The organism is Sphingobacterium sp. BIGb0165, from assembly GCF_024810095.1.
In the GTDB taxonomy this organism is placed as follows: Bacteria; Bacteroidota; Bacteroidia; order Sphingobacteriales; family Sphingobacteriaceae; genus Sphingobacterium; species Sphingobacterium detergens.
This window is the reverse complement of the sequence record NZ_JANUEB010000007.1, coordinates 288,358-346,028: the sequence shown is the minus strand read 5'-3', so window position 1 is coordinate 346,028 and position 57,671 is coordinate 288,358. Positions and strand designations below refer to the sequence as shown.

At 41.2% G+C, this 57,671-nt stretch carries 43 protein-coding genes and 1 tRNA gene (2 of these 44 only partly in view); 14 read left to right on the top strand and 30 right to left on the bottom strand.

The annotated features are described in order from the left end of the window. The 4 genes from tsf to rplM form a co-directional block, all read right to left on the bottom strand. Nucleotides 1-378 carry the 5' end (the start) of a translation elongation factor Ts gene (gene tsf, locus M2408_RS18040; protein ID WP_120262244.1) on the bottom strand. 459 nt of this gene lie to the left of the window's left edge, so only the first 378 of its 837 coding nucleotides appear in the window; it begins with the start codon at nucleotides 376-378; the stop codon falls past the left edge of the window. A gap of 197 nt (nucleotides 379-575) precedes the next feature. Next, nucleotides 576-1,373 carry a 30S ribosomal protein S2 gene (gene rpsB / locus M2408_RS18035; RefSeq protein ID WP_104385702.1) on the bottom strand — a complete coding sequence of 266 codons (798 nt, stop codon included), beginning with the start codon at nucleotides 1,371-1,373 and terminating at the stop codon, nucleotides 576-578. A gap of 18 nt (nucleotides 1,374-1,391) precedes the next feature. Beyond that, nucleotides 1,392-1,778: a 30S ribosomal protein S9 gene (rpsI, locus tag M2408_RS18030; RefSeq protein WP_077437656.1), complete on the bottom strand. Its 387-nt coding sequence runs from the start codon at nucleotides 1,776-1,778 to the stop codon at nucleotides 1,392-1,394. 11 nt (nucleotides 1,779-1,789) lie between these two features. Continuing rightward, nucleotides 1,790-2,233 carry a 50S ribosomal protein L13 gene (rplM, locus tag M2408_RS18025; RefSeq protein ID WP_120262245.1) on the bottom strand — a complete coding sequence of 148 codons (444 nt, stop codon included), beginning with the start codon at nucleotides 2,231-2,233 and terminating at the stop codon, nucleotides 1,790-1,792. A gap of 235 nt (nucleotides 2,234-2,468) precedes the next feature. Here rplM and M2408_RS18020 point away from each other — a divergent pair, with 235 nt between their 5' ends. The 5 genes from M2408_RS18020 to M2408_RS18000 all read left to right on the top strand — a co-directional run bounded on the left by M2408_RS18020 (nucleotide 2,469) and on the right by M2408_RS18000 (nucleotide 8,346). Then, nucleotides 2,469-4,190: a hypothetical protein gene (locus M2408_RS18020; RefSeq protein WP_259184362.1), complete on the top strand. Its 1,722-nt coding sequence runs from the start codon at nucleotides 2,469-2,471 to the stop codon at nucleotides 4,188-4,190. Continuing rightward, nucleotides 4,180-4,983 (top strand): DUF4292 domain-containing protein, encoded by an 804-nt coding sequence (locus M2408_RS18015; protein WP_259184360.1) that lies wholly within the window; start codon nucleotides 4,180-4,182, stop codon nucleotides 4,981-4,983. The genes M2408_RS18020 and M2408_RS18015 overlap by 11 nt, the downstream gene beginning before the upstream one ends. A gap of 108 nt (nucleotides 4,984-5,091) precedes the next feature. Continuing rightward, complete coding sequence (locus M2408_RS18010; protein ID WP_259184359.1) at nucleotides 5,092-6,405, top strand: murein hydrolase activator EnvC; 1,314 nt, start codon at nucleotides 5,092-5,094, stop codon at nucleotides 6,403-6,405. A gap of 93 nt (nucleotides 6,406-6,498) precedes the next feature. Beyond that, entirely contained in the window at nucleotides 6,499-6,696 is a 198-nt protein-coding gene (gene tatA / locus M2408_RS18005) for a twin-arginine translocase TatA/TatE family subunit (protein WP_208642640.1), read from the top strand. A 183-nt stretch (nucleotides 6,697-6,879) separates the two neighbouring features. After that, nucleotides 6,880-8,346 (top strand): LysM peptidoglycan-binding domain-containing protein, encoded by a 1,467-nt coding sequence (locus M2408_RS18000; RefSeq protein ID WP_120262250.1) that lies wholly within the window; start codon nucleotides 6,880-6,882, stop codon nucleotides 8,344-8,346. A gap of 8 nt (nucleotides 8,347-8,354) precedes the next feature. On the opposite strand, the gene M2408_RS17995 is transcribed toward M2408_RS18000, so the two are convergent. Beyond that, a complete protein-coding gene (locus M2408_RS17995) occupies nucleotides 8,355-8,867 on the bottom strand; it encodes a phosphoribosyltransferase family protein (protein WP_120262251.1) in 513 nt (170 codons plus the stop codon). Nucleotides 8,868-8,972: 105 nt separating this feature from the next. Beyond that, entirely contained in the window at nucleotides 8,973-9,554 is a 582-nt protein-coding gene (locus M2408_RS17990) for a C40 family peptidase (protein ID WP_120262252.1), read from the bottom strand. A gap of 529 nt (nucleotides 9,555-10,083) precedes the next feature. Between M2408_RS17990 and thrA the strand changes: the two genes are divergently transcribed. The 5 genes from thrA (at nucleotide 10,084) to M2408_RS17965 (ending at nucleotide 17,666) form a co-directional block, all read left to right on the top strand. Beyond that, complete coding sequence (gene thrA, locus M2408_RS17985) at nucleotides 10,084-12,531, top strand: bifunctional aspartate kinase/homoserine dehydrogenase I (protein WP_259184333.1); 2,448 nt, start codon at nucleotides 10,084-10,086, stop codon at nucleotides 12,529-12,531. Between the two features lie 88 nt (nucleotides 12,532-12,619). After that, nucleotides 12,620-13,558, top strand: coding sequence for a homoserine kinase (locus M2408_RS17980; protein ID WP_259184736.1), 939 nt, complete (start codon nucleotides 12,620-12,622; stop codon nucleotides 13,556-13,558). Between the two features lie 126 nt (nucleotides 13,559-13,684). Beyond that, nucleotides 13,685-14,992: a threonine synthase gene (gene thrC / locus M2408_RS17975; RefSeq protein ID WP_259184323.1), complete on the top strand. Its 1,308-nt coding sequence runs from the start codon at nucleotides 13,685-13,687 to the stop codon at nucleotides 14,990-14,992. 229 nt (nucleotides 14,993-15,221) lie between these two features. Further along, nucleotides 15,222-16,409, top strand: coding sequence for a class I SAM-dependent rRNA methyltransferase (locus M2408_RS17970; RefSeq protein ID WP_259184307.1), 1,188 nt, complete (start codon nucleotides 15,222-15,224; stop codon nucleotides 16,407-16,409). Between the two features lie 60 nt (nucleotides 16,410-16,469). After that, a complete protein-coding gene (locus M2408_RS17965; protein WP_259184305.1) occupies nucleotides 16,470-17,666 on the top strand; it encodes an MFS transporter in 1,197 nt (398 codons plus the stop codon). A gap of 143 nt (nucleotides 17,667-17,809) precedes the next feature. Here the strand turns inward: M2408_RS17965 and M2408_RS17960 are convergent, their stop codons facing one another. The 7 genes from M2408_RS17960 to M2408_RS17930 all read right to left on the bottom strand — a co-directional run bounded on the left by M2408_RS17960 (nucleotide 17,810) and on the right by M2408_RS17930 (nucleotide 23,833). Continuing rightward, on the bottom strand, nucleotides 17,810-18,571 hold the full coding sequence (locus tag M2408_RS17960; protein ID WP_259184303.1) for an SGNH/GDSL hydrolase family protein: 762 nt from the start codon (nucleotides 18,569-18,571) through the stop codon (nucleotides 17,810-17,812). A 34-nt stretch (nucleotides 18,572-18,605) separates the two neighbouring features. Then, the gene (locus tag M2408_RS17955; protein ID WP_259184301.1) at nucleotides 18,606-19,793 is read right to left on the bottom strand and encodes an aspartate aminotransferase family protein; all 1,188 of its coding nucleotides are present in this window, start codon (nucleotides 19,791-19,793) and stop codon (nucleotides 18,606-18,608) included. 61 nt (nucleotides 19,794-19,854) lie between these two features. Further along, nucleotides 19,855-20,274 carry a hypothetical protein gene (locus M2408_RS17950; protein ID WP_259184299.1) on the bottom strand — a complete coding sequence of 140 codons (420 nt, stop codon included), beginning with the start codon at nucleotides 20,272-20,274 and terminating at the stop codon, nucleotides 19,855-19,857. After that, nucleotides 20,274-21,428: a hypothetical protein gene (locus tag M2408_RS17945; protein ID WP_259184291.1), complete on the bottom strand. Its 1,155-nt coding sequence runs from the start codon at nucleotides 21,426-21,428 to the stop codon at nucleotides 20,274-20,276. The genes M2408_RS17950 and M2408_RS17945 overlap by 1 nt, the downstream gene beginning before the upstream one ends. A 33-nt stretch (nucleotides 21,429-21,461) precedes the next feature. Further along, a complete protein-coding gene (locus M2408_RS17940; protein WP_077437639.1) occupies nucleotides 21,462-22,007 on the bottom strand; it encodes an RNA polymerase sigma factor in 546 nt (181 codons plus the stop codon). Between the two features lie 21 nt (nucleotides 22,008-22,028). Then, nucleotides 22,029-22,982, bottom strand: a complete 954-nt coding sequence (locus M2408_RS17935) for a transketolase family protein (RefSeq protein ID WP_259184281.1) — start codon at nucleotides 22,980-22,982, stop codon at nucleotides 22,029-22,031. Between the two features lie 2 nt (nucleotides 22,983-22,984). Further along, entirely contained in the window at nucleotides 22,985-23,833 is an 849-nt protein-coding gene (locus tag M2408_RS17930; protein WP_259184273.1) for a transketolase, read from the bottom strand. Between the two features lie 223 nt (nucleotides 23,834-24,056). Here M2408_RS17930 and M2408_RS17925 point away from each other — a divergent pair, with 223 nt between their 5' ends. Beyond that, nucleotides 24,057-26,480 (top strand): glycoside hydrolase family 3 N-terminal domain-containing protein, encoded by a 2,424-nt coding sequence (locus M2408_RS17925; RefSeq protein ID WP_259184270.1) that lies wholly within the window; start codon nucleotides 24,057-24,059, stop codon nucleotides 26,478-26,480. Between the two features lie 131 nt (nucleotides 26,481-26,611). Here the strand turns inward: M2408_RS17925 and M2408_RS26310 are convergent, their stop codons facing one another. The 4 genes from M2408_RS26310 to M2408_RS17900 form a co-directional block, all read right to left on the bottom strand. Then, nucleotides 26,612-27,166, bottom strand: coding sequence for a NifU family protein (locus M2408_RS26310; protein WP_120262262.1), 555 nt, complete (start codon nucleotides 27,164-27,166; stop codon nucleotides 26,612-26,614). Nucleotides 27,167-27,238: 72 nt separating this feature from the next. After that, the gene (gene purB / locus M2408_RS17910; protein WP_259184263.1) at nucleotides 27,239-28,588 is read right to left on the bottom strand and encodes an adenylosuccinate lyase; all 1,350 of its coding nucleotides are present in this window, start codon (nucleotides 28,586-28,588) and stop codon (nucleotides 27,239-27,241) included. Nucleotides 28,589-28,716: 128 nt separating this feature from the next. Continuing rightward, nucleotides 28,717-28,938, bottom strand: a complete 222-nt coding sequence (locus M2408_RS17905; RefSeq protein ID WP_120262264.1) for a hypothetical protein — start codon at nucleotides 28,936-28,938, stop codon at nucleotides 28,717-28,719. Between the two features lie 151 nt (nucleotides 28,939-29,089). After that, nucleotides 29,090-29,311: a hypothetical protein gene (locus M2408_RS17900; protein ID WP_120262265.1), complete on the bottom strand. Its 222-nt coding sequence runs from the start codon at nucleotides 29,309-29,311 to the stop codon at nucleotides 29,090-29,092. Between the two features lie 343 nt (nucleotides 29,312-29,654). Between M2408_RS17900 and M2408_RS17895 the strand changes: the two genes are divergently transcribed. Further along, nucleotides 29,655-31,004, top strand: coding sequence for an acyl-CoA dehydrogenase family protein (locus M2408_RS17895; RefSeq protein ID WP_259184247.1), 1,350 nt, complete (start codon nucleotides 29,655-29,657; stop codon nucleotides 31,002-31,004). A gap of 94 nt (nucleotides 31,005-31,098) precedes the next feature. On the opposite strand, the gene M2408_RS17890 is transcribed toward M2408_RS17895, so the two are convergent. The 5 genes from M2408_RS17890 to rplS form a co-directional block, all read right to left on the bottom strand. Beyond that, complete coding sequence (locus M2408_RS17890) at nucleotides 31,099-31,881, bottom strand: META domain-containing protein (RefSeq protein WP_259184237.1); 783 nt, start codon at nucleotides 31,879-31,881, stop codon at nucleotides 31,099-31,101. Nucleotides 31,882-32,002: 121 nt separating this feature from the next. Continuing rightward, nucleotides 32,003-33,826, bottom strand: coding sequence for a membrane protein insertase YidC (gene yidC, locus M2408_RS17885; protein WP_259184235.1), 1,824 nt, complete (start codon nucleotides 33,824-33,826; stop codon nucleotides 32,003-32,005). Nucleotides 33,827-33,865: 39 nt separating this feature from the next. Further along, nucleotides 33,866-35,476, bottom strand: coding sequence for a CTP synthase (locus M2408_RS17880; RefSeq protein ID WP_259184228.1), 1,611 nt, complete (start codon nucleotides 35,474-35,476; stop codon nucleotides 33,866-33,868). Nucleotides 35,477-35,600: 124 nt separating this feature from the next. Then, nucleotides 35,601-36,686, bottom strand: coding sequence for a carbohydrate-binding family 9-like protein (locus M2408_RS17875; protein WP_259184216.1), 1,086 nt, complete (start codon nucleotides 36,684-36,686; stop codon nucleotides 35,601-35,603). Nucleotides 36,687-37,020: 334 nt separating this feature from the next. After that, nucleotides 37,021-37,368 carry a 50S ribosomal protein L19 gene (gene rplS / locus M2408_RS17870; protein ID WP_077437627.1) on the bottom strand — a complete coding sequence of 116 codons (348 nt, stop codon included), beginning with the start codon at nucleotides 37,366-37,368 and terminating at the stop codon, nucleotides 37,021-37,023. Nucleotides 37,369-37,710: 342 nt separating this feature from the next. On the opposite strand from rplS, the gene M2408_RS17865 reads away from it, so the two are divergent. Continuing rightward, nucleotides 37,711-37,784 (top strand) — tRNA-Pro (locus M2408_RS17865). Between the two features lie 295 nt (nucleotides 37,785-38,079). Continuing rightward, nucleotides 38,080-40,620, top strand: a complete 2,541-nt coding sequence (locus M2408_RS17860; protein ID WP_259184205.1) for a tetratricopeptide repeat protein — start codon at nucleotides 38,080-38,082, stop codon at nucleotides 40,618-40,620. 184 nt (nucleotides 40,621-40,804) lie between these two features. Here M2408_RS17860 and M2408_RS17855 read toward each other — a convergent pair whose 3' ends face one another. The 8 genes in view from M2408_RS17855 to M2408_RS17820 are tightly spaced (at most 19 nt apart) and all read right to left on the bottom strand, a layout consistent with a single transcriptional unit that may run on beyond the window. Further along, the gene (locus M2408_RS17855; RefSeq protein WP_259184195.1) at nucleotides 40,805-41,347 is read right to left on the bottom strand and encodes a hypothetical protein; all 543 of its coding nucleotides are present in this window, start codon (nucleotides 41,345-41,347) and stop codon (nucleotides 40,805-40,807) included. An 8-nt stretch (nucleotides 41,348-41,355) separates the two neighbouring features. After that, on the bottom strand, nucleotides 41,356-42,609 hold the full coding sequence (locus M2408_RS17850; RefSeq protein WP_259184193.1) for a condensation domain-containing protein: 1,254 nt from the start codon (nucleotides 42,607-42,609) through the stop codon (nucleotides 41,356-41,358). Continuing rightward, entirely contained in the window at nucleotides 42,606-43,877 is a 1,272-nt protein-coding gene (locus M2408_RS17845) for a condensation domain-containing protein (protein WP_259184168.1), read from the bottom strand. Before M2408_RS17845 ends, M2408_RS17850 begins: the two co-directional genes overlap by 4 nt. Nucleotides 43,878-43,880: 3 nt before the next feature. Beyond that, nucleotides 43,881-46,286: a glycosyltransferase gene (locus tag M2408_RS17840; RefSeq protein WP_259184160.1), complete on the bottom strand. Its 2,406-nt coding sequence runs from the start codon at nucleotides 46,284-46,286 to the stop codon at nucleotides 43,881-43,883. Further along, a complete protein-coding gene (locus M2408_RS17835) occupies nucleotides 46,279-47,061 on the bottom strand; it encodes an alpha/beta fold hydrolase (RefSeq protein WP_259184158.1) in 783 nt (260 codons plus the stop codon). The genes M2408_RS17840 and M2408_RS17835 overlap by 8 nt, the downstream gene beginning before the upstream one ends. Then, the gene (locus M2408_RS17830; RefSeq protein WP_120262284.1) at nucleotides 47,052-47,351 is read right to left on the bottom strand and encodes an acyl carrier protein; all 300 of its coding nucleotides are present in this window, start codon (nucleotides 47,349-47,351) and stop codon (nucleotides 47,052-47,054) included. Before M2408_RS17830 ends, M2408_RS17835 begins: the two co-directional genes overlap by 10 nt. Next, nucleotides 47,339-51,583, bottom strand: coding sequence for a type I polyketide synthase (locus M2408_RS17825; RefSeq protein WP_259184134.1), 4,245 nt, complete (start codon nucleotides 51,581-51,583; stop codon nucleotides 47,339-47,341). Before M2408_RS17825 ends, M2408_RS17830 begins: the two co-directional genes overlap by 13 nt. A gap of 19 nt (nucleotides 51,584-51,602) precedes the next feature. Further along, nucleotides 51,603-57,671, bottom strand: the 3' portion of a protein-coding gene (locus M2408_RS17820; protein ID WP_259184113.1) for a type I polyketide synthase. 918 nt of this gene lie beyond the right edge of the window; only the last 6,069 of its 6,987 coding nucleotides appear in the window; the start codon falls outside the window, past its right edge; its stop codon occupies nucleotides 51,603-51,605.

The following is a 57,671-nucleotide window of genomic DNA, read 5'->3' as shown; positions in this document are numbered from 1 at the left end:
ATCAGCGATTTTCTTGCCATCAATTTCCAAACCTTTCAATTCTTCCAAAGAAGCAGGTTTGTTGTTTAACGCTAGGTCTGCGATTTTTTCTGCGAAAGCTACGAAATCTGAGTTTTTAGCTACGAAGTCAGTTTCACAGTTTACTTCAACTACGATACCTGATTTACCATCAGCAGTTGCTTTAGCGATGATAACACCTTCGTTAGAGTCGCGATCTTGACGGCTAGCAGCTACTTTAGCGCCTTTTTTGCGCAAGTAATCTACAGCAGCTTCAAAGTCACCATTAGACTCAACCAAAGCTTTTTTACAATCCATCATACCAGCGCCAGTTTGTTGACGCAATTTGTTTACATCTGATGCAGAAATTTGTACTGACATGTTTATTTCTTTTTATTATTGTTTACTACTGAAAATTTTGTACAATATTAACTTAAAACATGTTAAGCTAATATGAAGTTTAACATTCCTTGATAATCGGGAGCTGTTAAACCAAAAAACCGGACAGATAGGCTAGTTCAAGAAAAGTAATCTTTTCCAGAAACTAACGCTACGCTATCCGGTTTGGAATAAAAATATTATTCTCCGTCTTTCGCTTTGCGAGGACGTTTAGCTTCTGAAGCTTCACTATTGTCAACTTTTGCTTTTGCAGCAGCAGCATCTTTTTCAGCTTCTTCTTCTTTGTCGCGTTTGCGCTCGTCCAAACCTTCTTGGATTGCTTGACCAATGATGCTAGCGATTAAGCTAATAGATTTACTAGCGTCATCATTTGCAGGGATTGGGAAATCAATGTTTGAAGGGTCGGAGTTTGTATCTACCATCGCGAAAGTAGGGATGTTCAATTTCATTGCTTCAGAAACAGCGATGTGTTCTTTTTTCACATCGATGATGAATAAAGCAGCTGGCAAACGGTTCAAATCAGCGATACCTCCTAAAAGGTTTTCTAATTTGATACGCTCACGTTGAATCATCAACTTTTCTTTCTTAGACAATACATCATAAGTACCGTCTTTTTGCATTTTGTCGATGTTAGACATTTTTTTGATAGACTTACGAACTGTAGCGAAGTTTGTAAGCATACCACCTAACCAACGCTCAGTCACGAAAGGCATGTTAACCTCTTTAGCTTGTTGTGCGATGATTTCTTTTGCTTGTTTTTTCGTTGCTACGAATAAAACTTTGCGACCTGATTTTACGATTTGTTTGATAGCTGAAGCAGCTTCTTCTAATTTCGTAAGAGTTTTGTTCAAGTCAATGATGTGGATACCGTTGCGCTCCATGAAAATGTACTTAGCCATTTTCGGATCCCATTTACGTGTAAGGTGACCAAAGTGCACACCTGCATCCAATAAATCTTGATAAGTAGTTCTTGCCATTTTTTGATCCTCCTTTGATTAACGTTTACTGAATTGGAATCTTCTACGAGCTTTACGACGTCCTGGTTTCTTACGCTCAACCATACGGTCATCACGTGTTACTAAACCTTTAGCGCGTAATGCAGGTTTAACTTCTGGGTTAAGCTCAACCAAAGCTTTTGCGATCGCTAAGCGAACAGCTTCTGCTTGACCTTTAACACCACCTCCGTTAACGTTTACTTTTACATCAAAGTTTGCTAATTCACCAGCTACGCTCAATGATTGAGTAGCGATGTATTGCAAAGGTAATGTCGGGAAATACTCTTTGTAGTCTTTACCGTTTATGATAATGTTTCCGCTACCAGCAGTTAAGTAAATGCGGGCAACAGCAGTTTTTCTTCTTCCTGAAGTGTTAGTTGTTGACATGTCGATGTTCCTTAAAATTTAACTGGTTTTGGACTTTGTGCTTCATGTTTGTGCTCAGTACCAGCATAAACGTAAAGGTTCTTAAACAATTGACGACCTAAACGGTTTTTAGGAAGCATACCACGAACAGCTTTCTCAATGATGCGCTCAGGGAATTTTGCCATTAACTCTTTAGGAGAAACGAAACGTTGACCACCTGGGTAACCAGTGTAGCGTACGTAAACTTTGTCGCCTAATTTGTTTCCTGTCAATCTAATTTTGTCTGCATTGATAACAATAACGTTATCTCCACAGTCTACGTGTGGGGTGAATGTAGGCTTGTGCTTACCACGAATTACTTTCGCGATGTTGCTCGCCAAACGCCCCAAAATCTCTCCTTCAGCGTCAACAACGATCCACTCTTTGTTAACGGTGTTCTTGTTGGCAGAGACAGTTTTGTAACTTAACGTATTCACTTGCTTTTGTTTAAATAATTTGTAAATTTTTATTTATCTTCCCCTTATCACAAGGGTCTGCAAAGGTACATCTATTATTCTATATTTTAAAATCTATTTCACTTATTTTGTTGAAAACGAGCTAAGTTTCTAACTGGATGGGCCAATCTCAATATTTTTACAACTTCCTCGAGGGAATATTGTTACATTAGTTAGTATATTGCAGGAAGAATTTTTAATTATTTAGTGGAAGTAGATGAGATTGAATTTTTTAGATAAACGAGTTATTTTGGGTTTTGTTGGATTTCTTTTTGGTACAGTCAGCTTAGTGCAGGCTCAGTCGGTGGAGAAGAAGAGCAAACCCTACGATGCGCGGCTCAAAAATGTACAGGAAATATTAAAGCAAGGGAAAATCGGTCCTGGTGTAGATTCTTTAGATGCTATATTAGCAGATTATCCAAAAGCAGATGAAATCTATTTCACAAAGGCTATCCTTTTTGCCCAAATGCGAAATCAGGATGCCGCAATAGATGCCATAAAGGCAGCCCTAGAAATTCAACAGAAACCTGAGTATCTAAGCTTCGCAGTCGATGCCTTTAAAAGTAAAAATGATGCGGATAGCGCACTGATCTATCTGGATAAATTGATCAACATAGATGAAAATAACACAGCTTCATTGAAACGTGAACGTATCATGCTCCTTTTTAACGGGGGATATAAAGACGTGGCGCTCGAATATTTTCTTAAAACAAAAGAAATCGAAACCCCTTCCGATACGCTTGATATGGTGGGTAGTGTGCTGTTGAATGACGCTGGAGACTACAATGCTGTAATCGGTCTCCTAAAACCTTGGGCTGATAAAGGTACTAAATTAGCTCAGGTATACGGACAATTGGCTCAGGCTTATAATCTTTCTAAAAACTCAAAACTTGCATTGGAATATATCAATAAGGGTATTCAAACTTCGCAGGAGGACTTCCTTTATTTTGATTTGGCTGACCTGTACCGGTTAGATAAGAAAAACAAATTATCATTTGATGCATTAAAAAAAGGATTTCAATCCAAAAAGATTGATTTCGGAGACAAAAATAGAATTATCATGACCTTGATGGGACCTAAGAGTCCCTATTCTAATGCGCAGCTTTTGGAATTAGCCAATATTTTAGTAGAGGTGCACCCACGCATTGCAGAGAGCCATATGGCCAAAGGGCAGGTGTTGTGGCTGAACGAAGATAAAACAGCTGCACAAAGCTCGCTGGCAGTGGCTGTAAGTATGAATCCTTATCAGATCGATGCGTGGCGGATGTTGATGAGTCTAGATATGGATAAAGGAGAATTTGATCAAGCTATAGCCCATGGGGGAGAAGCCCTACATTATGTGGCCAATAATTCTACCATACTCTATTTCACAAGTATGGCCTACCTAATGAAAAAGGATACAGAGAATAGCCGTAAGTTTATGGAGGCAGCATTGAATAATGCGCAGGACGAAACTCCTTTTTTACAGGCGAATATCTATGGAGGACTGGGTGATATCTACAATACATTAAAGATGTATAAAGAATCGGATGCTGCCTATATGGAGGCGATTCGATTGGACAGCACAAATGTGACTGCCATGAACAATTTAGCGTACTATTTATCGTTAAGAAAAGAGCGGCTAGATGAAGCGACGAAATATGCAGCAATGGCTACTAAATTGCAGCCCAACAACGGAACATTTGAAGATACCTATGCTTGGGTTTTATTTGCCGACGGTAAATATGAAGATGCGCTGGTTTGGATTCAAAAAGCGATGAAAAATACAAATCCACCAACAGCAGTCTTACTTGAGCATTATGGTGATATTTTGGTCAAATTGGGTAAGACCAGTGAAGCGCTCAAACAATGGAATCTAGCACTTGAAAAAGGTCTGGATTCTGATGAAAGTAAACAGAAAGTAAAAAGGAAGATTGAGACAAAAAGCTATGTGGAATAAAATTGTTTGGGTAGGTATTCTGGTGACTCTGCTTTCTTCTTGTAGCTCTAAAAAGAAACTGTTGAAAGGAGCAGATCTCAAATCAGAGAATGAACTGGTTATTAAAGACAATACACGTGAAGCAAAGAAAACGACACTGCGTAATCTTTTTTTGACCAATTTAAGCTATTCGACGTTTTCGGGAAAGGCAAAAATGCGTCTCGACCTGGGTAAGGATAAGTTTGATGTTACCTCCAATATCCGGATCGAAAAAGATAAAAGGATCTGGATTTCGATTTCAGCAACCCTTGGAATTGAAGTCGCCCGGGTTTTAATTACGCCGGATAGCGTACAGATTCTGAATAAGTTTCAGAATGAGTATATGGTCAAACCATTTGACTATCTCTATCGTTTCGCAAGCCCTGATCTTACTTTTTCTAACCTACAGGATTTGCTTTTGGCGAATATATCCGTTAATCTTCTGGCAGATATCGATGCGGTGAATTTTAAACAAGATCCAAATTCTGTGCAGTTGGACGGAAAACTGAATGAACTTGATTTCTTATATAAATTGAACAACAATAATCGCCCCTACCAGTTCAGGCTGTCACAGTTGTCAAAAAAACAACTGTTGGAAGCAAATTATGGGGAATATGCAATGGCATCCGGTCAGGAATTTCCGATGCTGCTAAAAATGATTATTTCAGATGGACGTCAGGAGATAAAAACAGAGATTAATTTTAACAAAGTGACATTTAATGAACCTGTTGAAATGCCTTTTTCAGTGTCATCGCGATATAAAGTAATCCGATAAGAAGTTATCTATTTCCATTAGATTTATTACTTTCGCATTTAGTTTGCTATTGTAAATGAAAAAAATGGGGTTAGGAAAGGAGCAAACACTAAATAAATAGTACTGTAAATGAACTTTAAAAAGACGATATTTGGTATAGTAGCATTCATTTTGATGATTGGTATTTCTGCTGCTCAGACGAGAGCTGAGCTGGAAAAACAGCGGGAGAAACTTACTCGCGAAATTGCTGAATTGCAGAATACTGTGAAAGAAATAGCCAAGGAAAAATCGTTGACACAGCAACAGGTAACGGCCTTGAGTAAGCAGATCAACTTACGTGAACAAAAGATAAACACAATCACTTCTGAGGTAGCAGTCATCAATAAACATATTAATGCGAATACGGCAGCAGTAAATAAATTGAAGGCCGAACTGGAAAAAATGAAACGTGATTATGAAAAGATGGTCATGTTTGCTTTTCGTAATCGTAATGCCTACAATAAACTGATGTTTATTTTTGCTTCGAAGGATTTTAATCAAGGATTTAGACGCGTAAAATATTTACAGCAATTTAATGATTCAAGAAAATTAAAGGCTGCGGATATCGAGAATACGAAGAAACAGATCGAACAAAAAATTGCGCAATTGCAAGCCGACCGAAATAAGCAGGTTGCATTGATGAAAGAGCAGGAAACGGAAAAGAGAACGATCTCTCAGCAACGCTCTGTTTACTCTGGGCAATTGAGTGACCTCATTGTTACAGAACGTGGTGTGAAGAAAGATATCACGCAAAAACAAAAAGAAGAACGTCGTATCAATGCTGCTATCAAAGAAATCATTAGAAGGGAGATTGAAGCTGAAAGAAGACGTGCAGAAGCAGCCCGTCGTGCTGCCGAAGCAGCCGCAGAACGTAATCGGAAAGCAAATGAATCTGCAAATGCTTCGAAAGGTAAAAACAATACGAGTACAAAAAGTAGTAATACAGCGCGGAAATCAGATTCTGAGGTCTTACGTAGCACACCAGAAGCGATCAAGCTTTCAAATGATTTTAGATCTAATCGTGGTAGCTTGCCTTGGCCGGTTTCGAATGCGAAAGTTATGCAAGGTTTCGGTGGTGAAAGCGTAGGTAGAAATGTGAACTGGGATCATGAGTCGGTGAAAATACAAACGTCCAGCGGGGCTCCAGTTAAAGCGGTTTTTGCAGGCGAGGTTAGTAGCGTGCTGACAATGTATGGACAACGTATTGTGATGATTAAACACGGTGAGTACTTTACAGTATATAATAACTTAGGTAGTGTAAGTGTTTCTAAGGGACAGAAGGTAAGTACAGGTCAAACAATCGGTACGGCAGATGTGGATTCAGATACAGGTGTACCAATGGTCGACTTCTCTGTTTATCAGGGATCAACACCATTGAATCCGATGTCATGGTTGGCGAGATAAGAAATAATTACTATATTTAATAATTATCACTACATTTGTAAAGAGGGAGAATAGATTTAGTTTAAAAGAATTGAAAAACAAGAAATTATAGATATGTCAACATCATTTTTAATCATGGGTTTGGGAGCGAATGAGATTATCCTCATTGTAATAGCATTGTTACTATTATTCGGAGGTAAGAAGATTCCTGAGTTGATGCGCGGATTGGGTAAGGGGGTGAAAGAGTTCAAAGAAGGTCAAAAAGAAGATTCTTCGGCTGAAAAGAAATCTGAAGTAGAAGATAACAAATAAGGGTAATTTTATCCCATATAGCATAAATACGATTTTGTGAGGAACAAAATCGTATTTTGTTTTATCCTGGACCTATAGCTGAATAGGCCAGAACCATTTTTATACTAAAATCCATTTCTAAGCGTTTAGATTATTGTTGATTTTTTAAGAAGAAAAATCAGACCTGGATTTAACAGTAAATTTATGATTGGAAAACAGACGTTAATTTCAATACTAGGAGGGCTGTGCTATGTACTGCCTATCATGGCTCAGGAAAGCGCTGTAGAAGGCATGAGAGAAGCCACGCATCAGGTTATTCAAGGAAGGATTGACAGAGAAAAGCAGGAGATTTATCAATACCTAGATAGTGTCAAATCTTCGGGAAATAGTCGACAGGATGATTCTACCATTACCGAAGAAGAAATACAGCTCGTTCGCAAACTCAAAGCAATCGAACGAGAAGTACCCTTAAATTACTCTCCACAGGTGAAAAACCTGATCTCCAAATACACCTCCAATAATTACAATCCTTATATGTGTAGAATGATGGGACTTGGACAGTATTACTTTCCAATGTTTGATCGCATCATGGATGAGGTTGGTGTGCCTAGAGAACTGAAATATCTGAGTGTGGTTGAATCGTCTTTGAATCCACGAGATATTTCAAGTGCTGGCGCTACTGGATTATGGCAGTTGATGTATTATGAGGCAAAGACTTATAACCTGACCGTAGATAGTTATACTGACCAGCGTATGGATCCCATCGCTTCCAGTTACGCGATCGCGAAAATCTTGAAAGAAGCTTATGACGAATATGGTGACTGGCTTTTGGCAATCGCATCATACAATGGTGGAAAAGGGGCTGTTGGACGAGCGATTCAACGTTCGGGTAAAGACAAACCTACTTTTTGGGATATCGCTCCCTATCTGACACAACAAACACAAAACTATATTCCCAAATTCATTGCTATGACTTATGCGATGAAGTATGCCGAGGAAAACGATATAAATGCAGCTGATACAGAGCTCTCTCTGAGAACCCAAGCATTAGACATCAACAAAAGGATCTCGTTAAATCAGATAGCAGCAGCTTTAGATGTATCCAAAGAAACCCTCCGCGCACTAAATCCTAGCTTTAAGAAGAATATTTTAAACGGTACCGAAGAAGCACCATTAAGATTAGTTTTGCCTGTATTGGATAAGAAAATAGCTACAGAGGAGCTATATGCTGCCCTCAATACACCTATACCCACTTCAGTGATGGCTAGTTCGGGCACTAACGAACCTACGGAACTTTTAAAAGATGGAAAATATAAGGTGAAAGTCGGAGAAACATTTGCTTCAGTAGCTGAAAAATTTGAGGTTACTGTTCAGGATATAAAGTCCTGGAACAACCTACGCGGAAATAAAATCGTACCGGGGCAAAATTTATTGATCAAGAAGGAAGATAATTTTGTTAATGCTAAATTAGCGCATAACGCTGAAAAATCGGTTAAGAAGAGTCAACAACGAGCTGCTAGCCGTACAGCATATTATGTGGTTAAAAAGGGTGATACCTTATCCCAAATTGCTGACAAAAACGGTGTATCTGTTAGCCGGTTAAAAAGCGATAATGATCTAAATGGAAGCCGGATTAAACCGGGAATGAAATTGAAAGTGTCAAAGAAATAGCAACATGGTTATACTAACCATGCTGCATCTTCTTCGTTATCAAATTCCTCTAGGGTAACAGTGACATGTTCTTTTAGGATGGTAGACAATTTGGTGCCATAGTAGTCACTAAAGATTGGGAACTTGTGATGGCTCCGATCGATCAAGACCGCTGTTCTCATCTTCCTTAATGGAACATTGAGAAACACACCCAAACCATAGGCCAGTGCTCTACCACTATTTAATACATCATCAACCAAGATGATTGTTTTGTCTTTTGCAATATCAACAGGTAAGTCTGTACCAGCACTCAAAGACCGGCTTGTTTTCTTCATGGTAACTTTAATCAAAAGAATTTCCTTGTCTGAGATATCCTTTAATATCGCCTGCAGGCGTTGCGCAAATACATAACCCCGATCGGCAATCCCAACCAAAACAAGTGTTTCGTCTTCAAAATTGTCTTCTAAAATCTGATAGGCAATACGGATAGACTTCTGTTTTATTTGTTCTTTATTTAAGATGAGCGTTTTCTTTGAAGACATAATAGTATTTCAATGATTATAGGGTAAAAATAGGATATTAAATTGTATAAAAAAAGTCCAAAGCCGTTTAAAGCTTTGGACTTTTTTATGTCGATAACTGAACCTCTAGTTCAGTTTATTATCTTTTTCTGCTTTCAATATTTCGGCAGTAAGCGATTTATTGTCTTCTGGTAAACGTCCACCGTTATAATAATAGCGTCTCCAGTATGGTTCGTCCAAATTGCTGATCATAACACCCTTGCTGGAAGAAGCATGAGCAAATTTATTGTCACCAATATAAACACCCACATGCGTAATGCTTCTACTTCTGATTTTAAAGAATACCAAATCCCCTGCTTTCAACTCATTCTTCTCTACAGTCTTTACTTGCGAATACTGGTTACGACTATTGTAACCCAATGACGTGTTAAATACTTTGTCATATAATTCGTAAGAAAATTTAGAACAATCAATGCCTCGTTTTGAATCTCCGCCCAAACGGTATGGAGTACCTAGCCATTCGTAAACAAATTGATAAAGTTTGGTGTTTGTTGTTGCTGAGACTGCAACACCCATAATTTGTGAGAAGTATTCTTTGGCAAGGTTATCAGGATCTGATTCAGGTTTGGAGTTTCTGTTGGTTTGTGCCTGCGACACTAGACATAAGCCGATAAATAGCATTGACGCTATAAATTTCTTTGTTTTCATTAAATCGCTTTTTTGTACAACATTTAACTTTTAAAATTCAATACTGTCATCTATTTTGGACAGCACTGTTGCGAATATAATACAATATCAGTTTAAGGTCAAATTTTTTTAAAGCTATTTAACGAAATTTTAACAATTTTAACATCTTTCTTAACGGTTTTTGGAGATATTGAAATTTAATCGGTCTGTCGAACTTTTACTACAAGCAGGTGGTGGTTTCAGACTCCCAAGAATAGTGGTGTTATGCTAGAATACTATTCTTTAAGGCTTGTTTTTGTGAAACTGAAAAAAAATATTAATTTTCTTTAGGAATGTGATAATATTTGTTCTATATTTACAATACATAAGCAAAAACAATGAACACAAACACAATTATTACAACGATTATTATTACCACCGGGATAAAACTCAGGAGGAAGTAGTTTCATTGTATATAATTGTAGACACAATATTTCGAAGCGCTTTCCTCAAAAGGGAAAGCGCTTTTTTTTGTCGCATAAATCAAACTAAACAAACAGTATAGATCAGTATGAAAGTTTTAAAATTTGGAGGAACTTCAGTCGGAACAGTAGAAAGTCTCAAAGCAGTCTTAAGTATTGTCAAGAAATCCTATGATGCTAAGGAAAAGCCCCTTGTGGTATTATCCGCGATGTCGGGTGTAACAAATTTACTAACCCAATTGGCAGAAGACGCAGCTGAAGGGAAGTCCTTTTCGGATGGACTTAAATCTTTGGAAGATAAACATTTTGCAGTTGTGAAAGAACTTCTCGCAGTGAAGTTCCAAAATCCTGTCTTCACGAAACTTAAGTTATTTTTCAATGAGATCGAGGATCTTCTCCAAGGGATTTTTGCACTGAGAGAATTGAGCAATCAAAGTAAAGACTTGATTCTCAGCTATGGCGAGCGCTGCTCCAATTATATGGTTTCTAAAGTCATGGAACAGTACATACCAGAGGCTTTATTTATAGATGCCTCACACTATGTAAAGACTGATTCGAATTTCGGGAATGCCCATTTAAATGAGGCATTGACCGAGCAGCTTGTGAAATCGATGTATATCACTCATGGTGACAAGCTGCTGTTTGTGACCGGCTTTATTGGGAGCAACGAGAATGGTCGCATTACCACCTTAGGACGTGGCGGATCGGACTATACAGCCGCTATCTTTGGGTCGATATTGGATGCTACGGCGATCGAAATATGGACTGACGTTAACGGAATGCTGACCGCTGATCCCCGGATCGTAAAAAAAGCCTTCTCACTCCCCGTACTTTCCTATACTGAGGCAATGGAACTATCTTATTTTGGTGCTAAGGTCATCTACCCGCCCACCATGATCCCGGCATTTTTGAAAAAAATCCCAATTGTTATTCGCAATACTTTTGAACCTGATTTCTCAGGTACAGTGATCCAATTTGACAGCGGAAAAACGGTACTACCGATCAAAGGGATTTCTTCTATTTCGGATATTTCTGTGATCAATCTAAGTGGATCAGGAATGATCGGCAAGTCAGGGTTTAGCGGACGCCTTTTTACACTGCTGGCTAGAGAGCAAATCAATGTTGTATTGATTACACAATCCTCTTCCGAACACAGTATCACCTTTGCGGTCAACCCATCGGATGCAAAGCGCGCGATCCAGTTGATCGAAATGGAATTCGAATTGGAAATTCAGGCAAATAAATTGGTCATCCCCGCTATCGAGGAAAATCTTTCTGTATTGGCCATTGTCGGTGAAAATATGAAACGGACTCCGGGAATGTCCGGTAGGTTATTTTCTGCACTTGGAAGGAACGGTATCAATGTCCGGGCAATAGCACAAGGCTCATCCGAATACAATATTTCGGTCATCATCGGTAAAGAAGATTTGGCCAAAGCGCTCAACGCTGTTCATGATGCTTTTTTTGCGGAACTGAAAAAAACATTGCATGTGTTTAATATCGGTACAGGTAATATCGGTGCGACGCTATTTAAACAATTAGAGGATCAGCACGATTTTCTACTCGATAAAAATGATATTGAGATCAAAGTTGTTGGAATTTCCAATAGCCGTAAAATGTTGTTCAATACCGAAGGTGTGGAACTAAATAATTGGTCAGCTGAACTCGAGAAAAATGGTTTCGAGGCAGATCTTGCTTTGTTTATCGAGAAAATGAAAGCCCTGAACTTGCCGAACTGTGTTTTCATTGATAATACTGCTAGTAAATTGCCCGCAACATATTATGAAGATATCTTTAAATCCAATATCTCCATCGTAACCTGTAACAAAATTGCGAATTCTGGAAAATATGCACAATATAAGACGCTTCGCGATACTGCACATAAACATGGAGTGGATTTCTTCTATGAAACCAATGTTGGGGCCGGATTGCCTATCGTAAGGGTTCTTAAAGACTTGATGCTCAGTGGTGACCGTATCTTAAAGATCGAGGCTATTCTTTCAGGTACTATATCTTACATCTTTAACAATTTCAAAGATGATGCTACTTTTTTCAATGTTGTAAAGCAAGCACAAGAATTAGGCTATACCGAACCGGATCCAAGGGATGATCTGGGGGGAATAGACTTTATGCGTAAAATGTTGATTTTAGCGAGGGACGCAGGTTATCCTGTCGAAGCAGAAGACGTAGACCTTGGACCAATTCTTCCAGCAGCCTGCCTGAAAGCTGAGACAGTAGATTCCTTTTATGCAGAATTACAAAAGGAGAATGCCTATTTTGAAGATATGAAAGCACGCGCTGCCCACGAGAACAAAGTAATCCGATATATCGGAAAACTGGAGAATGGAAAGGTTTCCATTGCGATCCAATTTGTAGATGAAAATCATCCTTTTTATGCGTTGTCGGGTAGTGATAATATTATTTCATTTACGACAGAACGGTATAAAGAACGTCCTTTGGTTGTCAAAGGGCCGGGGGCTGGAGCAGAAGTGACTGCTGCGGGTGTCTTTGCAGATTTAGTTAACGTAGGTGCATAAAACTATTTTAGAGGAAATAACGACTGAAGTAATGGCCAATAATTTAAATGTAGAATATCTAAAAGGTAAAGTAATCGATTTAGACAAGATGTTACCCGAAGTTCGGGTATTTGCTCCCGCAACAGTCGCGAATATGATCTGTGGTTTTGATATCCTGGGCTTTGCTGTAGAGCAGCCTGGAGATGAGGTGATCATGCGACGCAAGCAACAACCCGGCGTGAGTATAAAGCAAATTACAGGAGATGACGGTAGACTCCCGCTCGACCCGAGCAAAAATACTGTTTCGGCTTGTGTTCAGTACCTGTTGCAGGCACTAAATATTGCTTCGAAAGTAGGTGTTGAAATTGAGTTGCACAAGCATATGCCAATCGGATCAGGCTTGGGGTCCAGTGCTGCGAGTACCGTGGCTGGCCTCTTTGCGATCAATGTTATGCTTGGTAATCCATTGACAAAAGAAGAGCTTTTGCCATTTTGTGTCGAGGGGGAACGGTTGGCCTGTGGCACCGGACATGCTGATAATGTTGCACCAGCGCTTTATGGTGGTATCACGTTGATTAGAGGAAACGAACCTTTAGATGTTATTTCAATTCCTTCACCAAAGGAGTTAGTCGCAGCCGTGGTATTTCCGCAAGTAGATGTCCCTACACGTGATGCTCGACAATTAATTAAAGATAAAGTCCTATTAAAAGATGCAGTAACACAATGGGGCAATATTGCCGGGTTGGTTGCAGCTTTATTTATGGAAGATTATGACCTGATTGCACGCAGTATGAAGGATATTCTGATTGAACCCACACGCGCGATTCTGATTCCACAGTTTTATGAAATGAAGGAAATCGCTCTACAGCATGGTGCCTTGAGTTTCGGGATATCCGGTTCAGGCCCTTCCGTTGTCGCGATTACACGGGATGAGCAAATCGCAAAAAATATTGCGGACAGAATTCAGGCGCATCTCAGAGAAAATGAAATCGAGAGCTTCGGTTATGTATCAAAGGTAAATATCGAAGGACCGAGGGTGTTAAATTAGAGGTTTACTGTACCATGCAAGTAAAAACTAAGCAAGGTGCAAAGTATCTTACAGATTGCATAAAAATCGTACAATGTGCTCTTTTTGATTAATCAGAATAGATGTACATCAAATAAGTATTAAAAGATGAAATTTTACAGTACAAATAATAAGACATTAGCTGTTTCTTTTAAAGACGCAGTGTTTAATTCGCTGCCAGCGGACAAAGGGTTATATATGCCCGAGCAAATTCCGCAATTGGATCCATTGTTTATCAAAAATATACAACAGTATTCCCTGCAGGAAATTGCTTTGGAGGTTGCTTCAACTCTTTTGGGCAATGATATTCCTAAACCGGATCTAAAGAAAATTGTTGATGAAGCGATTAATTTTGAGGCACCCGTAAAATTCCTGAACAACAGTACAGCTGTTTTGGAGCTATTTCACGGGCCTTCTTATGCCTTCAAGGATTTTGGAGCGAGGTTTATGAGCCGTATTATGGCGTATTTTTCTAAAGCCGATGATAAGTTACTGGATGTACTTGTCGCAACTTCTGGAGATACAGGAGGAGCTGTAGCCTTAGGCTTCCTAGGAGTAGAGGGAACCCGCGTTACAATATTATACCCCAAAGGCAAAGTCTCCGAGGTGCAGGAACTTCAGTTGACTACAAATGGGCAAAATATACGCGCATTAGAGGTAGATGGCACGTTTGACGACTGTCAGGCACTTGTGAAGCAGGCTTTTAATGATGAAGAACTCAATCAGACTTTGCGGTTGACATCGGCCAATTCAATTAATATTGCCCGATTGATCCCACAGACCTTTTATTACTTTTATGCCTATGCGCAACTAAGATCTCAAGGGATCAATGAAGTCGTATTTACTGTGCCGAGTGGTAATTTTGGGAATATTGGGGCAGGTTTATTAGCTTATAAAATGGGGCTTCCTGTCAAACATTTTGTGGCAGCGACAAATGTCAACGATACAGTACCACGATTCCTTTCTTCGGGACAATATGCGCCTAAACCTTCTGTTCAGACATTGAGTAATGCAATGGATGTTGGAGACCCAAGCAATTGGGTGCGGATTCAGGATCTTTTTGCAGGTAATCTGACGGAATTAAAAGCTATGCTCTCTTCTTATACCTTTACAGACGAGGAAACAAAAGTTGGGATGGACAGGCTTGTTCAAGATGCAAATTATATTGCCTGTCCTCACACTGCTATTGCTTGGTTAGGTGCACAGGCTTATGCGAATGATCATCCAGGTACTTATGCCTCGGTATTCTTATCGACTGCACATCCTTGTAAATTCCCAGATGCGATAGATGCTGATGTGTTCGCAAAAATTGTATTACCAGACGGTGCAGAAGCGTTGCAGGGAAAAGAAAAATTAGCGGAACCTTTGGCGGTAAACTTCGAAGCGTTCAAAAGATATCTAATCAACCATAACTAAACGCGAAGGGGGCGATCTTTTTGAGCGTCCCCCTTTTTCTCTATTCGTAGCTTCTCCTATAATCACTTTTCAAATCTTTAATTCTTTGGGGCGTTTTCACTTTTTGGATAGTGTTTTTATAAACTAGCTTTTATCGATTATGGTTTAGGTATTCGCTGTTTTTGTTGCTTATGCTATTTATATCGTATGTTTCATTTGGATGTCGAAATAATAAGTTAATTTTGCAGTAATGAAATCAGTTTATTTGAATAAGGGTAAGGATAAAGCTGCCTGGCAATTGCATCCTTGGGTATTTTCCGGAGCAATTAAATCATTGTCCGATAAGATTGAAGATGGCGAAATTGTAGGGGTATACAATGCCGAGCGTGAGTTTATTGCGTACGGATTGTTTCACAATAGTTCGCGGGTGGCCATCCGTTTACTGGAATGGAATCCACAAGCTCAGATTGATGCGGATTGGTGGCGCACCCGTATTCAAAAGGCGATGGCAGCTAGACAACATTTGCTGCAGGAAAGCATTACCAATACCGTTCGTTTGATTTTTGCCGAGGCAGACTTTCTTCCGGGATTAATCGTGGATAAGTATGCTGATTTTATTTCTATTCAGGTCCATTCTGTAGGAGTAGAAAAGGTTAAAGATATCATTATTGCGGAGCTAAATACGCTGTTAAATCCTACTGGAATCTATGAACGTAGTGATCTGAAATCTCGTGAGCATGAGGGGCTACCAGATACAAATGGTCTTTTGTCTGGCGAGGTACCACCTGAATTCGTGGACGTCATCGAAAATGGCCTTCATTATAAGGTAAATATCATTGATGGGCAAAAGTCAGGTTTCTATTGTGACCAACGTGAGAACAGGTTATTGACAGCGCAATATGTTGCTGATAAAAGGGTATTGGATTGTTTCTGTTATTCTGGGGGATTTACACTGAATAGCTTAAAAGCTGGTGCAAGTGAAGTTGTGTCCGTAGATAGCTCTGCGTTGGCGATTGAAACTCTTGAAAAAAATGTTGCCGAAAACGGGTTTGAGCCAAGTCGGCATAAAGCAATATTGTCTGACGTCAATAAGCAATTGCGTAAGTTTGTAGATGAGGGCGAAAAATTCGATTTGATCGTCCTAGATCCACCAAAGTATGCACCTTCCCGTTCAGCTTTGGAAAGAGCATCACGGGCTTATAAAGATTTAAATCGTCGGGGTTTAATGCTGTTGAATAGCGGTGGGTTATTGGCGACATTCTCTTGTTCCGGAGCGATGGATATGGATACCTTTAAACAGGTGCTTGCCTGGGCCGCATTGGACGCTGGTAAAGAGATACAGTTTATTCGGCAATTCCATCAACCCGAAGATCATCCCGTTAGGGCCTCCTTTCCGGAAGGAGAATACCTTAAAGGACTGTTGGTACGTGTATTATAAATAAATGCAGATATATAGGTTGATTTGAATAAATCGACCTTTTTAATTTAAAGCGAAATCATGATCAAAGAAAATGAAACTAGACCTATTTTTTCTATTTTGTTTGCCGTGAGTATGGTGCACCTGCTGAATGATCTTATTCAGGCTGTAATTCCTGCCACATACCCTTTATTAAAAGAAGAGCATCACCTGAGTTTTTCTCAAGTGGGGATGATTACATTAGTATATCAGATTGCCGCTTCAATTTTTCAGCCTGTTGTCGGCTCATTTACGGACAAACATCCTGTTCCATATTCACAGATTATCGGTATGTCCTTTTCGCTTGTGGGTATGTTGTTGTTTTCCCAGGCACATAGTTATGCATGGATATTGTTCTCCGTTTTTCTTGTGGGGATTGGCTCCTCAATTTTCCATCCAGAGTCTTCACGTGTGGCTTACATGGCCTCAGGTGGCAGAAGGAGTATGGCACAGTCCATTTTTCAGATCGGTGGGAATGCAGGGACAGCTCTAGCACCTATTATAGTTGCTTTTCTGGTCTTACCTCGAGGACAGCAGGCTATTGCCTGGATGTGCTTATTTACACTTGTTGGCCAGTTTATTTCCTATTATATCGGTACTTGGTATAAGCGTCGACTTGCAAATGTTTCGAGATCAACAAAAAGGAATATTCGTGTTCCAGATCTTCCCAATTCACGAATTGTTGCAACTGTCATTATCCTATTGTTGTTAATCGTTTCCAAATATTTCTATATCGCAAGTATTACTAATTATTTTCAGTTTTACACGATGAAAAAGTTTGGGATCAATGAGGTGGAAGCACAGGTGTACCTGTTTTATTTTCTGATTGCCGTTGCGGTGGGGACCTTGCTAGGTGGAGCATTCGGAGATCGTTTTGGACGGAAATATGTGATTTGGTTTTCCGTTTTAGGGGTGGCCCCCTTTGCATTGGCCTTACCCTATGTTGGCCTCACAATGACCGGGATACTGATTGTGATCATCGGATTAATATTGTCATCTGCCTTTCCTGCAATTATCGTATATGCACAGGAGTTATTGCCTAAGAAGCTGGGTATGGTTTCTGGTTTGTTTTATGGATTTGCATTTGGCATGGGGGGAATCGGGTCTGCGGTACTCGGATGGCAGGCGGATCATACGTCCATCGAATTTATTTACCATCTATGTTCGTATTTACCCTTAATCGGTGTCGTCGCCTATTTTCTTCCTAATCTACAAAAAACACCCTATAAAGAGATTTAGAATATGATATATTAAAAAGCGGGAATATCCAATCTTTTTGGATACTCCCGCTTTTCTTTAGTTTTATTTATATCCCCTTAAAACCTCTTTTGAAGTAATCAATTCTCAGGGGCTTTTACTTTTTGTATAGTTTTCTCTTTATACTATTTTATACAGTCCATCCATGCTGCTGCCATCAGTTGCGCTCCAGCAAGGGTAGGGTGCACACCATCCGCTGCCCAATAGGCTCCTGGGGCAGTCTTTTGGGCATTGTCAAAGATTTTTTGATAGGGAAGGAGTATCGCGTTGAACTCTTTCGCAACATTACGTGCGGTCTCCTGATAAGCTAAAAATTTGGGGTACCAAGCATCCGTGATATGGCCTACCCCTTTTACAGCAAAAGGTTCTCCAATAATCAGTTTAACATTCGGAAGTTTTTGTAATGTCTCCTGCAACAATTGTTGGTACTGTGACTTATATTCTTCAACAGTCGTTTTGGCTCCGCTGTCTATCGTTCGCCAAAAATCATTTACGCCGATCAAGATACTTAATACAGTTGGTTTGAATGCCAATGTATCCTCCGCCCAACGTTTTTGAAGGTCGGGAACACGATTGCCACTAATTCCAGTATTATAAACCTTCAGTTTCTTTGCGGCATATTTATTCAATAATTCGCTTGCAGCCAACAAGGCATAACCCTGACCTAGGGCCTTGGTGTCATTGGGATTTCTGTTATTCCTATCGCGGCCTACATCCGTAATGGAATCCCCCTGAAATAGGATGACATCTTCGTCATTCAAACTTATTTTTGAAGATTTGAAACTATCCTCATAGGCATAAGCTTCGTTGCCCAATAAATTGGCTCCAGTCAAAAGACCGGCGCCAATGATACTTTTTTTGATAAATGATCTTCGGTTTGTGCTCATTATTAGGTTTTTGTTATGCTTAAAGTTACATACTTTAAGCATACTTTTCCAAACCTTTTATAATGATGTTACAGGCTTTTTCAATTTCAGCTTCCGTAATGGTCAATGGTGGAGCCACACGAAGTGCTGTTTCACAGTGAAGATACCAGTCAATCATAACACCATGTTCCGCACAGTATTTACTGACATTATAAACCTGCTCAAAGTTGTCCAACTGTAAGCACATCATAAGGCCTTGACCTCGGATTTCTTTAATTGCTGGATGGCTGAGCTTTTCCCTAAATAAGTTGGCTTTATGGGCTACCTGTTCAACTAGTTTTTCCGATTTGATCACTGCGAGTGATGCACGTGCGGCAGCACAGCTCACGGGATGTCCTCCGAATGTGGTGATATGACCCAACATCGGATTGTCTTTAATGACATCCATTACTTCTTTAGCGGCAACGAAAGCGCCCAATGGCATACCGCCACCAATGCCTTTGGCCAACATTAGGATATCAGGTACAATACCGAAATGTTCGAAAGCAAACAGTTTTCCTGTACGACCAAAACCAGTCTGGATTTCATCGAAAATCAACAAGGTGTCAGTATCGTCACAACGTTTTCTTACCGCTTGCATATAGGCCACATCGGGGACTCTGACACCAGCCTCTCCTTGAATAGCCTCCAGGATCACAGCAGCTGTTTCAGTTGTAATTTTCGTTAAGTCTTGTGGGTCATTAAACCTAATAAAGTCTATTTCTGGAAGGAGTGGAGCATAAGCCTTACGATAATCATCGTTCCCGATAAGGCTAAGTGCACCCTGTGTACTTCCATGGTAAGCCTTTTTTGCAGCGATAATCTGTCTCCGCCCAGTATATTTCTTGGCTATTTTCATAGACCCTTCGACAGCTTCTGCACCACTGTTGGTCAGGTATACTGATTGAAAATTTGAAGGTAATTCCGCCAGTAGTTCTGTCGCAAACTGGACTTGGGGAGCTTGTACAAATTCACCATAAACGGTGACATGCAAATATTGATCGAGCTGAGCCTTTATTGCTTCGAGTACCTTGGGGTGACGATGCCCGATATTACTCACATTAAAACCGGAGACAAGATCCATATATTCTTCCCCATTTGGCCCATAAAGGTAGACACCTTCGGCCTTAACCACTTCAACCAATCTAGGTGAGCTAGAGGTCTGAGCAGTGTTCATCAAAAATAATTCTCTATTGCTTAGCATGATTATACAAATGTCCGAAAATAAAAAAGAAGTCTTCAAGACTTCTTTTTTATTTTTGAGATTATTTCCTCCTATTTTGTAAAGATTTGTAGAGATGTTCCCTGAACTCCTGTTCTACTTCAAAGAATTGTGAAGCTCGGGCGTTGCCTATCACCTTGGCAAATTTTGCGCGGTACTCCTTTTTTATCTGTACTTCTTTGGCATCATATTGCAATACATCCCTCGATCCTCCTCTAAAACTGTTTTTAGGGGCTCCATTCAGTTTTTCTTTCCGGATATCCCATAATGTTTGGCTATATTCATTATAGAGTGGGAAGAATTGCTGTGCTTCTTTGGGTGTTAAATCTAGTTCCTTAGTAATATAAGCTATCTTTTCATTTTCAATAGCTTGAAATCGATTTTTGTCTTGCGCAAAGCCCAAGGCAATAGAAAATATACTAAAGAACAATGTTATCCATATGTTTTTTTTGTTGAACATCATTATAAGGTATAGTTTAGATAATCTTCTATCTCTTGTTTAGATATGTTAGTACCAAATCCTTTCGTTGGAAGATTTGTTTCATCCGTATATTGGGACATATATATTATGTCATCACCTGAAGCCGATGCCGAAAGGTAATTAATAATTTCCTGCTTGGGTATTTCAGACAAATGTTGACTGAGCTGTTCCTCGGCTACATTATCTTGTGCGATCGTATTTTGCTGCTGGAATTGATAGCCCCAATATCCACCTAGACCTAACATGGCTGTGAACGAAGCTGCCACAGCATATCGGGTATACCATTTTTTTGGCTTTCCTAAGCGACGGATCGGAGTTGAATCTCTTTCTTCTTTTATACCCTGAATAGCCCCGATAATTTTGTCTGAAAGCGTATCAAAATAATGTGCTGGCAGGTCAAAACCTGTGATAGGAACCGTATCTTTTAATTTTTCTTCCGCAACACGAGCAAAAATAGTTTCTTCAAGATCCGCATGATAATCTACAGGAAGGTCGAAACCATCCGTTGAGATAGCTTCCTTCAATTCTGCTTCCGCAACACGAGCAAAAATAGTTTCTTCAAGATCCGCATGATAATTTACAGGAAGATCGAAACCATCCGTTGAGATAGCTTCCTTCAATTCTGCTTCCGCAATACGAGCGAAAATAGCATCTTCAAGATCTGAATGATATTCTACAGGAAGGCCGAAACCATCTGTTGAAATAACTTCCTTCAATTCTGTTTCTGCAACACGAGCGAAAATAGCGTCTTCAAGATCCGCATGATAATTTACAGGAAGGTCGAAACCATCCGATTGGATTTTTTCTTTTAAGTTTTCTTCCGAAATTCGATGAAAGATATTTTCTGTTAGTTTATCTGAATACTGTTCAGGAATAGCGAAGCCATCTCCAGCGACCTGAGCTTTGAGAGAGTCAGCTGCTATTTTGCTCAGCACAACATCAGGGAGCGAATCAAAGTATCCTTCAGGAACCTCAAATACAGAATCATCGTTGCATTCTATCCATTTGACTTGCGCTATTATTTTAGATTCTAAATCACTGAAATAATTTTCAGGCACGCCAAAAGGATTTTCACGCAATGATTCTGGAAGATGATTAGATTCCAGCCCATCATGATATGTGCTATTTTCCTTCATAGTATTTGTTAGAACCGAATTTCGCTAAAAGGTTTAATCGTGGTTGTTAAAAAAAGCCTCTATTTTTTTTACTGCCAAATGGTAAGATGCTTTTAATGCACCAACACTTGTACCGAGTACATCAGAAATCTCTTCATACTTCATGTCTTCAAAATATTTCATATTGAAAACTAATTTCTGTTTCTCTGGCAATGTTAATAAAGCCTGTTGCAATTTCATTTGAGCTTTGTCGCCATTAAAGTAATTGCCATCAGCAAGTGTCTCTGCTAAGTAAGCAGTCGTGTCGTCATCCAACGACACGTTCTGCTTTTGCTTTTTTTTATTTAAGAATGTAATGCATTCGTTTGTTGCAATGCGATATAGCCAGGTATACAATTGTGAGTCTTCACGGAAGTTCCCGAGGTTCTTCCATACCTTGACGAAAATATCCTGAACGACATCATCTGCATCATCATGATCGATTACCATTCTTCGCACATGCCAATAAATCTTTTGCTGATATTTTTTCAACAATAAACGGAAAGCTTCTTCTCGCGTACTTTCTTCGGCGAATTTTGCTATAATTAAAGCGTCATCCATATATTGACCTGTGTAGTTTTGTTATTTTCTTTTGATTACTTTCTGAGCCGCAGCAACGATAGCGTCAGCGTTCAAACCGTATTTTTCCATGAGTTGAGCTGGAGTACCTGATTCACCAAAACTATCGTTGACCGCTACATATTCTTGCGGTCTCGGTAATTCTTTGGCTAATACCTGTGCAACGCTGTCGCCCAATCCACCAAGACGGTTGTGCTCCTCAGCTGTCACAACACATTTCGTTTTAGCAACTGATTTCAAGATCGCTTCTTCGTCCAACGGTTTGATCGTATGGATATTGATGATTTCGGCGTTGATACCCAATTCTGCTAATTTTTCACCCGCTTGGATGGCTTCCCATACCAAGTGACCTGTAGCGATGATGGTCACATCTGTACCTTCATTCAATAAGATTGCCTTTCCGATGACAAATTCTTGATCAGCTGGAGTAAAGTTAGGAACTACCGGACGACCAAAACGTAAATAAACCGGACCTTCAAATTTTGCCGCCGCAATAGTCGCTGCTTTTGTTTGGTTGAAGTCACAAGGGTTGATTACAGTCATTCCAGGTAACATTTTCATCAATCCAATGTCTTCCAAAATTTGGTGTGTAGCACCATCTTCACCCAAGGTTAACCCTGCATGAGAAGCAGCAATTTTTACATTTTTGCCTGAGTACGCGATAGATTGACGGATTTGGTCATAAACACGGCCTGTAGAGAAGTTGGCGAAAGTACCTGTGAAAGGAACTTTACCACCAATAGTAAGTCCAGCCGCGATGCCCATCATGTTTGCTTCAGCAATACCGATTTGGAAAAAGCGTTCTGGGAATTCTTTGATAAAATCGTTCATTTTTAATGAACCGATCAAATCAGCACATAATGCTACTACATTTTCATTTTGTTTTCCAGCTTCCAATAAGCCAGCACCAAAACCTGAACGTGTATCTTTTGACTCTGTGTAAGTATATTTTTTCATTTCTAGTAATCTCCTAAAGTTTCAGTAAGTTGATTCAATGCCGACGCCAATTGTTCGTCATTTGGAGCAACACCGTGCCATTTATGAGAACCCATCATGAAATCAACACCTTTTCCCATCTCTGTGTGCAATAAGATAACCACTGGTTTACCTTTTCCGGTACGTGATTTTGCTTCTTCCAAGCCCGCAACTACTGAAGCCATATCATTTCCTTTAGTCACTTCCATCACATCCCAGCCAAAAGCTTCCCATTTTGCGTGAAGATCGCCTAATGACAGTACCTGATCTGTCGATCCGTCTATCTGTGCATTATTGTAATCAACAGTCGCAATCAAGTTGTCAATCTTGTTGTGTGGTGCATACATTGCAGCTTCCCAAACCTGGCCTTCCTGCAATTCACCATCACCCATTAATACATAAACTAGATTATTGTCTTTATTCAATCTTTTTGCCTGTGCGGCACCGATAGCAACGGATAATCCTTGACCCAAAGATCCTGACGCAATACGGATGCCTGGAAGACCTTCGTGTGTCGTTGGGTGCCCCTGTAGTCTGGAGTTGATTTTTCTGAATGTTGCCAATTCGCTTGCTTCAAAATAACCCGCATGTGCCAATGTACTGTAAAATACAGGTGAAATGTGTCCGTTTGACAAGAAGAATAAATCCTCTCCTTTTCCGTCCATATCAAAGGAAGGATTACGTTTCATTGCATTGAAATAAAGCGCCACAAAGTAATCTGTACAACCTAAAGAACCACCTGGGTGTCCTGATTGACAAGCGTGTACCATACGTACGATATCACGTCTTACTTGTGATGCAATTTGTTCTAGTTTGTTAATATCTGCACTCATTTTTTTTGTTGGTTTCACAATTGGTCGTAAAGTTAACTATTTTTAAGCTAGATGCTTGTTAAAAAGTGAATTTCTTTATTTAGTATGGGCTTTATGGTGATACGCATAGCTATTTGGTTAAATAGGTCCTTAGCTTGCGAACGGATACCATTTCAATTTTAGACCTTTTCATGTTAACTTTTTTTGTACCTTGCTTTTAATTATAAAACCCACAATTTTCAAGATGATGCCTAATCAATCTAAACGTTTTCTGTTTGTTGCGACATTTTCCGTACTACACTTCTATTCTTTTGCTCAGGATAAACCCGTTTACCATAAAGATTGGATTGACTTCAACAAAAATGGTAAAAAGGATATCTATGAAGATCCCAAACAATCCGTAGTAAGTCGAGTGGAGGATCTGTTGAGCCAGATGACGACGCAGGAAAAGGCCAATCAAACCGTCACACTCTATGGTTATGGAAGAGTATTGAAGGATGAACAACCTACAGCTGCCTGGGACAATGAGATTTGGAAACATGGATTAGCCAACATAGACGAGATGTTAAATAGTCTTGCCTATAATAAGTCCGCAAAAAGCTCTTTTTCTTATCCCTTCAGCCGCCATGCTGTTGCATTGAATAATGTACAAAAGTGGTTTATCGAACATACCCGGCTAGGTATTCCAGTTGATTTTACTAATGAGGGAATACACGGTCTCAACCATGATCGGGCGACGCCACTACCGGCTCCGATTAATATTGGAAGCACCTGGAATACCAAATTGGTGCGGGGTGCAGGTGAAATAGTGGGGCGAGAAGCGAAATATTTAGGATATACCAATGTCTATGCCCCGATTCTAGATGTCTCCCGAGATCCAAGATGGGGACGTGTTGTGGAAACTTATGGTGAAAATCCCTTTCATATCGCAGAAATGGGTAAACAGGCTGTCTTGGGTATTCAGCAAAATGGTGTTGCGTCAACATTGAAACATTATGCCGTTTATTCAGTACCTAAGGGAGGGCGAGATGGAAATGCAAGGACAGATCCACATGTTGGTTTTCGTGAAATGCATGAACTTCATTTATATCCATTTAAACGGGTTGTCAAAGAGGCTAAACCAATGGGTATTATGAGTAGTTACAATGACTATGATGGTGTACCGGTCTCGTCAAGTAAATATTTTCTGCAAGATTTGCTACGGAAGGATTATGGATTTGAAGGATATATAGTTTCGGATAGTGAGGCGCTGGAGTTTATCAACAGTAAACATCATGTTGCTGTAGACTATAAAGATGCAATACGACAAGCGTTAGCGGGAGGACTCAATGTCCGGACGAATTTCGATCCACCGAGTACATATCTGACACCATTGATGGAACTTATCAACGAAGGCGGGCTTGATATGAATGTATTGGATCAACGTGTTCGGGAAGTATTGACTGTCAAGTTTAAGTTAGGATTATTTGATCATCCGCTTGTCGACAACACAACATTGGCGGACAAGAAAATCCATACACAGGCAGATGAGGATATTTCCCTACAAGTGAATAGAGAATCCATTGTTTTGCTTAAGAATGAGCAGCAGCTATTACCGATAGATGTCAATAAGTATAAGCGGATTTTGGTGACGGGCCCTATGGCCGAAGCAACAAATTATACAACAAGTCGTTATGGGCCATCCAATAATCCAATTACAACTATTAAAGATGGCATTATCGAATATGCTAAAGGGAAAGCAGTCCAAGTAAACTACTCGAAAGGGGTGGATGTTGTCGATAAGAACTGGCCCGAAAGTGAAATTATCCCAACAGATCTGTCTAAAGAGGAAATCGAAAGCATGACCGAAGGTGTACGCCTAGGGAATGAGTCTGATTTGATTATTGCTGTCATGGGAGAATCGGAACGTGAAGTTGGAGAAAGCCGGTCTCGCTCAGATCTCAATCTACCAGGTAAACAACGTGATTACCTAATGAAGTTAAAAGAAACAGGAAAACCTATCGTTCTGGTACTCGTTAATGGACGTCCATTGTCTGTCAATTGGGAAAATAAATACTTACCTGCTATTGTCGAAACTTGGTTTCTAAGTGGTCAATCTGGACACGTTGTAGCAGATATGTTATTTGGTGAGTATAATCCGAGCGGAAAGCTTCCGATTTCATTTCCTAAATCTGTTGGACAGATCGAAATGAATTTCCCGACCAAGCCTGCGGCACAAGCGGGACAACCCGGTGTTGGTCCCAATGGCTGGGGAAATAGTCGCGTTGTTGGATTTCTTTATCCTTTTGGCTATGGCTTAAGTTATACTGATTTTCAATTTTCAAATTTGCGTCTGAATAAAAAGCAAATTCGACCGACAGACTCGCTGACAGTTACAGTGGATGTACAGAATATCGGAAAAAGAAAAGGAGCAGAGGTCGTTCAACTTTATATCAAGGATGTTGTTTCTTCTGTAACAACTTACGAGATGGATCTGCGTGGTTTCGAAAAAATCGAATTGAATCCCGGTGAGAAAAAGTCTGTCCAGTTTTCAATTTTACCGGCGCATCTTGAGTTGTTGGATCAATACAATAAATGGACTGTAGAGCCTGGGAAATTTGAAATCTTTATTGGAAATTCATCTGCTAATCTACCATTGAAAGATTCATTCGATGTGACTAAAGAGTGATGCTCACAGCACCTGTTTGTGCAAAAAATAAATCCCCTATTAGGGCATACTAGATACAATTAGCTATAAAAAAGGATTCAGCAAAATTTCATATTGCTGAATCCTTTTAAAAATTCTTATGTTATCTATGATTACATTGCTTCGGCAACAACTTCTGTCACACCTGGGACCATACGCTTCAATAAACCTTCGATACCAGCTTTTAAGGTGATCGTTGATGAAGGGCAGCCACTACAAGAGCCTTTTAGCTCAACAGTTACAATACCTTCGTTGAAAGATTTGTAATGAATAGCACCACCATCTTGTTCAACAGCAGGTCTTACATAATCATGTAATACTTGTTGTATTTTCACTTCTGTTTCTGTTCCTTCAAAGTTTACTTCCGTATCATGATGCACAGCTTTCACCGCAAGCTCAGATTCTACAGCACCTTTTACGAAGTCTTTCAATAAGGCTTCGATATCTTCCCATTCCGCATCTTCTGTTTTGGTAATGGTAACAAAATTGCTTGCAAAAAATACACCGTTTACGAAATTGAATTTGAATAATTCCAGCGCGAAAGGTGAATCTTGTGCAGCTTCTTTATTTGGGAAATCCACACTACCATTGATCAATAACTTATTGACCAAAAACTTCATAGTTGAAGGATTGGGAGTAGATTCTGTATATACGTTGATAGTAGCCATTTAAATTTTATTTTTATTCCAAACAAAGATAGATCAAAACAAGCGTTGTTAAGGTCATCTATAAGTCAAAGCTTATAAAGTGACACCTGTGTAATTAGAAGGGCTGATTGCCTTTAATTCCGCTTTTACCTCTTCAGATACGTTGAGATTATCTACAAACGTTGCAATGGTCTCTTTGGTCACATGCGTATTGGTACGTGTTAGATCTTTTAATGCTTCGTAAGGTTTTGGATAGCCTTCTCTGCGCAAGATCGTTTGTAACGCTTCAGCAACAACTGCCCAGTTATTTTCAAGATCATTCGCAAGCGCCTGTTCATTTAAGATCAACTTACGTAAACCTCGCAATGTCGATTTGAAAGCAATTAGGGTATGTGCAAATGGAACGCCGATATTACGTAATACAGTCGAATCTGTAAGATCCCTTTGAAGACGTGAAATAGGTAATTTAGCGGCTAAATGTTCGAATATCGCATTGGCAATCCCTAAATTTCCTTCTGCGTTTTCAAAATCAATAGGATTGACTTTGTGTGGCATTGCAGAAGATCCGATCTGACCAGCAGTGATTTTCTGCTTAAAGTATTCCATGGAGATGTAAGTCCATACATCACGGCATAAGTCAATGATGATGTTATTGATTCGCTTTAATGCATCACAACTTGCAGCAAAGTTGTCATAATGTTCAATTTGGGTCGTGGTTTGTGAACGATCCAATCCTAGAATATTATTAACGAAATTATTACCGAAGGCAACCCAGTTGGTCTCTGGATAGGCCACGTGATGAGCATTGAAATTACCTGTTGCCCCACCAAACTTAGCTGAATAAGGTACGGTATGTAAAAGTTGTAACTGACGTTCGATACGCTCGATAAAGACATAGAGTTCTTTACCTAGACGAGTTGGAGATGCTGGTTGTCCGTGTGTACGGGCAAGCATTGGAATGGCCGACCAAGAGGTTGCCAAAGACTTTAGCTCATGCAGCAATTCTTCAATGATCGGTGTATAACTTTCTTTGATTGCCTCTTTCCATGAAAGAGGGATAGCGGTGTTGTTGATGTCTTGAGAAGTCAGACCAAAGTGAATAAATTCAAGATGATCCTGTAGTCCTAGTTTTTCAAATTGATCTTTTAAAAAATATTCAACGGCTTTAACATCATGATTGGTAACTTTTTCAGTGTTTTTGATCCAGATTGCATCTTCTTCGGAAAAGTTACGGTAGATATCTCGCAATTTTTCGTTCAATGTGTTGTCAAAATGCTGCAATTGAGCGATACCCGATTCACTTAATGCGATAAAATATTCAACTTCAACACGAACTCGATATTTTATTAAAGCAAATTCGGAGAAAAAAGCCGAAAGTTCATTGGTGTTATTGTAATAGCGTCCGTCAATAGGCGTGACTGCTGTTAAGGATGATAAAGCCATAGATTGAATGATTTTTGGCAAAGGTAAAAAAATGCTTGGAGCTTAGCAATTTAATTGGGTGAGATATAAAAAAATGCCTCCTTATTGAGGAGGCATTTCTATACTGGTTGAAATTCTGTTTCGAAGAATTATTTTTTAGCAGCAGTATCAACTTTAGAAGCAGCTGAATCAACTTTTTGAGCAGCTGAATCAATTTTGTTAGCAGCTGAATCCAACGTGTTAGCAGCAGAATCAACTAAAGCAGATGCTGAATCAACTGCATCAGTTGATTTTTTACCAGTTTCACCACATGAAGCGAAGGCTACAGTTAAAGCCAATCCTAAGAAACCTAATTTGAATGCGTTTTTCATTTTATTAAAATTAAAAGTAATTTCTAAATCTTGTTATTTAAGACTTAATACAGGTAAATTGAAAAGGTAACCCTGCTGCCCAATATTTTTTAAAAAAAGAGAGGCTTCTCTTGCGAAAAGCCTCTCCAAATGCGTTATTCAGCTTCTAAAATTATTTTTTAGCAGCAGTATCAACTTTTGAAGCAGCTGAATCAACTTTTTGAGCAGCTGAATCAATTTTATTAGCAGCTGAATCCAAAGTGTTAGCAGCAGAATCAACTAAAGCAGATGCTGAATCAGTAGCACCTTCAGCTTTTTTCTCAGTGTTGTTACAAGATGCGAAAGCTACAGTTAAAGCTAAACCTAAGAAACCGAATTTTAATGCGTTTTTCATTTTCTAATTTTCTAATTTAAATTGAAATATTTTCTTTTTCATCTCTTAATACACGGAACCCCAAAAGGTAACCCAAAAAAAATACATTTTTTTTAATTGTGTATAATGTACTTTAAATCAGTTGTTTATTTTCTTTGTTTGCTGCCATTTTACTGAGCGAGATGGTCCATTTAATAGAAGAAATTAAAAATAGGCGCAAACGATTTGATAGATAAAACTGTTTAGATAGCTATAGTACGGGGAAAACAGGCTTGAATAGATTGGAGTATCGTGGGCTACACAAACAATTTTCAAATATTTTTATTATTTTAAGAGGAAACCCTGTAAAAAAGAAATTGCGATTATGTTTGATAAAGTTAAGAATATAATGGATTTGGCAAAATCAATTGACTTTGGCAAATTGGAGGAAATCTCGAAAAAAGTAGACCTAGGTGCTGTCATGGATGCGGTCTCGAAAATGGATGATAAACAGCTTCATGGTTTAATGAAAATGCTAAATCCAGGGAAAGAAAAAAAGGAATTACCACCTATCAATGGGGATTTCTATGATATGGACAGCAAATTGAATGGGTCAGATCGCGAACTCCAGTTGAAGGTGCGTGAGTTTATGGAGGTTGAAGTGAAGCCTATCGTCAATAAATATTGGTTAAGAGATGAATTCCCTTTTGAAATAGTCCCCAAGTTAGCTGCTTTAAATATATGTGGATATACTTATGAGGGCTACGGGTGTACGGGAGGAAGTTCGCTGATGGAAGGTATCATTGCTGCAGAGATTGCTCGGGTAGATGCATCCGTTGCTACTTTCTTTGGTGTACAGAGTGGTTTGGCCATGGGGTCGATTTATATCTGTGGATCGGAGGAACAGAAACAGGAATGGTTGCCAAGGATGCAAAAGATGGAGGTGATCGGTGCTTTTGGTCTAACCGAACCGGAAGTTGGTTCCGGAGCAGCGGGCGGATTGACAACCACCTGTAAGAAGACTGCTGAAGGTTGGATTTTAAATGGTCAGAAGAAATGGATCGGAAATTCCACCTTTTCTGATATTACAATTGTCTGGGCCAGGGATCTTGATGATGGAGAAGTAAAAGGTTTTATTGTGCGTAAAGATAATCCTGGGTTCTCGGTTGAAAAGATCAAAGATAAAATGGCTTTGCGGATTGTGCAAAATGGATTGATTACATTAGACAACTGTATCATCCCCGAAACAGATCGTTTGCAAAATGCGAATTCTTTCAAAGATACAGGTAAAGTCCTTCAAATGACGAGAGCGGGGGTTGCATGGATGGCTGTGGGCTGCGCACGAGGAGCCTATGAAAATGCCTTGGATTATACACGCAAAAGAAAACAGTTCGGCAAGCCTATTGCATCATTTCAGTTGATTCAAAATCATTTGGTTGAAATGCTATCGAATCTAACGGCAATGCAAACGTTAGTCTTTCGATTATCTGAACTGCAAGATGCTGGACAACTAAGGGATGAACATGCTTCACTGGCAAAAGTGTTTTGTTCTTTACGGACAAGAGATATTGTGTCCAAGGCGAGGGAAGTCATGGGCGGAAATGGTATCTTGCTGGAGTATAATGTCGCTAGATTCCTTGCAGATGCTGAGGCGATTTATTCTTATGAAGGTACTAAGGAAATCAATTCTTTGATTGTTGGAAGAAGTATCACAGGATTTAGTGCTTTTGTCTAAAGCTTGTGTCCGAAATTAATTTAGTACAGATAATAATCGATATAGAAAAAGGATAGGGTTTTGGTGATCCCAAAACCCTATCCTTTTTTATGTTTTACTTGCGCTGAAATCTCATCATGGCAATATCGCCCATGATAAAGGTCAGTGTATTTTCATTGATATCATAGGTGTTTATTTTTTCTAATGTGGAAAAGAAGGTTGCTTCACCATTGCCTTCGCAGGCCATTTTCGTAGACATGATAGGGCCAAAGCTAATTTGGTGATCGTTCGTCTTAAATGTAGCATTGTAATTGTTGCAACTGCTGTTACCATTTATCTTTCCATCCTGTATGTTAAATGTTATCGTTGGTTTGCGATTGGGATACAGGCCCTCAAAAGCGATACGTGGTCCAGAGATGTAATCAAGCTCCCAGGTTCCACTTAAATTTTGCTTTTCCTCCATTAACTTAAATTTTGCCAAAGGAGCCATCTTTGCTTTATTTAAACTTAGAATACCATTATTTAGGCTGTAGTTGTCTGCTGTGATTAATGCCTTAGATAAAGCTTGCTCAATCGACATGTCAGGGCAAGCCATCATCGTTGACATCCCTTGCGCAAACTTAATTTTTCCATTGGTTGAAAAGGTCAGTTCGCCACCTATTCCGTTGCAACCACCATTGGCGCTATAACTTTTTTCCTCCAGTTTGAGAAAAGGAACCCGACCGTTGACCTGTTCGGAAACAGCCTTTCCGCCGATTTCAATTAATTGCCATTTTTTTCCAATAATGGTAGCGGATGCATTATCCGAATCCGGTTTGCCTGAATTCTTTTTTAATGCTGAACAGCTCGCCAAAGCAAGGACAGCCATCATCAATACCACAATGTTTCTAAATCTCATCTTTTAAATTTTTATATAAAACATCATTTCTAACGTTTGGTTTTACAAAGTGCTACAAAAGACTATTAACAAAAGAAGGCTTCCTATCGGGAAGCCTTCTTTATCAGTTATATAAATAATACTATTTATTTTTGTTTTGTTGAGCTTGTTGTTGAGCTCGCATCATTTCTTCCATTTTAGACTGGAAGCTAGATTTTTTATCAACTTTTGGATTCTTTTTATTTTCTTCCAGTTTAGCTAAGATCTTATCATCATTTACCATTGTGCGAATAACCAATTGCGTCAAGAATGTAAACAACGCACTTAGGAAGTAGTAATAGTTCAGACCTGCAGGGAAACTGTTTAGGACAAAGAAGAAAATTAAAGGCATGATATAACCCATGTATTTCATTTGACCAGTTGCGCCCGATGTAGCATTGTTATACCAAGTGGTCAACAATGTTGTCAGGGTCATCAAGATACACATCAAAGAGATGTGGTTGAATGATCCAAAAATAGGTGCAAATGTAAACAAGGTATCATAGGTTGACATATCCTTCATAAACAAGAAGCTCTGTCCTCTCAATTCAAATAAATTTGGAAAGAAATAGAAGAAAGCAATTGTAAATGGCATTTGCAGCACAAGAGGTAGACAGCCTCCGAGTGGATTCACGCCGACCTGTTTATACAGCTTCATCTGCTCCTGTTGCATCAACATCTGATTGTCTTCACCGACTTTTGCCTTGATCTCATCCAATTGTGGTTTCAATACCCGCATTTTAGCCATAGATACATATGACTTGTAAGTCATTGGCGAAAGAACCAGTTTTAACAATAATGTAAGTAACAAGATGACGATACCATAGCTCATATGGAAACCATCCAAGAAGTTAAATGCTGGCACGGTGATCCATTGATTGATCCAGCGCATAGGACCCCAGCCCATATTGATGATGGATTGGTAATCATTGCCTTCTGCTTTCAGTACATTGTATTGGTTTGGCCCGAAAAAGAAATTCAACGAATAATTGTTGTCTTTATGGTTGTCAAAAGCCAATTCAGCATTAGTGTTGTAAAATTTCACCACATCACCTTCCGTTGCATGCTTTACATCGATTTTCGCATTAACGAATCCATTTTTAGCATTTAGGATATTTGAAAAATAATGTTGTTTGAAAGCAATCCATTGCACTTTCTTTTCCAGTGCTTCATCATCGTCCTTCGATTCAGATAAATGGTCTACTTTATTATCTTCTTGGTAATAAAGGGTAGATTTTTGTCTTTCAGATTCAATATTCTGCTCTTTTTGTCTTAGAACAGTATTCCAGTTCAATGTCAATGTTTTTTGACTCTGCGGGATCAGGTTTTGAATACCTTTTGTATTAACATCTAGAGCTACGTTGTAACCTTTTCCAGCGATAGAATATACATATTCAATATATTGATCAGCACTGTAATTCAATTTGAATTTTACCGATTGTTTACCTTCACCCGAAACTTGGATATCAGAAGATTCTGTGTTAAAGAATAAATCGTTGGTGGAGATGTTTTGTCCCGCAGCATTGAACTGGAAACCAAACTTATTGTCCTCACCTTCGAAAAGCATCAAAGGTTTTCCATTGAAATTCTTTTCGCCTTTTAATTCGACCGATTTCACTTTACCACCTTTTGTACTGATTTTAGCAATGATAGCATCATTTTCAAGGGTAATGATTTTTTCAGTTCCAAATTTTGACGCACCAAAAGGTTTTTTCAGTTCAGCTGAATCTGCAATCACTGCTGTTTGTGCTGTTTTAGCTTTCGCGATAGAGTCACTTGTTACAGGCAGTCCTTTTGCTGTCTGGGCTTTTGCCTCTTGTCGCGCTTGTTCTTGTTTGATTTCTGATTCTGAAGGCTTCATCAGGTAAAATGAACCAGTGATGATGGCAAACATCAGGACCAAACCAATTAGGGTATTTCTATCCATCTTTAATAATTAAACTTAATTAATTTTATCCTTCTAATACTACTTTGATTTCTTGTTGGCCAAAGCAGCGGCTACAAAGCTAACAAAAAGTGGGTGAGGATTTGCAACAGTTGACTTTAATTCTGGATGAAATTGTCCTGCAACGAAAAATGGATGGTTTTTCAATTCGACAATTTCAACTAATCCAGTCTCCGGATTGAATCCCGAAGCGATCATTCCTGCTGCTTCATATTGTTTTAAATAGTCATTGTTAAATTCATAACGGTGACGGTGTCTTTCGGAAATTTTTGTTTTTCCATAAATCGCAAAGGCTTTTGTTCCTTTTTTAATTTCACAATCGTAGGCACCTAAGCGCATGGTACCACCCATATTCGTGATATTTTTTTGTTCCTCCATCAGATTGATGACCGGGTTGCTGGTATTTGCATCCATTTCGAAACTATTGGCATCTTTCAACCCCAATACATTTCTTCCGAATTCGATGACGGAGCATTGCATACCCAAACAGATACCAAAGAAAGGAATATTGTTTTCGCGCACATATTTGATTGCATTTAATTTTCCATCCAGACCACGTTCGCCAAATCCAGGGGCTACCAACACACCATCCATGCCTTTTAGTTTTTCAGCAACATTTTCTTTGGTAACACTTTCAGCAGCAATATAGCTTACCTTCACCTTGCATTCGTTTGTTGCACCGGCATGTATAAAACCTTCGATAATGGACTTATATGCGTCAGGAAGTTCAACATATTTTCCAACTAAAGCGATGCAAACCTCACTTGTTGGGTTTTTGAGCTTGCCGAGGAAGTTTTTCCAGTTTTCTAGATCCGGTTCGTTTTTGTTGGAAAGTTTTAGCTTCGTTAACGCGGTTTTATCCAGATTCTCTTTCAACATAAGTAAAGGAACATCATAGATTGTCGAGGCATCGATAGATTCGACAACAGCATTGATGTTAACGTTACAGAATTGTGCTAATTTTTTACGGATTTCCTGTGATAATTTGTGCTCTGTACGGCATACAAGGATATCAGGCTGTACACCATATTCCAGCAATGTTTTGACAGAGTGCTGTGTCGGTTTGGTTTTAAGTTCACCAGCTGCGGCCAAATAAGGAACTAAAGTTAAGTGGATAACCAATGAGTTATTTGCTCCCAGTTCCCAACGCAATTGCCTTACAGCCTCAACGAATGGAAGAGATTCGATATCGCCTACAGTTCCGCCAAGTTCGGTGATAATAATATCATATTCATTTGATTCACCCAAAAGCTGCATGCGGCGTTTGATCTCATCGGTGATATGTGGAATTACCTGAACTGTTTTTCCTAAATATGCACCTTCACGCTCTTGTTGGATAACGTGTTGGTAGATACGACCAGTTGTTACATTATTCGCTTGTGAGGTAGGGACGTTCAAGAAACGCTCGTAGTGGCCCAGATCAAGGTCCGTTTCCGCTCCATCTTCAGTAACATAACATTCACCATGCTCATACGGATTCAAGGTTCCTGGGTCAATGTTAATGTAAGGATCGAATTTTTGAATGGTCACTTTGTAGCCACGTGCCTGGAGAAGTTTAGCAAGGGAGGCTGCAATAATACCTTTCCCTAACGACGAAGTAACGCCGCCCGTAACAAAAATATATTTAGTCATAACAATTAAAGGATTTTCAATTTTATGTGGTCAAAATGACCAATAATAGTTGCTCTATGTACGGGATACAAAGATAGCAAATTTTTATTCAATATTATAATTGAAGATCGACTGAATAAATAAATTAAAAATAGATGTTGCCCTGATTATCGATTGTAGCCTTTAAATTGGGCTGCGATTTTGACTTAATCTCAATGCGATAGAATTTATTTGCATTGGAAAAGACAAGTTGATAATGCTTGCTAATAGTAATGATTTCAGGATATAATTGGCTCAATTCATCAAGAGATGTTGCATAGCGCTTATTCGTATTTCCGTAAATCTGTTGCAGGTAAAAAATATTCCAAGCTGTTTTTTCTAAGGCCAAAAATTGATCATCCATGGAATGTTTACTATCCTGATCTACAAATTTGATATGTCCCCATCGTTCGGGATAATGCATGTTGATCAGACCGATGGGCGACCATACCCAGTTTTCTTCCGCAAGGGGCTTACCCGTATTATCCTTTCTTTTGATATAACCTTTTCCATTGACATCATAGTGCCATTGTACGCGGGAGAAATTTATCTTCCACACTTCATTTGCCTTGATTTGATTTCCTTCACCAAAGTATTTTAGACTTTTGACCGGAATCTTCATTTCGACGGTCCAAAAATTATCTTTATCGGTTGGATTATTTATTGTTCCAGCATGGTATACAGCACTCTGGATATCTTTGGTATCCCAGTTTAAATTAGCTTTTCCACCAAAACGATAAGGTTTGGTCATCAGAAGGTCCATGATGGTGTTCAGTGCATTGACTTCAATTTCAATATATTCCGGAGATTGGAGATTGGGTTTTAAAAATACCTCAAAATCATTGTCATGATAAATAATGGTGTCTTTCTGTCTAAGATAGCCATTGATATGAGGTTCTTCCAATTTAGCAAAGAGGTAGAGGTTTTCATTGTCCCAAAGCATTTTAACACGAGTGTCAAATGATGGGGTAGGTTTACTTGTGCCTTCGATATCTTTGAATGCGTTTGTCCATGGTGCTTTTTCCCAGGATATTTCGTCATCTTTACCATCAATTTTGATGGGAGTTTGAGCTTTTTGGACATAGTAAGTCTCGGGCTTAGACTGTAGTTGGAGAAAATCACCTACATTTCGCTGCGCAAAAATGGTTGTCGTCTGTAAAGTAAGAGCAAGTATAAAAAAAACAGTTTTCATCAAAATATTGTATGTCTATTAGCCGCCAAGAAATTTCTATGCGTGCAATCCTTGCACTGTTTATATAAAGTTTTAGAGTCCCACTGATCTTTACACAGGGAAAGATTGGCAGCGCTAAAAGTAAGTAAAATGTTTTAGCTAGACAAAGAGGTGTGATTCTTTTTGAGAAAAGAGGTTCAATTGTCTTAATTTTATTACATGGGTTCTGCTATTCCTATTCAAGTGATCCGGGAGGCCGTATAGTTGTTCCGGAAAGGAAGTGGTTGAAGGGATATGAAATAAAAAAAGGCTTTGAATTTTATCAAAGCCTTTTTTTATGCCGAGGTAGTCGTAATTAGATTCTTTTCGATTTAATACGAGCAGCTTTACCAGTAAGGCCACGTAAATAGAATAATTTAGCGCGACGAACTTTACCGTAGCTGTTTACTACAATTTTTTCAATGTTTGGTGAGTTTACAGGGAAAATACGTTCAACACCTACACCGTTAGAGATTTTACGAACGGTAAAAGTAGCGTTAGCACCTTCGCTGTTTAATTGGATTACTACACCTTGGTACACCTGCACACGCTCTTTATTTCCTTCGCGAATTTTATAATGAACGCTGATGGTATCTCCGGCTTTGAAAGCGGGAATTTCATTTCTTACTACCGCTTGTTCTTCTACAAATTTTACTAAATCCATGATTTCGAGTAATTATTAACGATTTATATCCTGTAAAAATCGGAATGCAATATTACGACTTATTTTTTGAATATGAAAATACTTTTTGAAAAAACTATCGACCGACAGTCAAATCGGATGCAAAGATATGAAAATGAAATGGATAATCTAAAGTTATTTTAAATATTCCTATATAATGCCAATTGACCGCGTTTTTGACCTTGATAATGGGGATTTAAAATGTAACTGATAAAAATATTATGCAATTAATCAGTGGTTTAGTGTGAAAAATGAGTTTAGGTCTTGACAAATTGAAAAATTGATTCGATATTTGTGCCACACAAAACAAAGGTGATACCTTTTCGGGGTGTAGCGTAGCCCGGTATCGCGCCACATTTGGGATGTGGAGGTCGTAGGTTCGAATCCTGCCACCCCGACTAAAAAGCTCTAACGAAAGTTAGGGCTTTTTTTGTTTCTATGTGGGATGAGATCCTGCAACTTCTTAGGGGATCACCTCCTATTTATTTCTCTTCTTGGCTCCATTATTGTGTCAATTCTTTGCCGATAGCGAGCAAAGGAGTTGGGTATCGTGGAAACGAGGTGGATTTTTTCCTGACAATTTACCTAATTTGGTCGGAATTCTTTAGTTTTGACTATCTAATTAGTGAAAGATTAAACTATTGTCTCCTCGGCAAAGGAAAGGTTGAAAAAACTCAGAAATAAGAACAAACAATGATATTGAAAGAAAGAATCGGCGACAATTACCTGAAATACCTGTTTACCGGGGTACTTTCAGCTTTGCTGGTTACCGGCTATGCGCAAGAAGTGGAGAAACAGCAGAAAGAAAAGGGCCAACATAATCAAAAAGGTATTGAAGGGCAAGTTCAAACAATGGATTCCATCGATGTTGTACGCGACTACCGACCGATGCTGGCCGATGCCGTCAAGGTGCGACGGAGCCCGAATATGAAGCTTATCAACCGCGATGAGATCGAGACGGAGCTGCGCCAGATCGCCACCAGTACCTATTTGGCGCAACAAAAATACAAACAAGCATATTACCATGAGTTGATGAAACGTCATCCGGACGCTTCGCAAAGCAATATCGACAATTACCGCATCAGCTATCTGGCCTATGGTGCCGGCGAATACAAGAGAGCGAGCGGTATGATGGAATCGATGAAACCTTCTGATGCCTTTTTTCAAGGAGCGATCATGACCTTGGGCCATATCGCCCTGGAAACGGGCGACAAGCAGGCGGCGCGAAATGCCTTCGTCAAAGCGACGAAACTGGATCTCGATCGGCAAGTGAAAGCCGATGCACTATTTAATTACGCCAAGGTCCTTCTTGCCATGGACTCCACCCAAGCTGCACAAAAAGTCCTCGAGAAATATATAGCACAGGAAGAAAAACCTGTTGATCCGGGAGCAAAAAGACAGGAAAGCCCGGAATCACTATCAGCTGAAATCTTGCGCGGGACGACCAACTTCCATGCTGGGGTTAGCCTACTGGAGTCGCTGAAGAAGCGGGGCCGGGAGGTCGATGCAATCTATCAAAAGGTAACCTACTACCGTGGACTGGAATTTTATAACGAGCGTGCTTTCGAAAATAGCATCTCCATGTTTATGCGTTCGGAAAAATTCCCGATCAATGCAGAAATGGCGGCCCTGGCTACCTATTGGAAAGCGGAGGCGATGTATGAAGTGCGCAAATTCGGGGAGGCCGTGGAAAATTTCTCCCAGTTTCTGAGCTTGCCTGCGGCACGAAATAACGAGGTCTATAATTATGCCAATTACGGGCTGGCTTATGCGGCCTACCGAAATAATCGTTTCGCACTGGCTGCCGATTATTTTGAACGCTTTCTGAAAGCCGGCGGAAGTACGGTGGATGAAAATATACGGTATGACGTGATCGCACGTCTGGGCGATTCGTATCTGTGTCTGCGCGATTACGGCCGGGCCAACAGCTACTATGATAAATTGATCAACGGCAAAGCGCCCAATCAGGACTATGCCTACTTCCAGCGTGGTGTGATCTTTGGCCTACAGGGCGACAATGAAACCAAGCTTAGCACCTTGCGGTCTGTTCTGAAACAATATCCATCTTCCAACTATGCCGATGACGCGGCCTTTGAGATTCCTTACACCTATTTCACGATGGGCGATTATGAGAACGCGCTCAAAGGACTGCAAGGGATGATCGAGAAGTATCCGCGGAGCAGCTATGTCCCGCGTGCGCTGATGACCATTGGACTCGTGCAGTACAATAATGATGAACCCGAACCGGCCAAAGCTACCTTCCAACAGGTGGTGGAGAAATATGCCCGAACTGCGGAGGCTGAACAGGCAATGCGTTTCATTGAAAACATCTACCTCGACCAGGGCGATGCCACAAGCTATATCCGCTATGCGATCGGTTCCAATGTCGGTAATTTGAGCCCTGCGGAGCAGGATGACCAGGCTTTCCAAGCAGCACAATCCCTCTTTGCCAGAGGAGAATACGGAGCAGCAGTGGAAGCGATCAACGCCTATTTTGATAAATTTCCGAAACCCAAACAAATAAAATATGCACGTTACATCCGTGGGGTGAGTTCATACAAGACCGGGCATCCGCAGGAAGCGCTACACGATCTGAATATCATCCTAAACGACTGGACGAGTAAATATACGGAGAATACCTTGTTGACGGTGGCTGCACTGTATTTGGAGCTAAAGGAGTACAACGAGGCTATTGTGCACCTCAAAAAATTGGAGCTAAATTCCGAATACAAGAAAAACTATGGTTACGCAGTAACCAACCTGATGATCTGTTATTTCGAACTCGGCGATATGGAACAGATGGCCAAATATGTACAGTTTGTAAAGGATTATGATGGTGCAACAGAGGAGGATATTGCCAAGGCACACTTATACAGTGGCAGGGCCCTTCTGAAGGAAAAGAATATAGCGTCGGCCATGAAAGAGCTCAATCTGGCCGCTCTGAAGAGTCAAACGGCGGTGGGCGCGGAGGCACGATACCGTGTGGGACAACTGCAGTATGATAACAAGGAATACGATAAAGCCCAAGAAACAGCTTTTGATGTGATCAACAATAGGGAGACCCAGGAATATTGGGTGGCCAAGAGTTTCGTATTGCTTGCAGATACCTATGCGCGTAAAGGCAATGTTTTCCAGGCGAAGAGTACGTTGAAAAGTGTGATTGAAAATTATGAAAAAGACGATGATATCGTCCCATCAGCAAAAGAGCGTTTACAGAAATTGAGCAATAAGTAACAGTAATTTTTTGGCGATTGAAAAAGGGCCGTATCAAAATAACTATTTTGATACGGCCCTTTTTGTTTAATCCTAACAGTCAATAAAACCCAAGATCAAGACATTACAGCAGTTTCATTTCGGAAAAAACATATACTGACTTTAAGTAGCAAATATTAGAAGGGGGGCTTCCCACTAGGGGAAGCTAATTTCGTTCTATTTCCTGTATGACTAACGAAGGTTCAGACAAATGTTTTCTTAATTTCTTGATTGGTAAGTAGGTGAACAAAATCGATAACACACCTGCGAGTAAAGCATCTAAAATAGCCATTGCAGTCGCATTTAACTTGTAGTGTGTAGATAGATTATGTTGTGCTAGTAGCAGACATAGGAATACCAATAAACCCGTTACGAAGCCATGGATAATACACAGCTTGGTAATAAATTTATTCCTGTTCAGTTCACTGTCTACTGTTAATGCGATCGACTCCTGTTCTATGGCTGCGATCACCCGCTTGATAATATCCATTGTAAGAACAACAGGTAAAAATATCGCCATCGGCAGCGTCAGTCGAGCCAGGCTTTGTGGGCCAGCAAAAAAGTGCGTATATCCCAGCTCCTGAAAGCTGGCGTAGGCAACCAGGAAATTGAAGAATACATTTGGGAGGATATAGTAAATTGCGCGCTTCCTTAAAAAGCGCTTGAGCGTTGTTTTTTTTATTTTCTTTGATTCCGTAAACTTCGTCATGTGGAGTGCTATAGGGACAAGGTCATGATTGCGATCGCCTTATCTTTTATTTTAATCGCTTCTTCTTTTGGTAAAAAATCTTCATTGGACATAAACGTGAAATCCATTTGTTGATTGAACGTCGTTGCAACCAAAGTATTTGAATTCAACCAGGGGAAAGCCACTGTTGGACTGTATATGGTCTCCAGAGTGAAGTTGTTGTACTCGTTTGGAATCTGGAGCTTACCCATATTGGATAGTGTGACGTCATGTCCTCCTGGGCTCGATTTTAACATAGAAATCATGCGCTCCACGATCGGGTGCATCTGTTCACCCATCCAGAGTAGCTCCCGGGCATCCATCTTTTCTATTTTTTGTGTGAGCGCCGTTTTGATATCTTTCGCAGTATCCACGACATTATCATTCCCCTTTTTTAGAGAAAGCTCCACCGTTGGTGCAAAAGCAAACATGTGGTCCTGTTTGATTTCTGGAATAAAGTGCCGGATATCAACCGGACTGATCACTTTATTTTTTGCAGCTTTACCTTGCACCTCCCGAAAGGCTTGCATAAATGCCGTGCATAGGAGCGCATGGACAGAAATGCTTTGGTCTTTACAGCCTTGGGTTATGGTAGCCGTTGTTTCTGCATCCAGTTTCCAGTGCATCGCATAGTTTTTTCCTAAATTTCTTTTTCTGCTCTTTCGTTGCAGAAAAAAGAAAAATCTTGCCAATAGCAAATAGAATTTGGCTTTACGTGATTTTTTTTGAAGCTCAAAGCCCTGCGGCAGGAATTCATTAACCGATTCAAAGAGCTGGTAAGGTTCGAGTTCCCTATCGGGGTTATCCAACAGGCAAAGTAGCTCCCGCATCAGCGTGACGATACTGGTTCCATCACAGACACAATGTGGTAATACCCAAAGCAACTCCGAAGCGGAATTACCTTTGATCCATACCAATTGGGCTAGCGGCTTATTGTCAGCTTTAAAGGGGCGATACCATTCCCGTTCCGACTCTGTCAGCCAATCCATATCCGTTTGACGTTGGACAATATGGAGTGGAATAGATTCCATATCTTCTTTGACAGCAAATCGGGGTTGCTGTGCATCCTCTATACGGATAACCGATCGGAGCAATGGATGTTTTTGCTGAATTTTGTTGAGGGCATTCCGAAGATGTTCTTCGACGATCTCCCCGCTGATCTTTGCAGCAAATACACAGTTTAAGGGTGTTTTGGCATCAACATACATGATCCGTTCCACCATCATTAGTTTTCTCTCGATCATGATGCTACCTGGTAATCTAATTGTTGTTTGATCTGATCGATGATCTCATCGCGGATGGCCAATGCTTCCGCCTGTGGTAAATAACCCTCACTGCCCATAAAGGAGAAATCCATTTGTCCGCGAAAGGTAGAGGTGACCATGGTCGTTGTATTGCCCAAAGGACCAATGACCGAAGGACTGAAGATTGTTTCCAGGCTGAATGCCCGATATTGGTCCGGGATCTGTATGCGTCCCAAATTGGAAAACATACAGTCATTGGATGACTTGCCCCGTTTTAAGAGTTTGGTAAAGTTCTTTAGCGCATCGTGGGCAGATTCCATGACCATCATGGTGATATAAGGATTGAGTTTCGCTGTTTTGCGTTCCACGTCATCCTGCATCAACCGTAGGTTATCCAAAAAGCTCATTTTCTGGTTCGAAGACATGACAATCATTAATCCGAAAGCAAAAATATGGTCATCTTTTATCTGTGGTGCAAAACGCCTGATATCTACTGGACAGGAAACTTTATTGAATGCTGACGTGCCACGTACTTTCCGGAATGCCTGCAATACCGTCGCCCCCAGAAATGTATTGACCGTGACATCCAATGACTTGCAATGAGAAATAAGTTGCTTGCTGGTGGCTTGGTCAAACTTCCAATGAATCAGATAGTCCGTCTGCCGATCAATCGCTTTTCTGCCGACCGGAATACATTTAATAGCTAAAGCTGCTAATCGGCCAATTGTTTTTGCCTTAAATCGCTTCTTACCACTCTGTAAGATATGTTCGGGTACGACATCCTCAATACCAAGGATCGGATTTTCCAGTCCGATTTCCGCGGCCGGATTGTCCAGTACTTTTAGAAATTCATACAATAATGCCATGGCCGAGCCACCATCACATAAGCAATGATGGAAAACAAATAGCATATCTGAGACTTCTTCTCCCTTAATCCAGACAAATCGGATTAAAGGTTTCGTCTGATAATCGAAGGTCGAATGCCATTCCTTTTTGGATTCCTCTTGCCAGTCGTCTTCACTTTTTCGGTTTACTAACCGTATCGGAATCGATACGGTTAGTTCTGGAACTTGAAACCAAGGTGTATTTTTCTGATCATGTTGGATAAGTGCCCGCAGCCAGGGATGTTTTTCCTGTAATCGGCTCAAGGCGTATTTGATATCTTCTTCGCTGAAAACACCACGTAGCCGAAAGGGAATGACGGCGTTGAAGGGCTCAGTTCCATCCCCCAACAGCATGCGCTCACCAAATAATAGTTTTCTTTTCATCGCCTACACCTGTGCCAATGTCAAACATTCTTGTTTCACAAAATCTTCCAATAGCGCTACCGTCTGGTCGTTACCGCCAGCGGTTAGAAAGGTCTTCTGTACCTCCTTGGCGGCATTTCGATAGATCGGGTTTTCCAACAATTCAAACACAGTGTCCCGCAGCGCATCTATACGCATACGTTTGTATCGGATGCTAAGCCCGCAACCCGCCTGCTCAATAAGTTTGGCTGTATGAAAATGATCATAGGCGATGGGTGTGATCAGCATGGGCAAACCATTGGTAAAGGTGTCGTTCACCGTATTGAAGCCCCCATGGCAAATAACCATATCCATGTGTGGCATCAAAGCGGATTGGGGAACAAAGCCACTCACAATAAAATTGGAAGGCCATTCTTCAAATATTTCCGGTGGGGTAGCAGCAATAATTGTCACCGGTTGATCGGCAAAGGCCTCGATCAGTTTACCGAAAAATGCTTTTCGAATATCCACGAGTAGTGTACCTAAGGATACAAATACTTTTGGAGTAGTGCTGGCGGCCAAACGTTCCCAGTCAAAAGGGGTATTGTTTGGACGACCTTTGACCGGTCCGACAAATTTCATGTGTGGCGGTACCGTTTCAAAACCGGCAAAAGCTTGTGACGTAAATATCAGGTTGAGCTGATGGGAGTGTATAAAGATTCCTTCATCATAAATTCCCACGGACTTTTGAAGGTCTTTGATCAGATTTTGCTGCCACTCAAATATCTTAGGAGCACTTTTCTCCGTGTCACCCATGACATCCGGTGGAACGGGAGTTGTTGTCACACAAGGGATCTGATGTTTATGTGCAAATAGTGCACCTCCAAAGGTGATGCAGTCGTTTACGATCACATCAGGTTGCCATTGGCCGAGAAGACGTTCCAATCCCGGCATCATCATTTTCGCGATCGGGACATAGGTTTCTTCCAGCGCCAGTTTCATGACTTCGGGGCCCGAACAGGAGGGGCCATCATCCTGACGTTTCAATAGCTGTTGGAGTTCCTCCTGAAAAGGTAGCAGATCCGCTTCAGGATAGATATAATTTCCACCTGCAGGGATATGATGATCAGCTAGAGGCGTTATGCCAAACCACCGGACTTCATGCCCGCGGGCAAGGAGGCTTGCACCTACACTTAATGTTGGGCTGATATGTCCAAAAAATGGTGGAACAACAAAGAGGAACTTAGCCGGTACATCCGCTCTTGAAGCGATAGGAGCGGTAGTTTGTTCCAAGAGATCTGCAGCGGTTTTCGTGCCACCCGCATCGACAAAAGATTGACGTACGGTATGTGCAGCTTCACGATAGGTTGGATTATTCAAGATGGTATGGACACTATCTTTTAAATGATGTGCTTTAAAGCGATTGAAATTCAGTCGTTCACCGGCACCGGTACGGACTACGCGACCCGCGACATGTGACTGGTCGTAAGCGATCGGGATGACCACAAGTGGCAGACCCTGTGAAAGAGTTTCGGAAACCGTGTTATGTCCACCATGGCATACAACAGCATCCAGATGTGGTAACAGATCCAATTGCGGGATTTGTTGATAAACCATGAAGTTTTCAGGCCAGGCATCAAATAGCTGCGGATCTGAAACAACGACGACAGTCAGCTCCTCTCCCGCAAATGCATCGATAACCTTTTGGAAAAACGCTTTCTTATGGTCGTGATCAAAGGTAGTACCAATACTGACCAGGATTTTTTTTCGATTACTCGCATGCAGTTTATCCCAGTCAAATTCAGCCGATACCCGACGTTCGGCCAGGACAGGTCCTGTGAACTGATAGTTTGAGCTGAGATCCATCTCACCAAAGAAATAACGGGATGTCAAGACAAGCGTAAGCAAATCCGAGCAATCCAAAGATTTATTTCCAGCGACACCGAGTTCCTGTTGTAAAGCAACGATCTGCTTTTCTTCCCATTCGTGTACCTTTGGGAGTTCACTGACAATTTTAATTGCTGCGGGAGCCGTGACAGTAGTCGCATAGCGGAGCCCCAGTTTTTTTGCAGCGATGGATGCCGCAAATAATTGATGGTCACCAATCACGAGATCAGGTGCAAATGTTTCTAATAAGGTAAGGATACCTTTATAACAATGTCTATTTAAAGGGATAAGTACATCTTCATAAAGAAACTTGATGCTATCAATACCATAGACGATCTTTTTTGAAATGATATCGAGGTACTGTTCACTTTCTTTTTTTTCTTCATCCGTCTGGTCATATTGAATAAGCAAAAGCTTTCCGCCAGCTGGAAGTTTATCAGTTAAGTTTTTGTCGAGACTGATCCAGGCCACCTCATGTCCTCTTTCCAATAGTTCAGCACCAATGCTCAACGTCGGATTGACATGACCTGTCAGTGGGGGGACAACAAACACAAATTTAGCCATGGTTTTGTAATAAAGGGTTAGATAAAAAATCAACGATAGTTTCAGCTATCTGTGTAGGTTCTTGTATGGGAATATTGTGATCTCCCGGAATGAGTTCAAGTTGAGCGCCAGATATTTTTGTTTGCAGCCATTCCCCCGTTGGTTTACAGTTTGATGTTTCTCCATACAACAGTAAGGTGGATGGCGGTAATGTTGCAGTATCCATTTCATGGAGGAAATATTTTTCCTTGATCATATCAGCTTTGATGCTCGTCTGGTTGAATAAAAACTCGTAAAGGCTATGATTTTTTTCAAATTGTCGCTTACCCATTTTCATTTTTGTTGTATCGGTAAAATTGGCGATATAATGCTCCAAAAATTCCTTACTATACTCATCGATGATGTTGCGTGCTTTCTCATCCTGTGGATCCGGAGCCTCCATAACGACGAGTCGTTCCACACGGGTGGGGATCTGCAATGCGGTTTTCAACGCGATTAGTCCACCAAAACTGTAACCCAGCAGATGGACGTTCTGAAGTTGTAGACTATCCAACAAAGCAATCAGATCGAATGACATATTTTCAAGATCATAGCCTTCCGATACACGTTCACTCATGCCATGACTTTTGAGATCATACATAACCACGTGGAAATGCTGCGCTAGGATCGGAGCAATATTAAAATAGTAAATAGAGAGGTTGCTGAACATGCCGTGGATCAGTACCACGGTATGTTCAGCACCTTTATTTAGTTCTTGTATGTGAACCTTTCTGTTGTTGACCGTAATTATTGGCATTCGTAGATATAATTGATGATCATGCGGAGGTCAAGATTGATCAGTTGATCCAGGTCCATCGAAGATAACCAGCCTGTGAAATCAATCTGGTCACCAAAATGTGCTTTGATTTTCTCTGAAAAAGAAACAATTTCAATGCTGTCCATTTCAAGGTCCTTTGTGAAGGAGCTTTCTGGCGTGATATCCATCTCTTCTACAAATTCTTCGCCGATAACTTCTGTTATAAAGCCTTTTAATAAAGCGAATAATTCTTCATGATTTAATTTTAGTGTGGTGTTTACAGTGTCCATCCGATAATATAATTTTGGTGTTTGATCGTTTTTATTTCTATTTGATTGATCCAAAGATGATCTCCCTGGATGCGTTCTACTTCATGTCTTTTTGGGTTGCCCTGTAGGCCAGTCCCCAGAAATTTTCCGTAAGCTTCTTTCGCTACCCAAAAACGGGTCGTCCATTCGGCCTGTTCCCTGTCTTTTAGCAATTCCATTTCAGCATCGGTAAAGACCAGTGGGTAAAAACCGGCACTGCGCTCCTCGATGAGTTCCATGTCAATACCTACAGATCGGTCTTGGCGGGCGATAGCTACGGCATCTTTTCCCTTGTGGGCCAGTGAGACATGGATATCTTTAGTCTCATCGCCTAGTAGATAAGGTTTACCGACTTCATCCGAGCGGATCTCAAACGTAATGGGATAGCAGGGAAGGCCTTTCTGATGGTTCAGTAGCTGGCGTACAGCATCTTTTACCGCAACTCGGCTCACCATCCAACTTTTTCTGCGGTTGGGCAGCAATTGTTGGTAGTGCTGTTTTTCTGTTTGGTTAAAGTAGCGTTTCAGGATAAAGTCCCAGGAAGCTACACGGGTATAGGCTTGGTGGAAAAAGAAAACAGCTGGTGCGATTTCCGCTGAGAGACGGTTGTGCAATGGCGACATGGAAACGTTCCACAACGCTTCGTCGATTTCCAATCGTCTATTTTGCCATCCTCTGATTGAACACCATACTTTCCCGTTTCGTTGAAGCGTAATGTTTGCGATGGCAAATTCATCGTTCAGCTCAGTTAACACACAGGTGCATTCAAACAGACCGTCCTGGTTATGAATCTCATCGAAAAACTCAATTTCTTTGATTTTAACAGGGAATGCAATGCGATCTTTTATCAATGTAAGCTGAAGCCACAAACCGAACAATTGTCCCGCATTATCCAATAGCGAGCCCTTTCCACCATTGCCCTTGATCTTGCCAATGATACCTTTTTTACCTACAGCGGTTACCTCCATAATCCCTTGATAGGCTGTTCCATGGAACATATGCTTATCATAGATTTCTTCGGAAGTACGCGTGATGGGCAGGGGCTCACCTATGGAAAGATCAAACTCTGGTGCGTCGGGATATGCCGTAGACAGCGCTACCTCTGCATTTGCAAAATTCTCGATATCCAGATAGGCAAGTTGAGCGGAACGCCATTCGCCCTTGACCATTTTTTCAAAAGGTTTGGCTACATTCATCCATTGGAACACACTCACATGCATGATCTTATGGATCTTGGTAGCAGGTTGTTCTGCCTGAGCGATTTCGGCCAGCAATTCAAAAATCATGGTCATCGGGATCACCGGTTCCATGTCCGCTACTTCTGGCCATCCCTGTGGTTGTCGCAGCAGACTATGATCGATCAGGTAGGGATGACTGTCCAAATTGACCTGCAGCATTTTTGAAAAATGTCTGTCTACAGGTTTTTCTACGACAAGGGGCTTGGTGACAGTTGCCACAACGCTAGGCGCTGGTCGGTTCTGAAAAAGTGTCAATACTTCTTCCTGCATCCGGATCATATCGGCGATATTCTCCTGAAATGCCTGTACCAATGGATGATTGCCCCTTACAGCTGTTCCGGCGGTCAGTTGTGGCTGTACAGTATCAAAAGATTTTCCTAAGCTCTTGACCGCGTCGAAATTACGGACGATAGGCGAACCGAGCTGTAACTTCATGCCTTTGTTTGTCGCCTTTTTTATATGGTTTTGTACCGCCAGAAAATCCAGTGCCACTGTTTTGCCTTCTACAAATAAAGCCGCCACGACACGTTGTAGCTGAGCAAGCGCTGAACGTGTTACCACACTTGACGCTAGGGTGCTGAAAGCTTTTCCCTTTAAGGTATCGTCAATAAAGCCAATCAGTCCACCAGTACCCACCTGGATAAAGAACCGGACTCCCTCGTCATAAAGCTTTTCCGTTAGCTCGCGGAAACGGACCGGTTGTACAAGGTGTTCGGCACTCAGTTGGCGGATGGCCTGTTGATCCGATGGATATGGCATCAGTGTGGTGGCCGACCACAAAGGGATCTTGGTTGGCTGAAACTGTACTTTTTCCATACCTGCTAGGATCAGATCGAGCTTGTCTGCCACAAAAGGTGAGTGAAAACCTGATTGGAATGGCAGGATCTGATGAAATATCTGTTTCGCTTTCAGCAGAGGTACAAGCTCTTCTAGAGCGGTATTGCTGCCGCATAGAATGACCTGATGTGGACAGTTGTCATTGGAAACATAAATATTAGGAATTCCAGTAATCAAAGGTGTAATTTCCTTCAGCCCGGTTCCGATGGCAATAAATTTGGAATCCTTGAGTTCAAAGGTCTTCGGGTGAAGAACATCAATAAGATCCTTGACCGAACTTGCTTCAGCTAGTTCCGAAGAATAGCCCGCCAGCCATTCACCTAAGCTATGCCCAGCATTCATGTCTGGATATATTCCCAGTTTTTTTAGGGAATTGTCTAAAATGCTGCAAGAATTGAAAATAGCCAACGCATCATTCAGCAGTCCTTCACCTTCGGTTTGTATAGGTGCAGTCAGTCCAAAATAGCGGCTGACCGAGTCTACCTCTCCCTTCGCTAAGCCATCTAAACCAGGGAAGACGAAGGCAACCTTGCCACCCTCTTGTAATAATGGGGTAGAGGTATACCAGATATCCTGCTTGTTGCGCCAGGCTTTATCTTTAGAGACGATTTTGATTGCCTTTTCAATCCGTTCTGGGGTGGGATCAAATAGAGCGAGGCGATAATGGCCTTCACCCACTGTTGTGTCGTTATGCTGTAAGGCAGAAAGTAATTCCGCATGTGTTGGTCGGGCAAGTAACAATACGGGATCTTTTTTAGGCATATCATAGCCTGTTAAGACCACGTGCGCGTTAATACCGCCGAAACCAAAAGCATTTACCGCGGCCACCTTGGGTAGACCCGTCTTTGACCAGCTTTTTGCTTCCTGCACGGGAGCAAATCGCGTTGTCTGCATATCAGCGGTAGGGTTTTCGCAATAAAGGGTTGGTGGTAGTGTATCATGGTGTAGCGCTAAACAGGTTTTTATCAGGCCCGCGATTCCTGCCGCAGGCATAGCATGACCAATATTGGATTTGACCGAACCGATCCCAGCAACTAGAGCAGCGTCTTCTTTACCGAAAAACTGCGACAGTGTCTGTAGTTCAGTTTTATCTCCAAGAGGTGTCCCTGTACCGTGTGCTTCCAGATAGCCGATCTGTTTTTCGTCCAGTTCAGCATTTATCCAAGCCTGTTGTAAAGCTTTTAATTGTCCTTTCACCGATGGACTCATGACACTTGTGCCATGACCATCGCTACTTACGCCCACACCTTTGATGACAGCATAGATTTTATCCTGGTCATGTACAGCATCTTCGAGTCGCTTTAATACAACAAAACCACAGCCTTCACCGATGAGTAAGCCATCGGCATCCATGCTGAAAGGTTTGATCTGTTGGTTGTGAGAAAGGGCACCCAATTGGGCAAAGATGCTCCAGAAAGCAGCATTTTGACCTGTATGTACACCGCCCGCAATCATGATGTCACTACGGCCACGCTGCAGTTCCTGTACAGCATGGTCTACAGCGATCAGGGCGCTGGCACAAGCAGCATCTACAGTAAAGGCCACACCACCAAGATTGAAACGGTTGGCAACAAGCGAAGCAACAAGATTAGGGATTAAGCCCATAGCCGTATCAGCGGCAAAGCGTCCCTTGCGTTCCTGGAATGCTTGTTTTACCTTTTCGATATCAGCAGCTGGCACCTGCGGTAAAAGTTCCTGTAAAAGGGAGGAAATCTGTTCGCCTGTACGTACAATTTCTATGGCACGGGTAGCTCCCGGACCAGTATAATTTCCTTTCCCGATGACAATTCCCGCTTTTTCCAGTGATACCTGTTTTTGAAATACGCCGGCATCTTCCAATGCTTTCTGTACCAGATCAAGTGTTAACAGGTGATCCGGCTCGGTTCCCTCAACGGCAAGAGGTAAAATGCCAAATGCCGTTGGATCGAACACATAGTCTGAGATAAACCCACCACGTTTGCAATAAAAGCGATCTACAGTCCCCGGACCATCACTAAAATGGATAGGGTCAATGCGATCGGCTGGAGCAAATTCCGTGGAATCGACCTTATTAATGATATTTTGCCAGAACATATTGGCATCCTGTGCCCCCGGAAAGACACAAGATAAACCAACGATGGCAACATCTGTTTTCTTCATAATCAATGGATATGACGGTTTACCAATTGTTGCCTGACATAATTAACACTTGGCTTTCCGTACCATACCTGATCTCGTTAAGGAAAATTTCCTTCCCTTCATCCAAAGGAATAAGGGAGATGCCACGGCGTTCATATTCTGTTTCCAATGTCTGTGAAACCATGCCGGCACCTTTCCAAGGACCCCAATTGATCGAAATAACCTTTCCTTTCAAGCGTTTATTCAGTACATTGGCATAGTCATCCAACACACTGTTTGCTGCTGCATAATCTGTCTGACCTTTGTTGCCATAAACAGATGCTATACTCGAAAATAAGACGACGAACTGACAGTCCGAACGTAGTTGTTCCGCTAATACGCGTAATGGTTTTACTTTGGTATCAAAGACACGTCCAAAAGAACTGGTCGTTTTTTGTTTGAACAGTTTATCTTCCAACAAACCTGCACCATGGATAACACCATCGAGCTGTCCATATTGTTCATAAATCTGGTGGAGCAAGGCCGTTAATCCAGCCTCATCACAGAGATCCAATGATTCATAAACGACAGTATTTCCTAAGCGTTCCATATCGCGGATAGTCCGTAGGATCTGATTGTTCTTATAGATGCGGAGGGTCTCTTTCTCAATTTGTGCTGGTGCATGGAATAGTCCTGATTGAATAAGATTAGCTCTGATCTGTTCCTTGGAGGTCATTGTTTCCAGTTCTTTCGAGATCGGGATGTCTTTTCTTGGATCTGCTGACCTGCCCACAAGGATGTAAGTACAAGGGTAGGAGGCCGACATGTGTTTTACTAATTCAGAAGTGATACCCTGTCCACCGCCAAGGACAAGGACAACAGATTTTTGATCCAGTTGGATTTGCACTTCTTCGTTGCCTGTCGACAGTGGTGAAGGAATGATATCGACTGTATGACGTTGATCATTTTTGTAGATAACCTCTACGGTTTTATCGGTTGTCAAGATTTCTTTTAGTGCGATTTCAGCGATCTGATCTGTTTCCTGTGGTGTGCTTAAACTGATCAATCGACAGCTGGTCTGTTCAAATTCACGAGCTAGACTTTTAAACAGTCCAGGGTAACCCTGGTAGTGGCGTAAGGCATGCGTATCATTTGTTTTTTCGACATGTGCCGGAATATCAGAGATTAAATAAACCCATTTGGCCCTGTCCAGATCCATTTTTTTGATCAGATCCACTTGATCTATAATATTATGTTGTACTGTTGCTGAAAATATGTCGGAGATAATTAGCCCATCGAAGACAGCAAGATCATTTTCCGGATTGACCAGTTCTGCGATAGCACCATGTTTTTCGAGCATGGTTTTGATGGCTAGTGTCTGTTGCCCATGATCTGGAGCAATGGCAAAACGTTTGCCCTGTAGAATTTCTGTATCTTGTGCTGAAGCCGCATCCGCTGGTGTCAGGTCAAAACGAAGTCTGGACAAGAGGCTCTGTTCAGGAGCTGTATCACTAACTTCACTAATCCAGGAAGCAAGACCGTTAAGGGTTTTAATCGCTGCTAAGGTTTCCATTAGATCTTCGGCATGTTCGAGATCCTCCCCAAAACCAATTTTGGTCTTCAATTCAGCAATGATTTCCATCCGTTTGATAGAGTCTATGCTCAAATCCGCTTCCAGGTCCAAATCCAATCCTAACATTTCTTTGGGATAACCGGTTTTTTCGCTGACGATATCCAGTATTGCTGTTTGTAATTCTGCAAGGGAGAGTGAAGACTTGTTTGTCGTTGCGCTTGCAGGTGTCGATACTGCTGCTGGAGTACTTGTTGCTGGCGCCGCTGTTGCACCGCTGAATTCCGTTAACCAGGAAACCAGGCCATTTAAGGTTTTTATGGCGGCCAATTGTTCCATGACTGTATCTTCATTTTCGTGATCGAACTTCAGTGTTCCAAGCTCTGTACGTAGGGTTCCGATAATTTCCACCCGTTTGATTGAATCGATACTGAGATCAGCCTCCAGATCCATTTCCATACCCAACATTTCATGTGGATAGCCCGTCTTGTCGCTTACCACCTGCAACAATAAAGTTTTAATGTCTTTGGTTGCTGTTTGTACAACTGTTGCGACAGCGGAATTTTCACTGAGAGCTGGTTGAATAGGAATCGGGTTAGAACGATCTGCAGTCACATTTGGTGCAGGGCTCGAATAGACTGGCATAGGTGCTACTTGTGGGTTTTGTCCCAAAAAGGAAAGCATGACATCACGTTGCGCCTGGATCAGCATTTTCATGCTGTTTAAATATTCTTTCAGCATACGCTCAGCAGCAGGTTGTGCTTCTGTCGTTGCAGCTATAGGGTTGTTAAGGTTACTCATTTTAATGGGGCTTACTATTGGCAATGCGCCATTGACAGGTAGCGTTCCTGTCGTTGGATGTGCAGCTTGTCCATTGACACGCCATATAGTAGGGTTTTTCTTATATAAGTTTGGTTGATCTAGCTGGATTGGTTGAATCTGACGGCCTTCAAAAAGTTTATCAATAGCGAAATTGCGACCAGTTCCCAAATATTGTGCAAGCATACAGAGCAGGTGCGTCAATTTGTTGCGGTTGCTATCCTCTACGTACAGGGTCAGTTGATCTTGCTCCAGACAAGATTTGGTCAGGCCCGTCAGCACTTTACCTGGACCTACCTCAATAAATATCCGTGCGCCATCTGCATACATGGCCTGAAGCTCCTCAACAAAGCGGACAGGTTGAACCAGATGATCAGTCAGTCTTGCTTTTATTTCGGATACCGAAGTAGGATATAAGCTTGTTGTTGTGTTTGACCAGACCGGTAGTTGCATTTCTTGGAATGGAACATCCTTCAATACACTCGCATAAAGCTCTTTTGATCTAGCGACTAAAGGACTGTGGAAAGCACAGGCAACCTCCAACTTTTTAGCAGAGACACGTTCCTGTTTTAACAGCTCCATAAGTTTCCCGATAGCTACTGTGCTACCTGCAACAACACATTGCGTCGGAGAATTGTAATTCACCGGATAGCAGCCTTCCACTCGATTTAGGAGTGTCTTCAACTGTTCCGCATTTGTGTTAACAGCAACCATGGTGCCGGGATCTCCATTTTCGACCGAATCCAGGATGGATTGAGCCCGCTTGCTGCTCAGTTCGACTAATTGTTCTTCGTCAAATACGCCGGCGAAACACAATGCCGGTAATTCACCGTAGCTATGGCCTGCCAGCATATCTGGGACGATACCCAATGACTGGAGGAATTTAGCTAAGGCTAAATCGACAATACCCAAAAGCGGTTGCGCCAGACGTGTATCTTTAATGATTTCCTTTTGTTGTTTCAAAGAATCGGCATCAAAGGTAGTTGAAGGGAAGACCACTTTTTCCAGTTCAGGATACTGGGCGATCAGCTTTCGCATTGCAGGGAATACCACAAAGAGATCACGGGCCATATTGATGCGTTGACTACCTTGTCCCGGAAATAAGAATGCTATTTTACCTTCGCGTTTATTGACTATAAAGGTGTCTTTGCTTTCAATACCAGATAACACCAATTCGATTTTCATCATTAGGTCTTCGGCTGTATCGGCAACAATGCTGAGCTGGATCTCTTTTTCAGAAGCAACAGCTAAGCTATAGGCGATATCTTTTAGCGGGAGGCTATCGTTAATATCTAACAGTGCTTTTACCTGACCCAATTGACCCTTAGCTTCGTCGTAGCTGTCGCCACGGAAAACAAATAGTTCCGATGGCCAAGATTGCAATGCAATTGTACTATCTTCCTGCGGATGATTCGCAATAACAGCGTGGAAATTTGTTCCACCAAAACCAAAGGCGCTGATGCCAGCATAACGTCTTTTTTCTCCCCATAAACCTGTTTCGGCATGGAAAGCAAAAGGACTGGTTTGGGCATTATAATATGCATTTGGTTGTTGAAGGTGAAGTGTCGGTGGTTTTACTCCATGAAATACCGCTAGGGAAGCTTTGATTAAGCCTGCCAATCCGGCAGCACATTTTGTGTGACCGATCTGGGTTTTGACCGAACCTAAATGCGTTTGTGCTGGTAAGGCTCCTGAACGGCTGAATAAATTGGTCAGCGCACTCAGTTCTGTTTTATCACCAACAACTGTTCCTGTACCATGCGCTTCAACTAGACCAACAGATGCTGCGCTGATACCCGCTTGATTATAGGCACGTTCCAGTGCGCGTACCTGACCGATTTCTCGGGGAGCTGTGAGGCCTAAAGCTTTACCATCACTGGATCCACCCACACCTTTGATAACCGAGTAAATGCGGTCGCCATCACGTACAGCATCTTCGTAGCGTTTGAGCACCAATATAGCTACCCCCTCGCCAAGAGCAATCCCATCTGCATCACTGTCAAATGTGGCACATCGTCCTTTACGTGATAGCGCATGTGTGCTGGAAAACATCAGGTAATCGTTGATTCCATTATGGAGATCCGCTCCACCAGCAAGCACCATATCCGATTTACCCAGAATAAGTTCCTGACAGGCGAGATCAATCGCTGCAAGGGATGAGGCGCAAGCAGCATCTACCGTAAAATTTCGGCCGCCGAGATCCAGTCTGTTCGTGATCCGACCAGCGATAACATTTGCCAGTATACCAGGGAATGAATCTTCAGTGGTATGAGGTAATGCCTCTTTCACTTCCTCATGAAGTTCTCCGAATACCTGTTTGTAGTATCCCCTAAAGCTATAGCTGTTGGCAAGGTCGTTGCCACCTTCTGCACCGATAATAACGGAAATGTTTTCGCGGTTGATTTGTTTTTCGCCATAACCGGCATCTTCCATGGCACGCTTTGCTACCAATAGCGTCAACAATTGTGTTGGTTCAATAGCTGCGAGCGATTGCGGTGGAATACCGAAAGCTAAGGGATCAAAATCAATTTTCGGAATAAAACCACCCCATTTTGAGTGCGATACGTCCGGACCGTCTGCTTCAGGTTTGTAGTAAATAGCCTTGTTCCAGCGTTCATCTGGAACTTCGGTAACGCTATCTTTTCCAAGGATAATATTGCGCCAAAATTCTTCCAGATTTTTGGCTCCCGGAAAAATACACTCCATTCCGACAATGGCGACATCCAACGGTTTTTCGCTGGAAAGTGGTTCTTCCGGTAATATCGCTTCATGGATATACTGCTGATTGTCGATGCCGACATGTTGATGCAGAGCATCTAGGGAGATTACCTTGTTTTGCATGGTTGCAATCTGGCCGATCATATACATACCCAGGTCCAGTTGTTCACTTTTAGGGATGTTGACCAGTTGATCTCCTTGACGGTCGACACCTTTAGCTGCAATACGCAGGCGACCGACGTTTAATTTTTCGAGTTTTTCCCAGACATCTTTCCTATCCACACCTGCAGCCAATAGCTTGGACTTTTCTCGATTGAAGTGTTGTGCAAAAGCCGTATTTAAGCAACGGGTTTCATGCCCTGGTGCTGTCTCCAGGAGGACAGTGTCCCTGGCTTGCATGGCTTGCAACTGAAATTCTTCCTGAATTGCACCTGTACTTACAGCCTCTTGCGTATAAAGATACGCTGTTCCCATCAATACACCGACTTTTACGCCTCGCGCAGCTAAGGGAGCTGCCATGATAGAAACAAATGCTGTTGAGAAAGCATTGTGTATGCCGCCGGCAAAGAAAACACTGATATGTTCTGGATGATCCTCTTTTAAGATACGTTCGATCTGTTTTTCCCAGAGCACAGTGCTCGAAAGTGGTCCTACGTGGCCACCGCATTCGCGACCTTCGAAAATGAAATTTTTGGCACCCTCCTTTAGAAACATGTCGAGCAAGGCAGGAGACGGTACGTGTAGAAACGTTGTTATGCCTGCTTTTTCAAATACCTTAGCCTGTGCAGGTCGACCACCGGCAATCAGGACAACGGGAGGTTTAGCTTCCAGGATATAGGCCGTCTGTTCTTCACGCAATTCCTGTGGTGCAAAGCCTAAGATGCCCACTCCCCAGGTTTTGTTTCCAGCGAGTTGTTTGGTTTCCATAACCAAGGTTTTCGCTTGTTCACCACGGAGTAGGGATAGGGCAACAAAGGGGAGTGCTCCAGCTTCCGCTACAGCATTGGCAAAAGCAGGGACATC

Excerpts from the sequence above, each read along its gene's own strand:
- rpsB (WP_104385702.1), bottom strand. The coding sequence starts at position 1,373 with ATGGCAAGAACTACTTATCAAGATTTATTGGATGCAGGTGTGCACTTT.
- rpsI (WP_077437656.1), bottom strand. The coding sequence starts at position 1,778 with ATGTCAACAACTAACACTTCAGGAAGAAGAAAAACTGCTGTTGCCCGC.
- M2408_RS18020 (WP_259184362.1), top strand. The coding sequence starts at position 2,469 with ATGAGATTGAATTTTTTAGATAAACGAGTTATTTTGGGTTTTGTTGGA.
- M2408_RS18015 (WP_259184360.1), top strand. The coding sequence starts at position 4,180 with ATGTGGAATAAAATTGTTTGGGTAGGTATTCTGGTGACTCTGCTTTCT.
- M2408_RS18010 (WP_259184359.1), top strand. The coding sequence starts at position 5,092 with ATGAACTTTAAAAAGACGATATTTGGTATAGTAGCATTCATTTTGATG.
- tatA (WP_208642640.1), top strand. The coding sequence starts at position 6,499 with ATGTCAACATCATTTTTAATCATGGGTTTGGGAGCGAATGAGATTATC.
- M2408_RS18000 (WP_120262250.1), top strand. The coding sequence starts at position 6,880 with ATGATTGGAAAACAGACGTTAATTTCAATACTAGGAGGGCTGTGCTAT.
- M2408_RS17995 (WP_120262251.1), bottom strand. The coding sequence starts at position 8,867 with ATGTCTTCAAAGAAAACGCTCATCTTAAATAAAGAACAAATAAAACAG.
- M2408_RS17990 (WP_120262252.1), bottom strand. The coding sequence starts at position 9,554 with ATGAAAACAAAGAAATTTATAGCGTCAATGCTATTTATCGGCTTATGT.
- thrA (WP_259184333.1), top strand. The coding sequence starts at position 10,084 with ATGAAAGTTTTAAAATTTGGAGGAACTTCAGTCGGAACAGTAGAAAGT.
- M2408_RS17980 (WP_259184736.1), top strand. The coding sequence starts at position 12,620 with ATGTTACCCGAAGTTCGGGTATTTGCTCCCGCAACAGTCGCGAATATG.
- thrC (WP_259184323.1), top strand. The coding sequence starts at position 13,685 with ATGAAATTTTACAGTACAAATAATAAGACATTAGCTGTTTCTTTTAAA.
- M2408_RS17970 (WP_259184307.1), top strand. The coding sequence starts at position 15,222 with ATGAAATCAGTTTATTTGAATAAGGGTAAGGATAAAGCTGCCTGGCAA.
- M2408_RS17965 (WP_259184305.1), top strand. The coding sequence starts at position 16,470 with ATGATCAAAGAAAATGAAACTAGACCTATTTTTTCTATTTTGTTTGCC.
- M2408_RS17960 (WP_259184303.1), bottom strand. The coding sequence starts at position 18,571 with ATGAGCACAAACCGAAGATCATTTATCAAAAAAAGTATCATTGGCGCC.
- M2408_RS17955 (WP_259184301.1), bottom strand. The coding sequence starts at position 19,793 with ATGCTAAGCAATAGAGAATTATTTTTGATGAACACTGCTCAGACCTCT.
- M2408_RS17950 (WP_259184299.1), bottom strand. The coding sequence starts at position 20,274 with ATGATGTTCAACAAAAAAAACATATGGATAACATTGTTCTTTAGTATA.
- M2408_RS17945 (WP_259184291.1), bottom strand. The coding sequence starts at position 21,428 with ATGAAGGAAAATAGCACATATCATGATGGGCTGGAATCTAATCATCTT.
- M2408_RS17940 (WP_077437639.1), bottom strand. The coding sequence starts at position 22,007 with ATGGATGACGCTTTAATTATAGCAAAATTCGCCGAAGAAAGTACGCGA.
- M2408_RS17935 (WP_259184281.1), bottom strand. The coding sequence starts at position 22,982 with ATGAAAAAATATACTTACACAGAGTCAAAAGATACACGTTCAGGTTTT.
- M2408_RS17930 (WP_259184273.1), bottom strand. The coding sequence starts at position 23,833 with ATGAGTGCAGATATTAACAAACTAGAACAAATTGCATCACAAGTAAGA.
- M2408_RS17925 (WP_259184270.1), top strand. The coding sequence starts at position 24,057 with ATGATGCCTAATCAATCTAAACGTTTTCTGTTTGTTGCGACATTTTCC.
- M2408_RS26310 (WP_120262262.1), bottom strand. The coding sequence starts at position 27,166 with ATGGCTACTATCAACGTATATACAGAATCTACTCCCAATCCTTCAACT.
- purB (WP_259184263.1), bottom strand. The coding sequence starts at position 28,588 with ATGGCTTTATCATCCTTAACAGCAGTCACGCCTATTGACGGACGCTAT.
- M2408_RS17905 (WP_120262264.1), bottom strand. The coding sequence starts at position 28,938 with ATGAAAAACGCATTCAAATTAGGTTTCTTAGGATTGGCTTTAACTGTA.
- M2408_RS17900 (WP_120262265.1), bottom strand. The coding sequence starts at position 29,311 with ATGAAAAACGCATTAAAATTCGGTTTCTTAGGTTTAGCTTTAACTGTA.
- M2408_RS17895 (WP_259184247.1), top strand. The coding sequence starts at position 29,655 with ATGTTTGATAAAGTTAAGAATATAATGGATTTGGCAAAATCAATTGAC.
- M2408_RS17890 (WP_259184237.1), bottom strand. The coding sequence starts at position 31,881 with ATGAGATTTAGAAACATTGTGGTATTGATGATGGCTGTCCTTGCTTTG.
- yidC (WP_259184235.1), bottom strand. The coding sequence starts at position 33,826 with ATGGATAGAAATACCCTAATTGGTTTGGTCCTGATGTTTGCCATCATC.
- M2408_RS17880 (WP_259184228.1), bottom strand. The coding sequence starts at position 35,476 with ATGACTAAATATATTTTTGTTACGGGCGGCGTTACTTCGTCGTTAGGG.
- M2408_RS17875 (WP_259184216.1), bottom strand. The coding sequence starts at position 36,686 with ATGAAAACTGTTTTTTTTATACTTGCTCTTACTTTACAGACGACAACC.
- rplS (WP_077437627.1), bottom strand. The coding sequence starts at position 37,368 with ATGGATTTAGTAAAATTTGTAGAAGAACAAGCGGTAGTAAGAAATGAA.
- M2408_RS17860 (WP_259184205.1), top strand. The coding sequence starts at position 38,080 with ATGATATTGAAAGAAAGAATCGGCGACAATTACCTGAAATACCTGTTT.
- M2408_RS17855 (WP_259184195.1), bottom strand. The coding sequence starts at position 41,347 with ATGACGAAGTTTACGGAATCAAAGAAAATAAAAAAAACAACGCTCAAG.
- M2408_RS17850 (WP_259184193.1), bottom strand. The coding sequence starts at position 42,609 with ATGATCGAGAGAAAACTAATGATGGTGGAACGGATCATGTATGTTGAT.
- M2408_RS17845 (WP_259184168.1), bottom strand. The coding sequence starts at position 43,877 with ATGAAAAGAAAACTATTATTTGGTGAGCGCATGCTGTTGGGGGATGGA.
- M2408_RS17840 (WP_259184160.1), bottom strand. The coding sequence starts at position 46,286 with ATGGCTAAATTTGTGTTTGTTGTCCCCCCACTGACAGGTCATGTCAAT.
- M2408_RS17835 (WP_259184158.1), bottom strand. The coding sequence starts at position 47,061 with ATGCCAATAATTACGGTCAACAACAGAAAGGTTCACATACAAGAACTA.
- M2408_RS17830 (WP_120262284.1), bottom strand. The coding sequence starts at position 47,351 with ATGGACACTGTAAACACCACACTAAAATTAAATCATGAAGAATTATTC.
- M2408_RS17825 (WP_259184134.1), bottom strand. The coding sequence starts at position 51,583 with ATGAAGAAAACAGATGTTGCCATCGTTGGTTTATCTTGTGTCTTTCCG.